General features: G+C 64.8%; 52 protein-coding genes and 1 pseudogene (1 of these 53 running past the window's edge). 30 read left to right on the top strand and 23 right to left on the bottom strand.

From position 1 onward, the window contains the following. Nucleotides 1-369 (bottom strand): annotated as a pseudogene (locus GPJ75_RS25185) (flagellar biosynthetic protein FliO); the annotation flags it as partial. Between the two features lie 199 nt (nt 370-568). Here GPJ75_RS25185 and cckA point away from each other — a divergent pair. Continuing rightward, on the top strand, nt 569-3,163 hold the full coding sequence (gene cckA, locus GPJ75_RS25190; protein WP_163272600.1) for a cell cycle histidine kinase CckA: 2,595 nt from the start codon (nt 569-571) through the stop codon (nt 3,161-3,163). Between the two features lie 54 nt (nt 3,164-3,217). Here the strand turns inward: cckA and pncB are convergent, their stop codons facing one another. Beyond that, complete coding sequence (gene pncB, locus GPJ75_RS25195) at nt 3,218-4,522, bottom strand: nicotinate phosphoribosyltransferase (RefSeq protein ID WP_163272766.1); 1,305 nt, start codon at nt 4,520-4,522, stop codon at nt 3,218-3,220. A gap of 239 nt (nt 4,523-4,761) precedes the next feature. Between pncB and GPJ75_RS25200 the strand changes: the two genes are divergently transcribed. Next, a complete protein-coding gene (locus tag GPJ75_RS25200) occupies nt 4,762-5,103 on the top strand; it encodes a hypothetical protein (protein ID WP_163272602.1) in 342 nt (113 codons plus the stop codon). Nucleotides 5,104-5,230: 127 nt separating this feature from the next. On the opposite strand, the gene GPJ75_RS25205 is transcribed toward GPJ75_RS25200, so the two are convergent. Next, nucleotides 5,231-5,467, bottom strand: coding sequence for a hypothetical protein (locus tag GPJ75_RS25205; RefSeq protein ID WP_163272604.1), 237 nt, complete (start codon nt 5,465-5,467; stop codon nt 5,231-5,233). Between the two features lie 242 nt (nt 5,468-5,709). On the opposite strand from GPJ75_RS25205, the gene GPJ75_RS25210 reads away from it, so the two are divergent. After that, a complete protein-coding gene (locus tag GPJ75_RS25210) occupies nt 5,710-6,000 on the top strand; it encodes a hypothetical protein (RefSeq protein WP_163272606.1) in 291 nt (96 codons plus the stop codon). Here GPJ75_RS25210 and GPJ75_RS25215 read toward each other — a convergent pair. Beyond that, a complete protein-coding gene (locus GPJ75_RS25215) occupies nt 5,997-7,529 on the bottom strand; it encodes an acyl-CoA carboxylase subunit beta (RefSeq protein ID WP_163272608.1) in 1,533 nt (510 codons plus the stop codon). The genes GPJ75_RS25210 and GPJ75_RS25215 overlap by 4 nt on opposite strands. A gap of 93 nt (nt 7,530-7,622) precedes the next feature. Then, nucleotides 7,623-8,063 (bottom strand): VOC family protein, encoded by a 441-nt coding sequence (locus GPJ75_RS25220; RefSeq protein ID WP_163272610.1) that lies wholly within the window; start codon nt 8,061-8,063, stop codon nt 7,623-7,625. Between the two features lie 225 nt (nt 8,064-8,288). On the opposite strand from GPJ75_RS25220, the gene GPJ75_RS25225 reads away from it, so the two are divergent. From GPJ75_RS25225 to GPJ75_RS25250, 6 genes are all read left to right on the top strand, one after another. Then, entirely contained in the window at nt 8,289-8,885 is a 597-nt protein-coding gene (locus tag GPJ75_RS25225) for a cold-shock protein (RefSeq protein WP_163272612.1), read from the top strand. Between the two features lie 145 nt (nt 8,886-9,030). Continuing rightward, a complete protein-coding gene (locus GPJ75_RS25230) occupies nt 9,031-9,504 on the top strand; it encodes a DUF192 domain-containing protein (protein WP_163272615.1) in 474 nt (157 codons plus the stop codon). A gap of 24 nt (nt 9,505-9,528) precedes the next feature. Then, nucleotides 9,529-10,284, top strand: a complete 756-nt coding sequence (locus tag GPJ75_RS25235) for an alpha/beta fold hydrolase (RefSeq protein WP_163272617.1) — start codon at nt 9,529-9,531, stop codon at nt 10,282-10,284. Further along, nucleotides 10,281-11,150 (top strand): alpha/beta fold hydrolase, encoded by an 870-nt coding sequence (locus GPJ75_RS25240; protein WP_163272619.1) that lies wholly within the window; start codon nt 10,281-10,283, stop codon nt 11,148-11,150. Before GPJ75_RS25235 ends, GPJ75_RS25240 begins: the two co-directional genes overlap by 4 nt. 111 nt (nt 11,151-11,261) lie before the next feature. After that, nucleotides 11,262-12,080 carry a serine O-acetyltransferase gene (gene cysE / locus GPJ75_RS25245; protein WP_163272621.1) on the top strand — a complete coding sequence of 273 codons (819 nt, stop codon included), beginning with the start codon at nt 11,262-11,264 and terminating at the stop codon, nt 12,078-12,080. 115 nt (nt 12,081-12,195) lie between these two features. Next, entirely contained in the window at nt 12,196-12,405 is a 210-nt protein-coding gene (locus GPJ75_RS25250; RefSeq protein WP_159591833.1) for a DUF3126 family protein, read from the top strand. 18 nt (nt 12,406-12,423) lie between these two features. On the opposite strand, the gene GPJ75_RS25255 is transcribed toward GPJ75_RS25250, so the two are convergent. Beyond that, a complete protein-coding gene (locus GPJ75_RS25255; protein WP_246249276.1) occupies nt 12,424-13,161 on the bottom strand; it encodes a hypothetical protein in 738 nt (245 codons plus the stop codon). 149 nt (nt 13,162-13,310) lie between these two features. Here GPJ75_RS25255 and GPJ75_RS25260 point away from each other — a divergent pair, with 149 nt between their 5' ends. Further along, complete coding sequence (locus tag GPJ75_RS25260) at nt 13,311-13,838, top strand: gamma carbonic anhydrase family protein (RefSeq protein ID WP_163272623.1); 528 nt, start codon at nt 13,311-13,313, stop codon at nt 13,836-13,838. Nucleotides 13,839-13,943: 105 nt separating this feature from the next. Here the strand turns inward: GPJ75_RS25260 and GPJ75_RS25265 are convergent, their stop codons facing one another. From GPJ75_RS25265 to GPJ75_RS25275, 3 genes are all read right to left on the bottom strand, one after another. Next, nucleotides 13,944-14,558, bottom strand: a complete 615-nt coding sequence (locus tag GPJ75_RS25265) for a transglutaminase-like cysteine peptidase (protein WP_163272625.1) — start codon at nt 14,556-14,558, stop codon at nt 13,944-13,946. Between the two features lie 274 nt (nt 14,559-14,832). Beyond that, nucleotides 14,833-15,438, bottom strand: coding sequence for a PilZ domain-containing protein (locus GPJ75_RS25270; RefSeq protein WP_163272770.1), 606 nt, complete (start codon nt 15,436-15,438; stop codon nt 14,833-14,835). Nucleotides 15,439-15,587: 149 nt separating this feature from the next. Next, on the bottom strand, nt 15,588-16,223 hold the full coding sequence (locus GPJ75_RS25275; protein WP_163272627.1) for a PAS domain-containing protein: 636 nt from the start codon (nt 16,221-16,223) through the stop codon (nt 15,588-15,590). A 336-nt stretch (nt 16,224-16,559) separates the two neighbouring features. Here GPJ75_RS25275 and GPJ75_RS25280 point away from each other — a divergent pair, with 336 nt between their 5' ends. Both GPJ75_RS25280 and GPJ75_RS25285 read left to right on the top strand, forming a co-directional pair. Then, complete coding sequence (locus GPJ75_RS25280) at nt 16,560-17,285, top strand: rhomboid family intramembrane serine protease (RefSeq protein ID WP_163272629.1); 726 nt, start codon at nt 16,560-16,562, stop codon at nt 17,283-17,285. Nucleotides 17,286-17,379: 94 nt separating this feature from the next. Beyond that, entirely contained in the window at nt 17,380-17,811 is a 432-nt protein-coding gene (locus GPJ75_RS25285; RefSeq protein WP_163272631.1) for a CBS domain-containing protein, read from the top strand. A 36-nt stretch (nt 17,812-17,847) separates the two neighbouring features. On the opposite strand, the gene GPJ75_RS25290 is transcribed toward GPJ75_RS25285, so the two are convergent. After that, a complete protein-coding gene (locus GPJ75_RS25290; protein WP_163272633.1) occupies nt 17,848-18,105 on the bottom strand; it encodes a YjhX family toxin in 258 nt (85 codons plus the stop codon). Nucleotides 18,106-18,414: 309 nt separating this feature from the next. Here GPJ75_RS25290 and gatB point away from each other — a divergent pair, with 309 nt between their 5' ends. From gatB to GPJ75_RS25305, 3 genes are all read left to right on the top strand, one after another. Continuing rightward, nucleotides 18,415-19,917 (top strand): Asp-tRNA(Asn)/Glu-tRNA(Gln) amidotransferase subunit GatB, encoded by a 1,503-nt coding sequence (gene gatB, locus GPJ75_RS25295; RefSeq protein WP_163272635.1) that lies wholly within the window; start codon nt 18,415-18,417, stop codon nt 19,915-19,917. A gap of 94 nt (nt 19,918-20,011) precedes the next feature. Then, a complete protein-coding gene (locus tag GPJ75_RS25300) occupies nt 20,012-20,410 on the top strand; it encodes an NADH:ubiquinone oxidoreductase subunit NDUFA12 (protein ID WP_163272638.1) in 399 nt (132 codons plus the stop codon). Between the two features lie 89 nt (nt 20,411-20,499). Continuing rightward, nucleotides 20,500-20,919: a DUF2155 domain-containing protein gene (locus tag GPJ75_RS25305; protein WP_246249277.1), complete on the top strand. Its 420-nt coding sequence runs from the start codon at nt 20,500-20,502 to the stop codon at nt 20,917-20,919. Between the two features lie 64 nt (nt 20,920-20,983). Here GPJ75_RS25305 and aat read toward each other — a convergent pair whose 3' ends face one another. The 7 genes from aat to GPJ75_RS25340 all read right to left on the bottom strand — a co-directional run bounded on the left by aat (nt 20,984) and on the right by GPJ75_RS25340 (nt 29,162). Beyond that, nucleotides 20,984-21,595, bottom strand: a complete 612-nt coding sequence (aat, locus tag GPJ75_RS25310; RefSeq protein ID WP_163272642.1) for a leucyl/phenylalanyl-tRNA--protein transferase — start codon at nt 21,593-21,595, stop codon at nt 20,984-20,986. A gap of 18 nt (nt 21,596-21,613) precedes the next feature. Next, nucleotides 21,614-22,969 (bottom strand): acetyl-CoA carboxylase biotin carboxylase subunit, encoded by a 1,356-nt coding sequence (gene accC, locus GPJ75_RS25315; protein WP_163272644.1) that lies wholly within the window; start codon nt 22,967-22,969, stop codon nt 21,614-21,616. 22 nt (nt 22,970-22,991) lie between these two features. Then, nucleotides 22,992-23,450 carry an acetyl-CoA carboxylase biotin carboxyl carrier protein gene (accB, locus tag GPJ75_RS25320; RefSeq protein ID WP_163272646.1) on the bottom strand — a complete coding sequence of 153 codons (459 nt, stop codon included), beginning with the start codon at nt 23,448-23,450 and terminating at the stop codon, nt 22,992-22,994. Nucleotides 23,451-23,487: 37 nt separating this feature from the next. Continuing rightward, nucleotides 23,488-23,928 carry a type II 3-dehydroquinate dehydratase gene (gene aroQ, locus GPJ75_RS25325; RefSeq protein ID WP_163272648.1) on the bottom strand — a complete coding sequence of 147 codons (441 nt, stop codon included), beginning with the start codon at nt 23,926-23,928 and terminating at the stop codon, nt 23,488-23,490. A gap of 121 nt (nt 23,929-24,049) precedes the next feature. Continuing rightward, nucleotides 24,050-24,802 carry a DsbA family protein gene (locus GPJ75_RS25330; RefSeq protein WP_163272650.1) on the bottom strand — a complete coding sequence of 251 codons (753 nt, stop codon included), beginning with the start codon at nt 24,800-24,802 and terminating at the stop codon, nt 24,050-24,052. A gap of 57 nt (nt 24,803-24,859) precedes the next feature. Further along, a complete protein-coding gene (locus tag GPJ75_RS25335; protein ID WP_163272652.1) occupies nt 24,860-26,245 on the bottom strand; it encodes a M48 family metalloprotease in 1,386 nt (461 codons plus the stop codon). A gap of 316 nt (nt 26,246-26,561) precedes the next feature. Continuing rightward, nucleotides 26,562-29,162 (bottom strand): Rne/Rng family ribonuclease, encoded by a 2,601-nt coding sequence (locus tag GPJ75_RS25340; RefSeq protein ID WP_163272654.1) that lies wholly within the window; start codon nt 29,160-29,162, stop codon nt 26,562-26,564. Between the two features lie 664 nt (nt 29,163-29,826). Here GPJ75_RS25340 and GPJ75_RS25345 point away from each other — a divergent pair. The 5 genes from GPJ75_RS25345 to GPJ75_RS25365 all read left to right on the top strand — a co-directional run bounded on the left by GPJ75_RS25345 (nt 29,827) and on the right by GPJ75_RS25365 (nt 37,711). Continuing rightward, a complete protein-coding gene (locus GPJ75_RS25345; protein ID WP_246249279.1) occupies nt 29,827-31,026 on the top strand; it encodes an N-acetylmuramoyl-L-alanine amidase in 1,200 nt (399 codons plus the stop codon). A gap of 208 nt (nt 31,027-31,234) precedes the next feature. Further along, entirely contained in the window at nt 31,235-33,685 is a 2,451-nt protein-coding gene (locus GPJ75_RS25350; RefSeq protein ID WP_163272657.1) for a penicillin-binding protein 1A, read from the top strand. Nucleotides 33,686-33,821: 136 nt separating this feature from the next. Beyond that, a protein-coding gene (gene prfB / locus GPJ75_RS25355; protein ID WP_163272659.1) for a peptide chain release factor 2 occupies nt 33,822-34,950 on the top strand; the annotation gives its coding sequence in 2 pieces (ribosomal slippage) (nt 33,822-33,887 and nt 33,889-34,950; 1,128 coding nt in all). A 137-nt stretch (nt 34,951-35,087) separates the two neighbouring features. After that, nucleotides 35,088-36,911 carry a glutamine--fructose-6-phosphate transaminase (isomerizing) gene (glmS, locus tag GPJ75_RS25360; protein WP_163272661.1) on the top strand — a complete coding sequence of 608 codons (1,824 nt, stop codon included), beginning with the start codon at nt 35,088-35,090 and terminating at the stop codon, nt 36,909-36,911. 101 nt (nt 36,912-37,012) lie between these two features. After that, complete coding sequence (locus tag GPJ75_RS25365) at nt 37,013-37,711, top strand: DUF502 domain-containing protein (protein ID WP_163272774.1); 699 nt, start codon at nt 37,013-37,015, stop codon at nt 37,709-37,711. Here GPJ75_RS25365 and recG read toward each other — a convergent pair. Beyond that, a complete protein-coding gene (gene recG / locus GPJ75_RS25370) occupies nt 37,663-39,771 on the bottom strand; it encodes an ATP-dependent DNA helicase RecG (RefSeq protein WP_163272663.1) in 2,109 nt (702 codons plus the stop codon). The two genes, GPJ75_RS25365 and recG, sit on opposite strands and share 49 nt — an antisense overlap. Before the next feature lie 92 nt (nt 39,772-39,863). Here recG and GPJ75_RS25375 point away from each other — a divergent pair, with 92 nt between their 5' ends. Both GPJ75_RS25375 and mfd read left to right on the top strand, forming a co-directional pair. Further along, a complete protein-coding gene (locus tag GPJ75_RS25375; protein ID WP_163272665.1) occupies nt 39,864-40,154 on the top strand; it encodes an FAD assembly factor SdhE in 291 nt (96 codons plus the stop codon). 13 nt (nt 40,155-40,167) lie between these two features. Then, nucleotides 40,168-43,674 carry a transcription-repair coupling factor gene (gene mfd / locus GPJ75_RS25380; RefSeq protein ID WP_163272667.1) on the top strand — a complete coding sequence of 1,169 codons (3,507 nt, stop codon included), beginning with the start codon at nt 40,168-40,170 and terminating at the stop codon, nt 43,672-43,674. A gap of 564 nt (nt 43,675-44,238) precedes the next feature. Here the strand turns inward: mfd and GPJ75_RS25385 are convergent. The 3 genes from GPJ75_RS25385 to GPJ75_RS25395 all read right to left on the bottom strand — a co-directional run bounded on the left by GPJ75_RS25385 (nt 44,239) and on the right by GPJ75_RS25395 (nt 47,264). Then, complete coding sequence (locus GPJ75_RS25385) at nt 44,239-44,637, bottom strand: hypothetical protein (RefSeq protein ID WP_163272669.1); 399 nt, start codon at nt 44,635-44,637, stop codon at nt 44,239-44,241. Nucleotides 44,638-44,734: 97 nt separating this feature from the next. Beyond that, the gene (locus tag GPJ75_RS25390; RefSeq protein WP_163272671.1) at nt 44,735-45,418 is read right to left on the bottom strand and encodes a DsbA family oxidoreductase; all 684 of its coding nucleotides are present in this window, start codon (nt 45,416-45,418) and stop codon (nt 44,735-44,737) included. A 10-nt stretch (nt 45,419-45,428) separates the two neighbouring features. Beyond that, nucleotides 45,429-47,264 carry an extracellular solute-binding protein gene (locus GPJ75_RS25395; protein WP_163272673.1) on the bottom strand — a complete coding sequence of 612 codons (1,836 nt, stop codon included), beginning with the start codon at nt 47,262-47,264 and terminating at the stop codon, nt 45,429-45,431. A 266-nt stretch (nt 47,265-47,530) separates the two neighbouring features. Here GPJ75_RS25395 and GPJ75_RS25400 point away from each other — a divergent pair, with 266 nt between their 5' ends. Next, nucleotides 47,531-48,160, top strand: a complete 630-nt coding sequence (locus tag GPJ75_RS25400; protein WP_163272675.1) for an invasion associated locus B family protein — start codon at nt 47,531-47,533, stop codon at nt 48,158-48,160. Nucleotides 48,161-48,241: 81 nt separating this feature from the next. Here GPJ75_RS25400 and hspQ read toward each other — a convergent pair whose 3' ends face one another. Continuing rightward, nucleotides 48,242-48,574 (bottom strand): heat shock protein HspQ, encoded by a 333-nt coding sequence (gene hspQ / locus GPJ75_RS25405; protein WP_159585794.1) that lies wholly within the window; start codon nt 48,572-48,574, stop codon nt 48,242-48,244. Between the two features lie 105 nt (nt 48,575-48,679). On the opposite strand from hspQ, the gene GPJ75_RS25410 reads away from it, so the two are divergent. Beyond that, nucleotides 48,680-49,642: an AEC family transporter gene (locus GPJ75_RS25410; protein ID WP_163272677.1), complete on the top strand. Its 963-nt coding sequence runs from the start codon at nt 48,680-48,682 to the stop codon at nt 49,640-49,642. A 15-nt stretch (nt 49,643-49,657) separates the two neighbouring features. On the opposite strand, the gene GPJ75_RS25415 is transcribed toward GPJ75_RS25410, so the two are convergent. After that, nucleotides 49,658-50,878, bottom strand: coding sequence for a UbiH/UbiF family hydroxylase (locus GPJ75_RS25415; RefSeq protein WP_425483190.1), 1,221 nt, complete (start codon nt 50,876-50,878; stop codon nt 49,658-49,660). Between the two features lie 277 nt (nt 50,879-51,155). Here GPJ75_RS25415 and pcsA point away from each other — a divergent pair, with 277 nt between their 5' ends. The 6 genes from pcsA to GPJ75_RS25445 all read left to right on the top strand — a co-directional run. Continuing rightward, nucleotides 51,156-51,890, top strand: coding sequence for a phosphatidylcholine synthase (gene pcsA / locus GPJ75_RS25420; protein WP_163272681.1), 735 nt, complete (start codon nt 51,156-51,158; stop codon nt 51,888-51,890). 2 nt (nt 51,891-51,892) lie between these two features. Next, on the top strand, nt 51,893-52,864 hold the full coding sequence (locus tag GPJ75_RS25425) for a quinone oxidoreductase family protein (RefSeq protein ID WP_163272683.1): 972 nt from the start codon (nt 51,893-51,895) through the stop codon (nt 52,862-52,864). A gap of 160 nt (nt 52,865-53,024) precedes the next feature. Continuing rightward, a complete protein-coding gene (locus tag GPJ75_RS25430; RefSeq protein ID WP_163272685.1) occupies nt 53,025-54,602 on the top strand; it encodes an ABC transporter ATP-binding protein in 1,578 nt (525 codons plus the stop codon). Beyond that, on the top strand, nt 54,599-55,705 hold the full coding sequence (locus GPJ75_RS25435) for an ABC transporter permease (RefSeq protein WP_163272687.1): 1,107 nt from the start codon (nt 54,599-54,601) through the stop codon (nt 55,703-55,705). The genes GPJ75_RS25430 and GPJ75_RS25435 overlap by 4 nt, the downstream gene beginning before the upstream one ends. Next, nucleotides 55,698-56,612 carry an ABC transporter permease gene (locus tag GPJ75_RS25440; protein WP_163272689.1) on the top strand — a complete coding sequence of 305 codons (915 nt, stop codon included), beginning with the start codon at nt 55,698-55,700 and terminating at the stop codon, nt 56,610-56,612. The genes GPJ75_RS25435 and GPJ75_RS25440 overlap by 8 nt, the downstream gene beginning before the upstream one ends. A gap of 29 nt (nt 56,613-56,641) precedes the next feature. Continuing rightward, a protein-coding gene (locus GPJ75_RS25445) for a BMP family ABC transporter substrate-binding protein (RefSeq protein WP_163272691.1) crosses the window boundary here: on the top strand, nt 56,642-56,705 show its 5' portion. Its footprint extends 1,022 nt past the window's final position; the window shows 64 of its 1,086 coding nt (coding positions 1-64); it begins with the start codon at nt 56,642-56,644; the stop codon falls past the right edge of the window.

Here is a 56,705-nt window from a genome sequence, read left to right on the forward strand (position 1 = left end):
CGCGGCCGGCTGCACGGAAGGCGCAACCGCCTCCCGGCGCGGCGGCCGCGGCAGCGCGGCGGGCTCGGCTTCGCGGGCGCCGATCCGCGGCTCGACCACAAGGTCGCTCGGGCCGCCGATCAGAATCAGGTGCTCTACGTCGTCGCGGCGCACCAGCACCAGCCGCCGCTGGCTGTCGACCGCCGTCGCATCGACCACGGCAAGGCGCGGCAGCCTGTTGCGCCCGCCGGCGACGAAGGTGCCGGAGGCGCGGCTGCGCGCCATGCGCACGACGATGAGGACGACCGCGAGCAGGATGAGTGCGGCAAGGGTCCACAATATCGCCGTGGCATAGTTTTCCCCCGCCAGACCTGCCAGCCATTCGCCCATGATCGCACTCCATGCCAAGTTTCCGTCAGGGAAGCCAAACTAGGCGTCGAGATGCAGCCCGGCAAGGTTGAATCGGCCACCCGCCGGGATCGTCGAGACCCTGCCCGTTACCGTTGCCGACCTTGCGCATGCCTCTGGCCCTGATATATGGCGGGGGACCATGGGGCCGCTTGCAGTCGGCGCGACGGGCAGGAAACGGATGGCCAAAATCAGTGGCGGCGAAATAGACACGGCACCCATCATCGACCAGGGCGCGCGCCCCGGCGTGATTACGCGGCTCATCATCTTCATCCTCGTTTTGACCGGATCGGCGCTGGTCTTCGCGCTTTTCCAGGAAAGGCTCGGCGAGGGTTTTCTCCTTGGCGTCCTCGGTGTCATGGCCATGATCGGGGTGGGCTATCTGTTCGCCAGCGCAATCGGCTTTATCCAGATAGCCCCGCGTTCCACCGGGGATGAGCTGTCCCGCTCCTTCATCGATTCCATGGCCGAGGGCCTGCTGGTCACCAACACCAGGGGCAACATCCTCTATGCCAACCGCGCCTATGCCGCGCTCACCGGCGCCACTTCGGCCACCGATGTGAAGACCGTCGAGGCGCTTTTGTCCGACAATCCGGAAGCCGCGCCCGTGATCGAGCGGCTGGCGGCAGGCTTGCGCGACGGGTTGCCGGGCGACGGCGAATTTCGTCTTTCCCGGCCGATCCGCCCCGGCGGCGAACCCGGCGCCCGCTGGTACCGCGCCTGGGCGCGCGTCTTCAAGGTGCCTGGCCACCGCAAACCGCTATCTGCCTGGCTTCTTACCGACATTTCCGACGAGCGCGCCGAGCAGGAGCGCTTCTTCCTCGACCTGCAGAAGGCGATCGACCATCTAGACCATGCGCCGGCTGGCTTCTTTGCCGCGGACGCCGACGGCCGCCTCACCTACCTCAATGCCACACTGGCCGAATGGTTGGGCATCGACCTGGCCAATTTCGTGCCCGGTGCCTTGAGCCTGCCCGACATCGTCGCCGGCGACGGCATGGCGCTCATCCAGGCCGTCAAGGCTGAGCACGGCACGACACGCAACGCCGTCATCGATCTCGATCTCGCCACCGTGCGCGGCGAGGCGCTGCCCGTGCGCTTCATGCACCGGGTGACGGCCACCCGCGAGGGGTTGCCCGGTCCCACCCGCACCATTGTGCTCAACCGCACGCTCGGCGAGGACGCCTCGGCCGATCTGCGCGCCTCCGAGGTGCGCTTCACCCGCTTCTTCAATTCCACCCCCATGGCGATCGCCAGCGTCGACCATGACGGCCGCATCCTGCGCACCAACGCGCCCTTCCTGTCGCTATTCTCCAGCGCCGTCGACCGCGACGCCGTCGACCGGCGCATCCGCCTCGATACCGTCATGCACGACCGCGACCGCGAGGCGTTCGCCATGGCGCTGGAAAAGGCCAAGCAGCGCCAGGCCGACATCGCCCCCATCGACACGGTGCTGCCCGGCGACGAGGAGCGCCACATGCGCTTCTACGTCAACGCCGTGGCCGACCCGGGCGGTGGAGAGGGGGCGGAGGAGGCGGCCATCGTCTACGCCGTGGAGACCACCGAGCAGAAGGCGCTCGAGGCGCAGATGGCGCAAAGCCAGAAGATGCAGGCCGTCGGCCAGCTCGCCGGCGGCATCGCGCACGACTTCAACAACGTGCTCACCGCCATCATCATGGCGTCCGACCTGCTTTTGACGAACCACCGCCCGTCCGACCCGTCCTTTCCGGACATCATGAACATCAAGCAGAACGCCAACCGCGCCGCCTCGCTTGTGCGCCAGTTGCTCGCGTTCTCGCGCCGCCAGACCCTGCGTCCCGAGGTCCTGAACCTCACCGACGTGCTGGCGGACCTGCGCATGCTGCTCTCACGCCTTGTCGGCAACGACATCAAGCTCGACATCGAGCACGGCCGCGACCTGTGGCCGGTGAAGGCCGATATCGGCCAGTTCGAGCAGGTGGTGGTGAACCTTGCCGTCAACGCCCGCGACGCCATGCCCGACGGCGGCACGCTCACCGTGCGCACGCGCAACGTCCCCGCCGAGGAGTGCTCCGGCTTTGCTTATCGCGCGCTGGCGCCGGCCGACTATGTGGTGGTCGAGGTGGAGGACACCGGCACCGGTATTCCGCCGGAAGCGCAGAAGAAGATATTCGAGCCTTTCTTCACCACCAAGGAGGTGGGGAAGGGCACGGGGCTGGGCCTGTCGATGGTCTACGGCATCGTCAAGCAGACGGGCGGCTTCATCTTCTGCGATTCGGAAGTCGGCAGGGGAACGACGTTCCACATCTTCCTGCCACGGCATGTACCGGGTGCAGCCGAGGTTGAGGCCGCGCGGTCTGCGTTGGCCAACGGCGTGGCCGAGGCGGCCCATAGAGCCAAGCAGGAGACCCGCGACCTTTCCGGCTCCGCGCGCGTGCTCCTGGTGGAGGACGAGGATGCCGTGCGCATGGGCAGCGTGCGCGCGCTCTCCTCACGCGGCTATGAGGTGCACGAGGCAAGCTCGGGCACGGAGGCCCTGGAGATCTTCAACGAACTCGACGGCAAGATCGATATCGTCGTCTCCGACGTCGTCATGCCGGAGATGGACGGACCGACGCTTCTGGGCGAATTGCGCAAGGTCCAGCCCGACATCAAGTTCATCTTCGTCTCCGGCTATGCCGAAGACGCCTTCGCCAAGAACCTGCCTTCCGACGCCATCTTTGGCTTCCTGCCAAAACCGTTTTCGCTCAAGCAGTTGGCGACGGTTGTGAAGGAGATGCTGGAGGGGGAGGGGTAAGACGCGCGGAACTCGCCTGGCCGCACGCCAGCTCCACGCCCCAGGCAACCCGCTTCAAACCGTCACCGGCCGCCGCACGCGTTCTTCGCTGCCGAATATCTCCAGATACCGCTTTATCGCCTGCGGATCGCCGGTCGCTTTCTCCGGATTGTCCGAAAGCTTTACGGCTGGCCTTCCGTTCGCCTCGCTCACCTTGCAAACCATGGAAATGGCCTTGAGGCTGTCGATCTCCTTCGGCGCGCAGTCCTCGAAGTCGTTGGTAAGGTTGGTGCCCCAGCCGAACGCCATGCGCACGCGGCCCTTGAAATGGCGGTGCGTCCGCTCGATGGTGTCGACGTCCAGCCCATCGGAAAAGATCAGGAGCTTCTCGCGCGGGTCCTGGCCGCGCTCCTTCCACCACGAGATGATGCGTTCGCCGCCCTCGATGGGCGGCGCGCTGTCTGGGCGAAAGCCGGTCCAGCCGGCCACCCAGTCGGGTGCCGCGCGCAGGAAGGCTTCGGTGCCAAAGGTGTCCGGCAGAACGATCAGGAGGTTGCCGCCGTAATAGCTCTGCCAGTCCTCGAGCACCCGGTAGGGCGCAGCCTTCAGGTCTTCTTCCGTATCGGTCAGCGCCGCCAGCACCATGGGCAATTCGTGCGCGTTGGTGCCCAGCGCCTCAAGGTCCGTATCCATTGCCAGAAGCACGTTGGAGGTGCCGGTAAATGCCTCGCCGATGCCCTCCTTCAACGCTTCCACGCACCAGCGCTGCCACAGGAAGGAGTGGCGCCGCCTGGTGCCGAAATCGGAGATGCGGATATCGGGATACCGCTTCAGCCGCTCCACTTTCGACCATACCTTGGCCTTGGCGCGGGCATAGAGCACGTCGAGCGCGAAGGGGCCGAGCGAGCGCATGGCGGCGCGCGAGCGCAATTCGTTGATGATGGCGAGCGCCGGGATCTCCCACATGGTGGTTTCCACCCAGCGCCCGTGGAAGTGCAGCTCGAACTGGCCGTTGTGGCGCCGAAGCTCGTATTCGGGGAGGCGGAAATCGGCGAGCCAGGCGAGGAAATCGGGCTGGAAGATCTGCTTGCGGCCATAGAAAGTGTTGCCGGCGAGCCAGATCATCTCCTTTTTCGTGAAGCGGATGGTGCGCGCATGGTCGAGCTGCTCGCGCAATTCCCCCTCGTCGATCTCGGCCGCAAGCTGCACCCGCTTGTTGCGGTTCATCAACGAGAAGGTGGCGTTCACGTCCGGGTAGAGGCCGCGGATCATCTGCAGCATCAAGAGCTTGTAGAAATCCGTGTCCAAAAGGCTGCGGCAGATCGGGTCGAGCTTCCAGGTGTGGTTGTAGACCCGGCGCGCGAGGTCGGTCTTCGTCATGCTAGCCATTATATCGCCACCGTCCGCTCCGCGTGATCTGCCCGGAACCCACACCGCCGGGGCGAAAATGTCAATGACACGCGGCGGCAGGGAATGCTTTTGTGCCGCAATGGAACGATCAAGAAGGTACAGGCGTTATGTCGCCACGAGTCCAGGAATCATGTTAGGCTTTACTAATAAAAGATTAACCATGCCGGAGGAGACTGATCCTGGGAGGAACAACCTCTTGAGGAATGGCCATGAACGGCTCACTCTCGCCCCTCCTGTCCCGCGGCTTTGCCGCAACGCTGCTGCTGCCCCTAACGCTTCCCGCCGTATCCGGTTCTAGCTTCGCGCACCAAGCCAAGTCCGGCTGGGCATATCCCTACGCCTGTTGCTCCAACCAGGACTGCCGCGAGATACCGGCCAAACTGGTGTCGGAACGGCCTGAGGGCTATGTCATCAACCCGACCGGCGAGGTGGTTGCCTATACCGACCGGCGCATAAAGCAATCGCCCGACGGGGTCTATCACTGGTGCTCCGTCGCCGGTGAGGACACCTCGCGCACCATCTGCCTTTTCGTGCCGCCGAAGCTTTTCTAGAGCAATTCCAGGAAAAGTGAGCACCGGTTTTCCGTCTGGAATTGTGTAAAATCAAAAGGTTAGTTCATTTCACCGTTTCTATAAAACGGCGAAACGATCCAGAGCGGGCGGTACGGCGCACCGCACGTCAGGCGTCATCCTGCGGCAGGCCTGCCGCGCCATTGCTTATGACGCCGAAATCCTGCGATTTCGTGCCCGCCGCCACTTTGAGGAATCCTCCCGACAGCAAGCCCCGCCGCAACAACTCCCGCACCGCCGCGGCTCTGCTTGGCATGCGCTTTTCGAATCTGAAATCTTCCAGCGCCTGTAGCTCTTCAAGGCTCAGCATGATTTGCAGGCGTTCCGGTCGCTCGAGTGCAGACAAGGCTCACCTCCATCAGAAATGGTCGTTGTCGCTGATAAGGGAGCGAAGTATGCGGGGACACCGATCAGTTAGTCAAGAACGCGTAATGAGTAATTGGCGTCGTGACAGCCTCATGCTTGATCGAAGCATTGGACTTAATCTACTAACTTATTGAAAATAAAATACAAAATAATTGCGCAAAATGCCATATAGTCCTATTCTGTCCGATGCTCATCACAGATGCGGCGGGCAGCGGGAAGATCATGGCCAGGCGGTTTTCGGACGAGCTACTGTTGGAACTTCACTCGGCGGTGAAACGTGCATTACGTCGCGAAGGCACGGTCAACGTACCGGCCGTTGCCTCGGAGATAAGGGACCGCCATGCGGTTGAGGATATCAGCCTGGCAGAAATCGAAGCGCAGGTGATGGCGACGGCGCTGGCGATGGGCGCCGCAATCTTCTTTCAAGCCCCTGTGGGCACAACAAGAAAGAGGCGTGCCAAGCCCGGGCGGGCACGACCGCTCAAATCCGCCCCCCCGAAAAACCAAGCTTAAAGCGGGATGTTGTCGTGCTTCTTCCAGGGATTGCTCAAATCCTTATCGCGCAGCATGCGTAGCGCGCGCGCCACGCGGCGGCGCGTCGAATGGGGCATGATCACCTCGTCCACATAGCCGCGCTCGGCGGCCACGAAGGGCGAGAGAAACCGGTCCTCGTACATCTTCGTATGCGCGGCGATCTTCTCGGCATCGTCGATGTCCTTGCGGAAAATGATCTCGACCGCGCCCTTGGCCCCCATCACGGCGATCTGCGCTGTCGGCCAGGCATAATTGATGTCGCCGCGCAGATGCTTCGAAGCCATCACGTCATAGGCCCCGCCGAATGCCTTGCGCGTGATCACCGTCACCTTCGGCACCGTCGCCTCGCCATAGGCGAACAGGAGCTTCGCCCCGTGCTTGATGAGCCCGCCATATTCCTGGCCGGTGCCCGGCAGGAAGCCCGGAACGTCGACGAAGGTGACCAGCGGAATGCTGAAACAATCGCAGAAGCGCACAAAGCGCGCCGCCTTGCGTGAAGCATCGGCATCGAGCACGCCTGCAAGCACCGTGGGCTGGTTGGCGACAAAGCCGACGGTACGCCCTTCCACGCGCCCGAACCCGGTGACGATGTTTTTCGCAAACCCCTCCTGGATCTCGAAAAAATCGCCTTCGTCCGCCGTCTTCAGGATCAGCTCCCGGATATCGTAGGGCTTGTTGGCATTAGCCGGCACGAGCCGGTCCAGCGAATAGTCGGGCTCCTCGACATCGTCGTGAAAGTCGATCTCGGGGATTTCGCTCGTGTTGGAGGCGGGCAGGAAATCGACCAGCCTGCGCATCTGCAAGAGCGCTTCGATGTCGTTGTCGTAGGCGCCGTCGGCGATGGAGGACTTGGTGGTGTGGATATGCGCCCCGCCTAGCTCTTCCGCCGTCACCGTTTCGTTGGTGACAGTCTTCACCACATCCGGTCCCGTCACGAACATATAGGAGGTGCCGCGCACCATGAAAATGAAGTCCGTCATGGCCGGCGAATAGACGTCGCCGCCCGCGCACGGCCCCATGATGACGGAAATTTGTGGAATGACGCCGGAGGCCAAAACATTGCGTTGGAATATCTCGGCATAACCGCCGAGAGCCGCGACGCCCTCCTGGATGCGCGCACCTCCGGCATCGTAGAAGCCGACGATCGGCGCCCGGTTCTTCAGCGCCATATCCTGGATCTTCATCACCTTTTCGGCATGCGCCTGCGACAGCGAACCGCCGAAGACGGTGAAATCCTTGGCGAAGACGAAGACGGTCCGGCCGTTCACGGTGCCCCAGCCGGTAACCACCCCGTCGCTGTAGAACTTCGTCTTCTCCATTCCGAAGTCGGTGGAGCGATGCTCGACGAACATGTCGAACTCCTCGAAGGAGTCCTCATCGAGAAAGACTTCCAGTCGCTCGCGAGCCGTCAGCTTGCCCTTCGCATGCTGGTGGTCGACACGCTTCTTGCCGCCGCCGGCGCGAGCGGCCTCGCGCCGCCGCTCAAGCTCCTTGAGAACCTCTTTCATGCTCCTCCCTCGGAGTAAGGCAGTAAGAGCTGGCGAAACTGCCACCGCCTCGTTGCCTTACTGCCTATTCCACTACTGCTTCATTTCACGCACTCACCACGCGCCGGTGTTCTCCATCGACGCCCACGGCTCGGCCTTCGCCTTCGCCTCTCCCTTCTGCAGAAGCTCGATGGAGATGCCGTCGGGCGAGCGCACGAATGCCATGCGGCCGTCGCGCGGCGGGCGGTTGATCGTCACTCCGCCGTCCATCAGGCGCTGGCAGGTGTCGTAGATATCGTCCACCTCATAGGCGAGGTGGCCGAAATTGCGTCCGCCCTGGTAATTCTCCGGATCCCAGTTGTAGGTGAGTTCCACAAGCGGCGCCTGGGTTCGCTCGGCCAGATCCATATCGTCGGGAGCGGCCAGGAAGACGAGCGTGTAGCGGCCCTTCTCGTTCTCCGAGCGCCGCTTTTCCACCAGTCCGAGCTTGTTGCAGTAGAAATCGAGGGATTCGTCGATGTCGCGGACGCGGACCATGGTGTGCAGATAGCGCATTCTTCAATTCCCTTCCTGTCTGACAGGGGCCGAACATAGGGCGCGGGCGGCGCGCCGGGCAATGGCCAAATGATGAAGCAGCCGTTTATGGCACGATCACAACGGGCCGCTCTTATACCCGGGTGCTGTTGAAAATCCCCGCGCAGGTCTTGCTAAGGCGTGAACAACCGATGCTATCCTCCTCGGACAGAATCAGTCCAGCGGACTTGAGGGAAGGCAAAGCGCATGGAGGATAATTCCTCGACGACACGAGGGCTTGCCGGTAAGGAAAGGGCCCGGGGGGCGGGCAATTCTGAAGAAACGTCGGACCTCATCGAGGTGTCCGGCGCAATCAAGTGGTTCGATGTGGCCAAGGGATTCGGCTTCATCCTGCCCGACGGCCCGAATATAGGCGACGTGCTCCTGCATGTGTCCTGCCTCAGGCGCGACGGTTTCCAGACCGCGCTCAGCGGCGCGCGGGTCGTCTGTCTGGCCCGCCAGGGGGAAAGGGGCCTCCAGGCCTTCCAGATCCTGTCCATGGACACCTCGACCGCCGTTCATCCGGCCGAGGACCAAGCCCAGCGCACCCATGTCACGGTGACACCCGAAAGCGGGCTGGAGCGGGCCCTGGTGAAGTGGTTCAACCGCACGAAAGGCTTCGGCTTCCTCACGCGCGGGGAGGGAACGGAGGACATTTTCATCCATATGGAGACCCTGCGCCGCTATGGCATCACCGAGTTGCGCCCCGGCCAGGTGGTGCTCGTGCGGTACGGGCGCGGCGAGAAAGGCCTTATGGCCGCCGAAGTTCATCCGGATATGGGCACGTTGCCGGTCGCCCACTAGTGGTCTGCCCCAAACAGATGGTACCCATCTGTCTGGAGAAGTCAGCCCACAAGCTATTAATCTGGTGGGGCGACTTGTCCTGACAGATGGTTACCATCTGTCAGGATCGCACCACTAAGCCGGCTGCCCCTGCCCGGAGGTTTCCATGCGTTACATCCTGTCGTTTCTCCTGGTGCTCGCGTTTCACCTCGGTGCCGCGCAGGCACAGGAGCCGATGCTGCTTCCCGTCCACCCGGATCCGCTGGTGGCCGAGACGGCGAACGGCGAGAAGCGTTTTGCCGTCGAAGTTGCCGACACCGACGAAAAGCGCGCCCGCGGCCTGATGTTCCGCCAGTCCATGAGCGACGACCACGGCATGCTCTTCGTCTTCGAGAGAAGCCGCCAGCTTGGCTTCTGGATGCAGAACACGCCCATGCCGCTCGACCTCCTCTTCATAGGCGAGGACGGCAAGGTGAGGGCGGTCGAAGAGGGCGTGCCGTTCTCGACCGACAGCATCGCGCCACGGGTCGCCGCGCAGTTTGTGCTTGAACTGAAAGCGGGAACCGCGCAGAAAGCCGGGATTGAGATCGGCGATCGTCTCCGCCACCCGCTCATAGACGCGGTCGCTGGCGACGGCTGAGGCGGCAAGGGCTTTGCGGGGCGCATGCAGTTCTTCTCCCACGACGGCTTCGACATCGGCTTCATCGACGAGGGGGAGGGCGATCCCGTCCTTCTCATCCACGGCTTCGCATCCACCCATTTCGTCAACTGGGTCGCGACCGGTTGGGTGAAGACCCTGCGCGAGGCCGGCTACCGCGTCGCCGCCTTCGACAACCGCGGCCACGGCCGCTCCACCAAAAGCCACGACCGGGAAGCTTACACGCCGGAAAAGATGGCATCCGACGCTGCGGCGCTGCTCGATCATCTCGGCATCGCCCGTGCCCACGTCATGGGCTATTCGATGGGCGCCCGCATCGCCGCCTTCCTGGCTCTCGCCAACCCAGAGCGCGTTGCCACCGTCGTTTTCGGGGGCCTGGGCATCGGCATGATCGAGGGCGTCGGCGAGTGGGACGTCATCGCCGAGGCGCTGCTCGCCGAAGACCCCGCCACCATCCCCCACGAGCGTGGCCGCATGTTCCGCGCCTTCGCCGACCAGACGGAGAGCGACCGTAGGGCGCTCGCCGCCTGCATATCCACCTCGCGCACGCTCCTTACCCCGGACGATGTCGCGAAGATCGCCCAGCCCGCGCTCGTCGCCGTCGGCACCAGGGACGACATCGCCGGGGCGCCCGAGCCGCTCGCCGAAATGCTCCCCCGCGGCGAGGCCTTCGCCATCGAGCGCCGCGACCATATGCTGTCGGTTGGCGATCGCACCTTCAAGGCGCGGGTTCTCGATTTCCTGAAGGAACATCCCTTGTGAGCGCTCCGCGGGAGATCGCCTTCACCGGCGCCGAGGATAACCGCCTCGCCGCCACGCTGTGGGACGGCGGCGGCCATCCGGTCATCTTCCTGCACGGCGGTGGCCAGACACGGCGAGCATGGGACGCCACTGCCCGCAGCATAGCCGAACGCGGCATGCGGGCGATCACCGTCGACCAGCGCGGCCACGGCGAAAGCGCCTGGGTGACGAGCGGCAACTACACTTTCGCCCATTTCGCTCAAGACATGGCCGCTGTTGCCCGCCAGGTGGCCGAACGTTTCCATGCGCGCCCCTCCGCCGTCGGCGCCTCGCTCGGCGGACTGGCCTCGCTCGCCGCCCAGACCGACGATGAAAACCTTCTTGAATCCCTCGTCCTGGTCGACATCACCCCGCGCATGGACCCGGAAGGCGTCGCTCGTATCCAGGGCTTCATGGGCGCCCGCATGGAGGAGGGGTTTTCGAGCCTGGAAGAAGCCGCCGACGCCATCGCCGCCTATCTGCCGCATCGCCGCCGGCCAGGTTCGCTCTCGGGCCTGCGCAAGAACCTGCGCCTCGACGCCGACGGCCGCTACCGCTGGCACTGGGATCCGGCCTTCATCAAGGGTGTGCAGAACATCAACGTCGGCTCTGCGGCACTGATGCAGGCGCTTTTCGACGCGCTGCCCCGCCTCATGCTTCCTGTCCTTCTCGTGCGCGGCGTCCAGTCGGAGCTCGTCCACGAGGCCTATGCCCGCGAATTCGTTGAGCGCACGCCTTCCGCCTCCTATGTCGATGTCGGTGGCGCCGGCCATATGGTCGCCGGCGACCGCAACGACGTCTTCTCCCGCGCCGTCCTCGACTTCCTCACCGGCGACAAGGCGGCTTGAGCCGGTGATCAATTCTCCTTGACCAATGTTCAAGCATTTTGCGGTTCAATCGGCCGCACTTGTGCCTTATGTTGGCCAGCCTGAAAGCACCCGCAGCAGGGGAGAAATCTCATGACGGTCAGAAACGCCGTACGCACCGATGCGCCACAGCACGTCGACCCCATCTGGTCCGAGGTCCGCGCCGAGGCGAAAGCCGCCGTCGACAACGATCCCCTGTTGGCCGCATTCCTCTATGCCACGGTGCTCAATCACGCCACGCTGGAGGACGCCGTCATCCACCGGGTCGCAGAGCGGCTCGACCATCCGGACCTCGGCGCCGACCTCATCCGCCAGACCTTCCAGTCCATGTGGGAGGACGAGCCGGACTGGAGCGCGGTCGTGCGCGTCGACATCCAGGCCTATTATGACCGCGACCCAGCCTGCGACCGCTTCATCATGCCAGTGCTCTATTTCAAGGGTTTCCACGCCATCCAGACGCACCGTCTCGCCCACTGGCTGTGGCGGAAGGGGCGCCGCGACTTCGCGCTCTACCTGCAAAGCCGCTCCTCCGCCGTCTTCCAGACGGACATCAACCCGGCGGCGAAGATCGGCAAGGGCATCTTCCTCGACCATGCGACGGGGCTTGTCGTCGGAGAAACCGCGGAGGTCGAGGACAACGTCTCTATCCTGCAGGGTGTGACCCTCGGCGGCACTGGCAAGGAGATGGGCGACCGCCATCCAAAGATCCGCCACGGCGTTCTGATCGGCGCCGGCGCCAAGATCCTCGGCAACATCGAGATCGGCCATTGCACGAAGGTCGCCGCCGGCTCGGTCGTGGTCAAGCCCGTGCCGCCCAACAAGACCGTCGCCGGCGTGCCCGCGCGCATCATCGGCGAAGCCGGCTGCGAAGAGCCGTCGCGCGCCATGGACCAGCTCTTGCGGCAGGAATAGGCAGCCCTTCGGGCGATCCTTTCGGCTTCCCCTTTACCGCTTTAAGGGTTTACAGTCGCGTCGCCGCCATGCCAGAAGCGCGGGCGTCCACCCGAACAGCCAGCGGAGAAGTTTGTTGAAGCCGGAAGAGATCAGAAAGCTCGACGCCTATTTCAAGCGCACCTTCAATAACCCGACCTTGAGCGTCAAGGCGCGCCCTCGCAAGGAGGATTCCTGCGAGCTTTATGTCGGCGACGAGTTTCTCGGCATCATTTTCCGGGACGAGGATGAGGGCGAGCTGTCCTACAATTTCTCGATGGCCATTCTCGACATCGACCTGGAGTAGAGGCGGCCGGCGCTGCCTTTAGTCGCCCGTCTGCAACAACGCTTCCGCCTTCGCCAGCACCGCCTTGTCCAGCCTCCGCCACTCGCCCAGCAGCACTTCGGGAAAGCGATAGACAAGGCTGAGACCGTCACCGAAATTGATGTCCCTCTCGCAAGGCGCCAGCGACTGCGTGGCCATCGCGCCGGAGAGGCACCGGGCCACGAACGGCGCCTCCGGCTCCCGCGCGCCGACAACGAGAACCTCGTCCACGAACCCTGCTTCTTCCTTGAAGCCATGGAGCTTGAGGCCGGCCGGTCCGTTCCGCGCGCCGGGCGTGAGAAGGTGGCGGTAGATCGGCTCCAGCCGCCCGCTCATGTCACGCGAGAAGGCACGCGGCTCGAACGATACGAAGACGATCGACCGCCTCTCGCTCGCATGGTTGAAATCGTCCTCGGCCGCAAGCGCATAGCCTTCCATCTCGGGCCAGCGCAGGTAAAGGTCGAGCCGGCTCTGGACACCGTCCCTGCGCATCCGTTCGAAGCGGATGGTATTCTCCGGCACGAGGAAGACATTGTTGCCGACGACGATCTCACGCTCCTGCCGGGAAACGGTATGGCCACCCGGCGCAATAGTGCGGCCCAGCCACTTTCCGCCAACCCCGATGGCCAACGAGAGGAGCGCGAGCGCCAGGAGGGCGTAAAGCAGGCGGGAGAGCGGGGCCGCGCGGCGCGGCGCAATGTCGGCGAAGCCGGGAAACGTTGATGACCGAACCTGCAAAAGGAACCTCCTGAAGAAACGTGAAAACCATTGCGGAGTTACGGTAAACGACAGGTAAAGAAGACTGCCGCTTACCTTCCCTGCGGGCTTGCAGGAAACGCTGAGCCGGCCTTATCCTCCCGCCGCCCCCCACAGGAGACCCGCGCCCCATGCCGATCTACGCGCTCGATGGAAAAAGCCCCGAATTCACGGACGAGCAAAGCGGCTGGGTGGCGCCCGATGCGAAGCTCATCGGCCAGCTTCACATCGGCCGCAATGTGGGCATCTGGTTCGGCGCCGTGCTGCGCGGCGACAACGAGCCGATCCTCATCGGCGATGACACGAACGTGCAGGAGCACACGGTCATGCACACGGATATGGGCTTTCCGCTTACCGTCGGGCGCGGCTGCACCATCGGCCACAGGGCCATCCTGCACGGCTGCACCATCGGCGACAACACGTTGATCGGCATGGGCGCCATCGTGCTCAACGGGGCGCGGATCGGCAACGACTGTCTCGTCGGCGCCGGCGCGCTGGTGACCGAAGGCAAGATCTTCCCCGATCGTTCGCTGATCGTCGGTGCGCCGGCAAGGGCCGTGCGCGAGATCGACGACGAAACGGCGGCCATGCTGCGCGCCTCCGCCGCCCACTACGTCGAAAACGCCAGGCGCTTCCGCCGCGGTCTTACTCCCGCCTGATCCGTCCACCTTATCAAAAAAGCGGAGCCGGCCCCGGGGAGGGCCGGCTCCTAACCCGGTCGTTGGGGACGGGGAGGTGGGGACTCGACCGGGTTTCCCTGATGTTCAGCGGTTGGACGAAACGCTGCCGACGGCCACGGCGCGCCCGTCATGAATGGAGATCCACTGGCCCGCATGGCGCGGCGACTGGCGCTTCAGATATTGATAGTCGGTTTCCGACCAGGCGAGGACGCGCGGCTCCAGATTGTCGAGAATGAAGTCGCCCATGTCCGTGGCGACCGTGAGAACCGCGTGGCCGTCACCGTTCGGCTGGCGCACCACCGTGATGAGCAGGTTGGCCGCCGGCACGCCCGCTTCCATGAGGAGCCGGCGCTTTTCCAGCACGTAGTCCTCGCAATCCCCATAAAGGTCGGGATAGGACCAATGCTCCTCAATGCCCCACAGTTCCATGTCGGTACGCGGGACGACTGAGCCGTTGACCGCATTGTTGACCTCGATCAGCGTTGCCCACAGCGCACGCGTCAGTTCCACCGGTGCGGCATTGAACGCCGTACGGCTGCACTCCGCCGGCTGCCGCTGACAGAATTCATAATGGCCGACCGGCTGCGTAGCCCGCCCACCGATGGGCATGACGTCGGAAGCTGCCTCGGCGCCGCCCGTCAGAGAAGCAAGCAACACCGCCGCGACCGCCAGAAGCGGAACCCGTTTTGTCGTTACCATTGTTCGTCTCCCCGTTCGGAGAGACAATGGCAGGTTCCGATTTATTCCGCGCAAAGACTGGAAGTATAAATAAGTTCAAATTTTCATTTTTGCGGTAACGTTCAAAGTATAAAATCAAAGCAATTATTTATACCGGACGTTAAGCATGAACGTCCGTCTGCCCTCCGTGATTGGGAGAAGGAAGGAGAGGGTTTTTCGAGAGACCGCGACGGTGCGACCGCGCGGAACGGGTATGAACTGAGCTTGCTCTGCTGACCGAAACCGGCGGAAATCCTCAGTTCGAGAATTTGGCCTTGAGCGCGTTCTGCTCCTGGACGACGGCGAACTCGATAGCGATGCCGTCGTCGAAGTGGCGCACTACCCGGCTGCGCATGGCGGCGAGGAAGACCTCCGCGCCGATCTCCGGCTTGACCTCGATCTCGAGCGCCGCACCCGATAAAGAAAGATCGACGATGCGGCACGAATGCTCGCTCCCGTCGGGGAGGCGCAAGGCGTTGATCGGATTGCGCGGTGTGATGCGCTCGTGCCGGCGGTCTTCCGGCAAATCCAGCTCGTGCCTGTTGGCAAGCCAGGTAAGCTGCGCGGCGAGCTTGTCGCGCTTCCTCTCCGAGGCCGTGATGGTCATCGCGAAGCCGTCGTCCAGAAGGCGCGTGATGCGGCCTTCAATGCGGCCGATATGGTCGAGATAGGCGACCACCCGCTCACCCGGGCGGCCGGACCGCTCGGCGATCAGTGCCGCATTGCCCGGCGACATCTCTGTGACCCGGCAGGGATACTCGGAGCGGTCCTGCAGCATATAGCGGCCGTAAACCGTCACTTTCACGCGCTGAAAGTCTCTTCTTTCGGCACCTGGGGAGATCGGGTTTGTCGCCGCGGGCATCGTCATCGCTTTCGCCTTTCCGGCCGCCCGAGAGGCAAGTCGGCCGATAACGCCAAAGACGCTATGCCTTAAGTGTTAATAACGGGTAAGGCGGGCGGGCAGCGCCGTACGTGGTTTAGAGCACACGAAGGACGCAAGAGGATTTAAGTCTACACATCGTGCTTTCCGCCCTGAAAGACCACGAGGTGGCGGATGCGCCGCCCACCGTCGTCCAACCGTGACGACAACGCGTCGCCTTCGGGCGATAGCGGGGGAACCGGCACCGAGGGCCTGTTCTTCAATAGCCGCGGCTCATGGTCGGGGTCGGTCAGGCGAAAGCTTTCGACGCGGTTTTCGATGATCGGGTCGGCGCCCAGCCAGAACGGGCTCATCAGCGGCTGCACTGCGCCCAGCGCGCGCACGCTCTGGCGGCCGCCCTCGAGCGGCAGGACGATGAGCTCGAAACTGTTGATACGGCCATCACGGCTCAAGCCCTCGAAGGCGATCAGGGCCACCGCCTTTTCATCCAGCGCATGGCGCACGAGGCGGTCGACCGCCGGCTGGTCCCTTTCGCTCCATAGCGAGACGAAGGAATATCCCTTGAGCTCCTTGCCGTAGGTCGCGCACAGCCGCGTACCGGCGAGGCGGAAGACCGGTGTGGCGCGCGCGTCGCGTTCCAGAATGAATGTATCGGGCAGGAGCGCCTTGATGTCGGCCGGCTCTATTTCGCTGCGCCGTGGGGCGGGGCGGTTGCCGCGCAGCCTGTTCCAATATTGGAACAGCGCCATCGATCCGTCCTGGTTCATGCCTACCGGTCCATCTTGAAGTTTCGTTCCTGTCCCAAAGGAGGACAGGAGCAGCGCTCCGATCCCCTACATGGCTCAAGATGCAGGTGCCATGCCAGCCTTGAGACGGGTTGTGCACGGGAAGGATTTATTAGGGTTAACAAATAGTTGACGCCGCGGAAGCCGGGAGGAAGGACGCCGGGAAAGCCGAAAAGAGGAATAAGTGGCACGCCGCTTGCAACGCATATCGCGGGTGGGGACTCGGCCGGGAGCCGTCCAGCGGAAACGTTGGGCGGCTTCTGTTTTCCGCTCATCTCTGTTACCGCACATTCGAACCCATTTACCGAAGCGGGACGCATGGACGACGGCACCAAGCCCATCGACGCCGAAACGGAGGACCGGCAAGAGCCGCGCCGCCGCGAGCCGATCTTCAACCTGGCCGCGGTCGTAACCGCGCTCATCGGTATCTGCATCGCCATCCATCTCGTTCGGGCCTTCGTGCTTACCCAGCAGGAGGACCTGCTCGTAGTCGTGCGTTTCGCCTTCCTGCCGCTGCGCTACACGGGCGGCTATCCGCTCGATGTCTATGCGCTCGTCAGCCCGTTCACCTACGCCTTCCTGCACGGCGGCGTAGCGCATCTGGCGGTCAACATGATCTGGCTCGCCGCCTTCGGCTCACCGCTGGCCAACCGCATCGGCACGGTGCGCTTCCTGCTCTTGTGGGGTGCGACGGCGCTTGCCGCCGTCTTCCTGCATTTCCTCCTCCACCCTTACGACGCGGCCCCTCTGGTCGGCGCGTCGGGGGCGGTGTCGGGCATGATGGGGGCCGCGGCGCGATTCGCCTTTCGCATCGACCGCAGTGCCGGAAGGCCTGGCTTCCTTGGACCCGTCCTGCCGCTCTCGCTGGTGTTACGCTCGCGCATGACGGTGGTCTTCCTGGCGGTCTGGTTCGCGGTCAACCTGATCGTCGGTCTCGGCTCGGGCACCGGCGGCGCGCCGCGAATCGCCTGGGAGGCGCATATCGGCGGCTTTCTTGTCGGATTCTTCGCCATCGGCCTTTTCGACCGTCGTGCGGTGGGATGATCCTGGCTCTTGCAAACTGCGTCAGGTCGTCGCAACATCCTTTCCCGCAGGAGTCTTTTGGGGCGTGGGCTGCTGCTGCAAGAGGAGGATGCCCATGACGGTGAAAGCCATTTTGGACAGTAAGGGCCGCGATGTTGTGACCATCGCCGCCGATAAGACGCTGGGCGAGGCCGCTGCCTTGCTTGCCGATCGCGGCATCGGCGCGATCGTGGTCAAGTCCGGCGACGACCGCATCAGCGGCATTCTTTCCGAACGCGACATCGTGCGCGTCATCGCCGGTGAGGGCCCGGGCGCTCTGAAAAAGCCCGTATCGGCGGTGATGACGGCGCGCGTCAAGGTCTGCCGCGAGGATCACACGGTTACCGAAGTGATGCAGATCATGACCGAGGGGCGCTTCCGCCATCTGCCGGTGGAAAAGGACGGCCGGCTTGCCGGCATTGTCTCCATCGGCGACGTGGTGAAGCGCCGCATCCAGGAGGTCGAGCGCGAGGCGGAGGAGATCCGCACCTACATCGCCACAGCCTGAAGGTTGGAGACCGCCATTGCGGCGGTCTCCCTGCGTTCAACGATTGTTCAACTCGGCACGCACGAGCTCCAGCCCACGCCGCGTGATGCGGTAGGGGCCGCCATTCGCGGAGGCGATGGCGCGCTTGCGCTTGATCTTGCGGAAAAGCACGAGATCGAGACCGGGGAAACACCACCCGTCGCGGGTGATACAGTCGAGCGTGACGATGCGGCCTTTCTCGTTCTTTTCGATGTCGATACGGCCACCCTGCGCCAATATGTGAAGGATGCGCTGTTCCGCGCGGGAGATGTCCATTTTTCAGAGATCCTGGGAAAACCTGCAGGCGCCAACGCGCCAGCAACAATCGCCGCGCCGCGAACGGCACGGGGTTCAAGGTTTTCGCGCCCTGGCCCGTTCAGGCACAGGGCGTCAGCAGGTCTCCAGATTGGTAGACATCAAAACTCCGTATGCGGGGAGGTCCCATAGCGCAGGAGACGGCTGAAATAAAGCCTCCGCTTGCCTCGCACATGGTATTGGTCTAGCGAAGGCCGTGTATCTTCAAAAGCATCATTGGTGCCTATAAAGATACATCCTTCACCCCTTCGCAAACTGACTTCACGGCCCATGACCATCATCGACACGCGCACGCCTGACCCCAAGCGCTTCATTCCCGGAGCAACCGGCGATTGGGAAATCATCGTTGGCATGGAGATCCACGCCCAGGTGACCTCGCGCGCCAAGCTCTTCTCCGGCGCATCGACGGCTTTCGGCGCGGAGCCCAATTCCAACGTCAGCCTCGTCGATGCGGCTATGCCCGGCATGCTGCCCGTCATCAACGAGGAGTGCGTGAAGCAGGCGATCCGCACCGGCCTGGGCTTGAAGGCGCAGATCAAGCACCGCTCGGTCTTCGACCGCAAGAACTACTTTTATCCGGACCTGCCGCAGGGCTACCAGATCTCCCAGTACAAGCAGCCCATCGTCGGCGAGGGGATCGTCATCGTCTCCGTCGGCCCGGCCAAGGACGGCAGCTTCGAGGAGATCGAGGTGGGCATCGAGCGCCTGCACCTGGAGCAGGATGCGGGAAAGTCCCTGCACGACCAGCACCCGACCATGTCGTATGTCGATTTGAACCGCTCCGGCGTGGCGCTGATGGAGATCGTCTCGAAACCGGACATCCGCTCCGCCGACGAGGCCAAGGCCTTCCTCACCAAGCTCAGAACCATCCTGCGCTACCTCGGCACCTGCGACGGCAACATGGACGAGGGCTCCATGCGCGCCGACGTCAACGTCTCCGTGCGCCGCCCGGGCGAGCCCTTCGGCACGCGCTGCGAGATCAAGAACGTCAACTCCATCCGCTTCGTCGGCCAGGCCATCGAATCGGAGGCCCGGCGCCAGATCGCCATTCTCGAGGACGGCGGCAGCATCGACCAGGAAACCCGGCTCTTCGATCCCGGAAAGGGCGAGACCCGCTCCATGCGCTCCAAGGAAGAGGCGCACGACTACCGCTATTTCCCCGACCCGGACCTTGTGCCACTTGAGTTCGACCAGGCCTACGTGGACGCGCTCGTCGCCGGGCTGCCGGAGCTGCCGGACGAGAAGAAGGCGCGCTTCATCGAAAGCTTCGGCCTGTCCGAATACGATGCATCCGTCCTCGTCTCGGAAAAGGCCGTCGCCGACTATTTCGAGAAGGTGGCCGCGGGGCGCGACGGCAAGGCCGCGGCGAACTGGGTTATCAACGACCTCTTGGGCGCCTTGAACAAGGCCGGCAAAGGCATTGAAGAGACACCGGTTTCGCCGGATCAGCTCGGCGCCGTCATCGACTTGATCAAGGACGGCACCATCTCAGGCAAGATCGCCAAGGATCTGTTCGAGATCGTCTGGAACGAGGGCGGCGACCCGAATGCCATCGTCGAAGAGCGCGGCATGAAACAGGTCACCGACACCGGCGCCATCGAAAAGGCCGTCGACGAGGTGATCGCTGCCAACCCCGACAAGGTGGAGCAGGCCAAGGCCAAGCCGTCGCTGGCCGGCTGGTTCGTCGGCCAGGTGATGAAGGCCACCGGCGGCAAGGCCAACCCGCAGGCCGTGAATGCGCTGGTGAAGGCGAAGCTAGGCATCGAAGAGTAGGGCGGCGAAACCGCGCGAGGGCCTTGCCTTCGTCCCGCTTCGCCGCCATAAGGCGGACATCCGGCCATCACCCGCGCTGCCCACGAGGAGAGCGATGAAAAAATTTCTGCTTCAGTTCTTCACCTGGTGGAACGGTGCGACGCTGAACACGCGCTTCCACACCTGGCGCAAGGGCAGCCGCGTGGGCGAGGACGAGTTCGGAAACGTCTACTACGAGGGCGGTACCGATTCGGAAGGCCGCACACGCCGCTGGGTGATCTACAACGGCTATTCGGAAGCCTCCATCGTGCCGCCCGGCTGGCACGGCTGGCTGCACCACAAGGTGGACACGGCGCCGGTAGCCGAGAACTACGCCCCGCGCGAATGGCAGAAGCCGCATCTGCCGAACCTGACCGGCACGCCGGCCGCCTACCGGCCGCGCGGCTCGGTGCTGACCAAGGAGGAGCGGCCGCGCGTCACCGGCGACTACGACGCCTGGACGCCGGGCGGCTGAACCTGTTTTCTCGCCACATTTGCGCAATAGGCCCAATGGCGATTTTACGAAAGCCGAAGCGGAACCGCTTGAGGGTGGGGTCGAGAAGAATGATGCGAGCGCGTTGGTTGTCGCCTACTGGACTTGCAGTTGCCGTCTGCGCCCTTGCCGGGCTTGCCGGCGAGGCGCAGGCGGAGCGGATCAAGAATCCCGTCGCCGAGTTCTCCGGCATAGACAAGATCACCGGCCGCATCATCAGCTTCGACGTCTATATGGACGAAACGGTGCAGTTCGGCGCCCTGCAGGTCACGCCGCGCGTGTGCTACAGTTCGCCGGAGACGGAGGAGCCGAAGACGGATGCCTTCGTCGAGGTGGACGAGATCACCCTCGACCGCCAAATCCAGCGCATCTTCAGCGGCTGGATGTTCGCCGAGAGCCCGGGGCTGAATGCGGTGGAGCATGCCGTCTACGACGTCTGGCTGAAGGCCTGCAAGCGGGAATCAGACGTGCCGCCGCCCGAGACGAATTGAGGACTGTCGAGGCTCGTGGCGAGGCGGCCGATCATGCGTGCTTCCGCAGCCAGTCCGTCCCGTATCAAAACGCCACATCCCCCTCCAGCGCCTCCGCCAGGAGGCGTTCGTAGTGTCGGCGGGGTAGGTCGACGGCGCCGAAGCGTTTCAGGTGCGGCGTGGTGAACTGGGTGTCGAGGAGCACGAAGCCGCGCGCGTTCAGCCGGTCCACGAGGTGTACGAGGCAGACCTTGGAGGCGTTGGCCTCCCGCGAGAACATGCTCTCACCGAAGAAGGCGCGCCCCAGGGTCACGCCGTAGAGACCGCCGGAAAGCCGCCCCTCGCGCCAGGCCTCGACCGTGTGGCAATGCCCGCGCTCGAAGAGCGCGGTGTAGGCCTCGCGGATAGGTGCGTTGATCCAGGTATCCTGCCGGTCCGCGCTGGGCTCCGCGCAAGCCGCGATGACGCCCGAAAAGTCAAAATCGTACCGGATTTCATAAGGTTCCTGGCGCATGACCTTCTTCAGGCTGCGCGGTACATGGAACTTGTCGAGCGGGATCACCCCGCGCGTTTCCGGCCGAACCCAGAAGACCTCCGGATCGTCGGCATGCTCGGCCATGGGGAAGACGCCCGTCGCGTAGGCGCGCAGGAGCAAATCCGGAGGGATGCGATAGCCGGGCGCGAAGGGGCGCGTCATCGCGCCACCACCCGTTCGCTACTTGTGGTCGGCCGCGTGGTCGGCCAGGTAGTTCTCCAGCCAGTGAATATCATAGTCGCCATTCGCCACATCGACGTTGCCAACGAGCTCCTGGAAGAGGGGCAACGTCGAATTGATGCCGTCAACGACGAATTCGTCAAGCGCGCGGCGCAGCCGCATCATGCATTCGACGCGATTGCGCCCGTGCACGATCAATTTGCCGATGAGGCTGTCGTAGTAGGGCGGGATGCGATAGCCGGAATAGACGCCTGAATCGACGCGCACGCCGAGCCCGCCGGGCGTGTGGAAATGGGAGATTGTGCCGGGTGAGGGGACGAAGGTCCTCGGGTCCTCGGCATTGATGCGGCATTCGATCGCGTGGCCGAAGAAGCGCACCTCGTCCTGCGTGGCCGACAGGCCGCCGCCGGAAGCGACGCGGATCTGCTCGTGCACCAGATCGATGCCCGTGATGGCTTCCGTCACCGGATGCTCCACCTGCAGGCGGGTGTTCATCTCGATGAAGTAGAATTCGCCGTTTTCGTAGAGAAACTCCACCGTCCCGGCGCCCGAATAGCCGAGATCGGCGATCGCCTTCGACACGATAGAGCCGATGCGCGTGCGCTCTTCGGCATTGAGCGCCGGCGAGTGCGCTTCCTCCCACACCTTCTGGTGGCGGCGCTGCAGCGAGCAGTCGCGCTCGCCCAGATGGATGGCCTTGCCGGCGCCGTCGCCCATCACCTGCACCTCGATATGGCGCGGCTTCTCCAGATATTTCTCTATGTAGACCGCGTCGTCGCCGAAGGCGGCACCCGCCTCCGAGCGCGCCGTTGACAGGGCCTCGGAAAGGTCCGCCTCCGAGCGGGCGACCTTCATGCCGCGCCCGCCGCCGCCGGCCGACGCCTTGATGAGGACGGGATAGCCGATCTCGGCGGCGATCTTCTTGGCCGCGCGGTCCTCGCGCACCGCACCTTCCGAGCCCGGAACGACGGGAATACCCAGCCGTTTGGCTGTCCGCTTGGCCTCGATCTTGTCGCCCATCAGGCGGATATGCTCGGCCGACGGGCCGATGAACGTGATGTTGTGGGCGGCCAGGATCTCGGCGAACTTGGCGTTTTCCGAAAGGAAGCCGTAGCCGGGGTGAATAGCGTCGGCGCCCGTGACCTCACAGGCCGCCACGATCTGATGGATGTTCAGATAGCTGTCGCGTGAAGCGGGTGGGCCGATGCACACGCTTTCGTCGGCCAGCCGCACATGCATGGCCTCGGCGTCGGCGGTGGAATGGACGGCGACCGTCTGGATGCCGAGTTCCTTGGCCGCCCGCAGGACCCGAAGCGCGATTTCGCCACGGTTGGCGATGAGTATCTTCTGGAACATTGCGCGGGGCGCCCCTGAACGATTATTCGACGACAACCAGAGGCTCCCCGTATTCCACCGGCTGGGCGTCCTCGAAAAGGATCGCCGTCACCGTGCCGGCACGGGGCGAGGGGATCTGGTTCATCGTCTTCATGGCCTCGATGATGAGCAGAGTCTGGCCCTTCTCGACCTGCTGGCCAACCTCCACGAAGGGATTGGCGCCGGGAGCCGAGGAGCGGTAGGCAGTGCCGACCATGGGCGAGGGGACGGCGTTCTTGGAGATGTCGGGAGCCTGAGAGGAGGGCACCTCCTCTTTGACGGCGGGTGCCTGTGCGGCGGCGGGCGGAAGGGCCACTGTGGCCGGTGCCGCGGGGGATTGGCGTGACACGCGGATGCGCAGATCGCCTTCCTCCACCTCGATCTCGGTCAGACGGGTCTCGTCAAGGATGCTCGCCAGGTCGCGGATAAGCTGCTGGTCGACTCCGGGTTTCTTCATTGACATATCTCTTTTCGTCCTGCCTTGCCGCACCTTCGGAGACCTATAAGCGCGCCGCCAGCGCCTCAAGCGCCAGCGTGTAGCCCATGGGGCCGAGGCCGCATATCATGCCGACTGCTACCGGCGCTATCATTGATTGGTGTCGAAAGGGTTCACGAGCGTGAATGTTCGACAGGTGAACCTCGATAACGGGAAGGGGATCGACAGCACGGATCGCGTCGTGAAGGGCAATTGAGGTGTGGCCATAGGCGCCCGGATTGATGACGATGCCGGCGGCCTCCTTTTCACCTGCCTCCTGTATCCAGTCGACGAGGGCACCCTCGTGGTTCGACTGGCGGAACTCAATCAGAAGGTCCAGCACAGCGGCCCGCTTTCGGCAATCGGCCTCGATATCGGACAGCGTCTTGCCGCCATAAATGCCCGGCTCCCGTTTGCCGAGCATGTTCAGGTTCGGCCCGTTGAGAATATAGATCGTCTTTGCCATCACGTTTCCCCCGGCATGTGTATGCCGCCGCCCTCTATAGTCGGCTTAAGCCACGCCGGAAAGACCGCAAGCCGCTTCTGCGGCTGTCCACAAAGGGAAGGCGGTCGTTGCGGTACCGGGGTTATTGCCGCGCGGTTTCGATCTTCTCGCTCAGCACCTCCCCGCCAAGCGCGCCGAACACGACCTCCTGGCCGACGACATAGGAAGGCGTGCCGGTGATCTGAAGCTTGTTGGCGAGTTCGTAGGTGGTGTTGAAGGCCTCGACGATCTCGGGGTTTTTCATCTCCTCGCGCAGCGCCGCCTCGTCCGCGCCGAGTTCGAGCGCGATCTTCATCGCGCTTTCTTCCGTCGCGCGGCCGCTGCTGCCCAGCAGCCGGGTATGGAACTCTCCATATTTCTCCGGCATCAGCGCCCGGAAGGCCATGGAGACCACGTGCGCCTTTTGCGAGTCCGGCCCCAGAATGGGGAATTCCTTGAGCACGAAGCGCAGGTTGCCGTCCTTCTCCACGAGCGTCTCCATGTCGCTCAGCGCCCGCTTGCAGAAGCCGCAGTTGTAATCGAAGAATTCGACGACCGTGACATCGCCCTCGGGGTTGCCGACAACGCCGTCATGGGGGCTGTTGAAGATCTGGTCCGAGGCTTCGGCGAGTACCTTCTGGCTGTTCGCCGCCTGCTCCCGGCGCTGCTTCTCCTCCAGCGCCGCCTGTACTTCGTACATGATCTCCGGGTTGGAGAGCAGGTATTCGCGCACGATGCCCTCGATCTCGGACCGGGAAAAGCCAGCCTGGGGATTCTCCTCTGCCCGCGCCGCGTCCAGCGCCAACCCGGAAGCCGCAAGGGCCGACAGTGCGGCGGCGAAAACAGTCTTTCTCATGGAACGTTCCTTCGCGGGCTGTTCGAGGGGGCGGTGCGGGCGGAGAAGGTCAAACGCTCACCTTTCGCCGGTTGCACGGTAATCGATGATATCCTGGGCGCGCAGCCAGTCCGGCGAGCCGCGTTGCAGCTTCATCTGCGCGCGCGCGGCAAAGATCTTGGCCTCGCGGTAATTGCCGGCATGGAAGTTCCCTTCGGCCGAGGCAAGCTCCGCCGCGCCGATATCGCCCGTCTGGCCGTAGGCCTGGGCGAGGAAGCGGTAGCCGTTGACGTATTCGGGTTCGCGCGACAGCCCTGCCTTCAGCTGGGTGGCGGCCTGGCGCATCAAGTCGGGCTCGCCCGTGGCCAACAGCGCCTGGCCGTAGCCCACCTGCAGAAGACCGGACGGCGAGGGAGACAGGTTGATGGCCCTGGCATACGCGTTGGCCGCCTCGCGCGGCTGGTTCGCCTTGATGAGGATTTCGCCGCGCAGCTCATGGAAATAGGAATTGCCGGGCTGGGCGGCGATCAGGCGGTCGATCTTGGTAAGGGCATCGCGCGGGTTGCCGTTTAGGAAGCTCGATGTGGCCTCCGCATAAAGCATCGGCAGGCCGCGCGGGTCGTTGCGGAAAAGCCGCGGCGCCGCATTCGGGCCGGCGGTGTAGGCGGCGATCTTCGCCCGCATCAGGTTGTGGCGCAGGGTGACGGCAGGGGGATCCGCACGGTCGCGGTAGCGGCTTTGCTCGACCAGTGTCTGCAGGTTCGCGATGCGGTCGCGCGGCATGGGGTGGCTGATCTGGTAAGGATCGACGTTGACGCCCGAAAGCGCCAGGTTACCGGCCATCCGTTCGAAGGTCTTCAGCATGCCGCGGCCCGACTGTCCCGTCGCCTCCAGGTAGTCGAGAGCGGAGCGGTCGGCGGTGGCCTCCTCGGTGCGCTGGTAGCCCATGAGGCTGCGGCGGGCCGCTTCCGCGCCGCCGAGTGCAAGCCCGGTGCCGGCCTGCGCCAGGCCGCCGGCGTCGCTCGCCGCTCCGGCCACCCCGGCGCCGACGCCCAGGAGAGCGGCGACCACGGCCATCGTCTGGGCGCGGGCGATCTGCTCGCGCAGCCGATGCTGGTGTCCGCCGGCTATGTGGCCGGCCTCGTGGGCGATCACGCCGATGATCTCGTTGGGCGTCTCCGCCGCCAGCAGCGCACCCGTGTGAATGAAGATGCGCCGCCCGGCGACGAAGGCGTTGAAGTTGTGGTCGTTGACCAGGACGATCTCGATGCCCGAACCGCTGAGCCCCGCCGCCTGAAGGATCGGTGCGGCATATTCGGCCACCAGCGCCTCGATCTCCGCGTCGCGCACGATAGGCACATTGCGCTGCGCATAGGCTGCCGACGTTGCCGCCAGAAAGCCGGCAATGGCAAGCGAGGCGGTAACGACCCGGAAGAAACGAACGAGGCTGGACGTGGTCGACATGGCGGGGACTGGTAATCGAGCTTCGTGGCAAGGAAAAGGCGCAAAAAGCGCAATCAAGCGCTTGTGATTCCGTGATACGACGGCATCCGCTCATCCACCCGGCGGCCGATGAGGCGAACCGTCACCGGAAGACACCATACGCGATCGGCGGAAACAAAACAGCCAGGGTTTTATCCCTGGCTGCCTCATCTGCAGGCGCCTGTCGGTCTGCCCCAAACGGATGGTGCCCATCTGTTTGGGAAAGTCAGCCCACAAGCTATTGATCCGGTGGGGCGATTTTCCCTGACGGATGGTACCATCCGTCAGGATCGCACCACTAGAAGAAGCTCCTGCGCTGCCACCACCCCGTCTTGCGGGGCGCGTCCTTACCCGTCTCTTCCGTCGAGGATACCACCGGCTCCTGGCTCTCCTCGGATGGCTCGGCGGCCTTGCGGCGGGAACGGCGGGGTTTCTTGGCCGGTTCCTCGGCATCGACCTGGCCGTTGGCCTCGGGAGCCGCTGCGGCGGTATCCGCCTGCGGGGTAGGTTCGGCAGCCGGTACCGTCTCCGCTTCGTCCTCCACCTTCTGCTTGGTGCGACGCTGGCGCGGCTTCTTGGCAGGCTTCTCCTCGGCCACCGCCTCGCTTACCTCGGCTTGTGGGGAAGCCGCGGCGGCGACGGCGCTGGGCTCAACTTCCACGGGTTCGGCAGCGGTTTCGGCCGGTGCTGTGTCGGCTTCCTCGGCCGCCGCTTCACCGGGTTCCTGCGCTTCGCGGCGGCGGCGTCCGCCTCGTTTGCCGCGGTGCCGCTTCTTGCGCTCCCCTTCGCCGTCCTCGTCCGTCGGCTCTTGCACCGCGCCATCCGGAGTTTCCTCCGGCTCCGCGCTTGTGCTCGCCTCCGCAGCTGTCTCGGCAGCCGGCTGTTCACCGCCGCGGTCGCGGCCGCCACGCCGCCGGCGCCTGCGTTTGCGCTTGCGCGCCGGCGCATCGCCTTCCTCGCTGGCGGCGGAGGGCTGTTCTTCGGCCTCTTCGGGCTCCTCGCTCTCCTCCTCCAAGTCCACGTCCTCAGGCTCCAGAACTGGAGGCTGCACAACGTTCAGGTCCGGCAGGATCGGGCGCGTGGCGGTCTGTCCCTTGACGATCGCGTAGTGCTGGCCGCCCAGTTCCTCATCGGTCTCGACGGTGATCGTTACGCCGAAGCGGTTTTCCAGCTCGATCAGGTTGGAACGCTTGTGGTTGAGAAGGTAGAGCGCCGTGGAAGAGGGCGTGCGCACGGTGATGTCGTTGCGCGCGTCCTTCAGGAGATACTCCTCGATGGAGCGCACCACCAGAAGCGCGACCGAGGATTCGGATCGCACATGGCCGGTGCCGCCGCAGTGCGGGCAGGGCTGCATGGTGCTTTCCAGCACGCTGGCCCGGATGCGCTGGCGCGACATTTCCAGGAGGCCGAAATGGGAGATTCGGCCCACCTGAATGCGGGCGCGGTCGTTCTTCAGGCACTCCTTGAGGCGTTTTTCCACCGCGCGGTTGTTGCGGTTCTCCTCCATGTCGATGAAGTCGATGACGATGAGGCCCGCAAGGTCGCGCAGGCGCAGCTGGCGCGCCACCTCTTCGGCGGCTTCCAGATTCGTCTGCAGCGCGGTGTCTTCGATGGAGTGCTCCTTGGTGGAGCGGCCCGAGTTGACGTCGATGGCGACCAGCGCTTCGGTCTGGTTGATGATGACGTAGCCACCGGATTTCAGCGTCACCTGGGGCTGCAGCATCTTGTCGAGCTGCCCCTCGATGCCGTTGCGGGCGAAGATGGGGATTGTGTCGCGATAGGGCTGCACCACCTTGGCGTGGCTCGGCATCAGCATGCGCATGAAGTCCTTGGCCTCGCGATAGCCCTCCTCGCCGGAAACCAGGATCTCGTCGATGTCCTTGTTATAAAGGTCGCGCACGGAGCGCTTGATGAGGCTTCCCTCCTCGTAGACGAGGGCAGGGGCGATGGACTCCAGCGTCAGGCTGCGCACCTTTTCCCAAAGGCGCATGAGATAGTCGTAATCGCGCTTGACCTCCGCCTTGGTGCGGTTGGCGCCGGCGGTGCGCAGGATGACGCCCATGCCCTCCGGCACCTCGAGGTTCTTCACCACGTCCTTCAGCCGCTTGCGGTCCTGCGCATTAGTGATCTTGCGCGAGATACCGCCGCCGCGTGCCGTATTGGGCATCAGCACCGAATAGCGGCCGGCCAGCGACAGATAGGTGGTGAGTGCCGCTCCCTTGTTGCCGCGCTCTTCCTTGACCACCTGCACCAGCAATATCTGCCGCCGCTTGATGACTTCCTGGATCTTGTAATTCCGGCGCACCGGGCGCCGGCGGTTCTGCGCCTCGTCGATCGCGTCCTCGGCGCCGACCGTGTCGACCTCCTCGTCTTCGTTCGCTTCGTCGTGGCCGTTGGTGGACGGCGGCACCTCTTCCGAGATCGCTTCGCCCTGCACGGCTTCGGCCTGGGCCGGAACGTCGGCGGCAGCTTCCACTTCTTCCGCTGAGGCAGGCCCATTGTCCTGCGCCTCCGCCTTGGTGCCGCGACGGCCACTGCGGCGGCGTTTCTTGCCGCGACCGCTGGAAGCCTGCGCTTCCTTTTCCTCGGCTTCGTCGTCGGCCTTGGCCTCGTCGGCCTCCGCCTTCAGCAGCGCCTGCCGGTCAGCAACCGGAATCTGGTAGTAGTCGGGATGTATCTCGCTGAAAGCGAGGAAGCCGTGGCGGTTTCCGCCATATTCAACGAACGCGGCCTGAAGTGAGGGTTCGACGCGGGTCACCCGCGCCAGATAGATATTTCCTCGAAGCTGCTTCTTGTCCTGTGATTCGAAATCGAACTCTTCGATACGGCTACCGCGTACGACGACGACGCGCGTTTCCTCCTGATGGGAGGCGTCGATCAGCATCTTGTTGTTGGGCATAAAGTCTTGTCTCCCCGGCACGATCCGGTTGCCGGGCGGGAGGGTAATGCCTTGGTGCCGCGCCGCATCGGATTGTCATGCCGGATAATTTGAGGGCTGCCGGCCCTGGCCTCGAAGCGACAGGAAGCCCGGCCGCCGCATCCTCGCTGCGGGAGATTCGGGGACAATTCCTGAGTGCGCTTAAAGCCATCGCTTTGCCTGGCAGCACCGTTTCAACCAGGGTCCGACTATCGGACCCGCTACTTTGCTCTGTTTCAAGAGCCGGCGCAGGATCTCGTCCCGGCCGTTTTCCTCACGTTAAGGGTTTCGGCATCGCCGCAAACACCTTGAAGAAATCCTTTTGAACCATCGCCTTCGCCCGCGTCGCGTCGGCTTCCGAAGCATTTGCCGGGAGCCCGCGCCTCCAGTGCCAGACGGCATCCGGAGACAAGCACTGTGACGGTTCAATGCCGCTTTTATGATTTGACACGAACCATGGCAACCCTGATTCCTTCGTCGGAAGATCATGCCGACGTTGCCTTGAAGCGGTCGAAAGGTTGGGGTAACCGCGCCCTGGCAACCGCGATCAAGGGCAGGAGTGCGCGTGTCGAACCGGCAGAACGCAGGGCGGATCGGATGGCTCCGCTTCCCGTCATATAAGGGCGGCGGGGCCAAGTTGCCACCTATGTGGCTGCTGATGCGCCTCGCGCTGGCGCTTTTCGCCGCCTTTGCGCTGGCCGATTCGGCGGCGGCAGAGGAAGATCAGCAGCCCTTCAGCGCCTACGACTACAAGATGGCGGGCGACCAGCAGCGCACGCGCGTCGTGATGCACTTCGACCGCAAGCCGGACGTCAACTGGTTCCTCCTGCGCGCCCCGCACCGGCTTGTTGTCGACCTGCCGGAGACGAAATTCGCCATCGACGAGGCCGAGCTTGCCCCGCGCGGCCTCGTGGCCAAAGTGCGCTACGGCAAGATGGCCGACGGTCACTCGCGCATGATCTTCACTCTGGAAGGCCCGTTCCTGCTCGACAATCTCGCCGTGCTCGAGAACGAAACCTCGCATGGCTACCGGCTTATCGTCGACCTTGTCTCGGCGTCGGAGAAAGCCTTCGAGACGGCGATGCGCGAGCGAATCACCGCCGCACCCGATGCCGGTACGGCCGCCGGCACACCCAGACCGCGAGGTGACGACGACCGCTTCACCGTTGCTATCGACCCGGGGCACGGCGGCATCGACGCCGGCGCCAACGGCGCCAACGGCACCCTGGAGAAAACGATCACGCTGGCCTTCGGCCTGGAGCTCAAGAACAAGCTGGAGGAGACGGGGGAGTACAACGTCGTTTTAACGCGCGACACGGACATCTTCCTGCGCCTCGACGAGCGGGTGCGCATTGCCCGCGAGAACGATGCCGATCTCCTGATTTCCATCCACGCCGATTCGATCCGGCTGCGCGGCTTCGGCGGCGCCACCGTCTACACCCTGTCGGACAAGGCCTCGGATGCGGAAGCGGCGGCAACGGCGGCGCGCGAGAATTTTTCGGACGCGCTCGCCGGCATCGTCGTGAAGGAGGAAAAGGACGACGTTACCGACATCCTCGCCGACCTCATTCGGCGCGAGACGCATGCTTTCTCCATACACTTCGCCCGCTCGCTGATCGGAGAGCTGACGGACACGGTCAACCTGGTCAACAATCCGTTGCGTTCGGCCGGGTTCCGCGTCCTGCGCGCACCGGACGTGCCTTCGGTGCTCCTGGAGCTCGGTTATCTGACCAATCCGAAGGAAGAAGAGCAGATGCGCGACGCGGACTGGCGCGCCAGGGCTGCGGCCAACATCGTCGACGCGGTCGCCGTCTTTGCCGCGGTCAAAGCCAATGCGGGAGGGTAGCGGACGCGGCGCAAGCGTGGCAAAGACACCACGCCGGCTGCTTTTTTGCCGAGAACCGGCGTTTTGATTTTGCAGTCGCCTAATTTTACCCACAAGAGGTGGGCAGAAACGAGAAAATGGTGATATTTTTCCTCTCCGAAACAGTGGCGCTGTCATTGCAGGGGTGGAGGTGTTTGGGTCGGACCAATTCGGCCACACTGGAGCGGGCATGGTACGTCTTCTAGGATATTTCTTCGGCATCGGCGTGGTTCTGGCGCTGCTGGCGGCGGCCGGCGTCGCCATCTACGTGGGCGACATCACCAAGGACCTTCCCGACTACGAGGTGCTGGCGCGTTACGAGCCGCCGGTCACGACGCGGATCCATTCGTCCGACGGCGCGCTGATGGCGGAGTTTGCCCGTGAGCGGCGCCTTTATCTGCCCATCCAGGCCGTTCCCGACCGGGTGAAGGCGGCCTTCCTTTCGGCCGAGGACAAGAATTTCTACACGCATCCCGGCATCGACCCGATCGGCCTTACGCGCGCCATCGCCACCAATATCCAGAATATCGGCTCGGGGCGGCGCCCCGTCGGCGCCTCGACCATCACCCAGCAGGTGGCCAAGAATTTCCTTCTGACGTCGGACCAGACCGTCGAGCGCAAGATCCGCGAGATGATTCTCGCTTTCCGCATCGAGCAAGCGTACTCCAAGGACCGTATTTTCGAGCTTTATCTGAACGAGATATTCCTCGGCCTCGGCTCCTATGGCATCGCCGGCGCCGCGCTCACCTACTACGACAAGTCGGTCAGCGAGCTGACCATTGCCGAGGCGGCCTATCTCGCCGCGCTGCCCAAGGGACCATCCAACTATCACCCCTTCCGCCACACGGAGCGCGCCATCGAGCGCCGGAACTGGGTGATCGACCAGATGCGGGAGAACGGCTACATCACCGCCGAGGAGGCGGAGAAAGCCAAGGCAACGGACCTTGACGTCAAGCCGCGCCAGCGCGGCAGCTATCTCTTCGCCGCTGACTACTTCACCGAAGAAGTGCGGCGCGAGATCATCGCTCGATACGGCGAGGACGCGCTCTACGAGGGAGGCCTTTCCGTACGCACGACGCTCGACCCCGAGCTCCAGCTTTATGCGCGCAAGGCGCTGCAGAACGGCCTTATGCGTTACGACACGCTGCGCGGCTTCCGCGGCCCGGTCGACCATATCGACATCTCCGGCGACTGGGGCGCGCCCCTGGGCGAGATGAAATCGCTGAGCGACGTCCCCGAATGGCGCCTGGCCGTGGTGCTCGAGGCTTCCGACAGCGCGGTAACGGTTGGCCTGAAGCCGGGCCGCGAGGTTTCCGGCGCACTCTCCAAGGAGCGCGAGACCGCCATGATCGCGCTCGAGGACATGACGTGGGCGCTGCGCCACGTGGTGGACGGCACGCGGGTCAAGGCGAATTCGCCGGCCGAAGTGTTGCAACCCGGCGATGTCGTCTATGTCGAGCCGAAGGGCGGGGACGAGCCGGGCTGGAACCTGCGGCAGGTCCCGGAGATCGGCGGCGCGGTTGTTGCAATGGATCCGCATACCGGCCGCGTGCTGGCCTTGGCCGGCGGCTTCTCCTTCGCGGCATCGGAGTTCAATCGCGCCACCCAGGCGCAGCGCCAGCCGGGCTCCGCCTTCAAGCCGATCATCTATGCCGCCGCGCTCGACAATGGCTATACGCCGGCCTCGGTGGTGCTCGACGCGCCGATCACCATCCAGATCGGCAACGAGGTCTGGGAACCGAAGAACTACGGCGGCAAGTTCGCCGGGCCGTCGACCCTGCGCGCTGGCATCGAGCGCTCGCGCAACCTGATGACGGTGCGGCTGGCCAATGACATGGGCATGGGCCTGGTGGCCGAATATGCCGAGCGCTTCGGCCTCTACGATAAGATGCCGCAGCATCTGGCCATGTCGCTCGGCTCCGGCGAGACCACGGTGATGCGTATGGTCTCGGCCTATGCGGTGATGGCCAACGGCGGCAAATATATCGAGCCGTCGCTGATCGACCGCATTCAGGACCGTTACGGCAAGACCGTCTACCAGCATGACCGCCGCGAGTGCGACGGCTGCGATGCCGAGACGTGGGACGGGCAGGCCGAGCCGGAACTTGCCGACAACCGCGAGCAGGTGCTCGATCCCATGACGGCCTACCAGATCACCTCCATGATGGAAGGCGTGGTCACGCGCGGCACGGCGACGACCGTCTCCGAGCTCGGCTACCCCATGGCCGGCAAGACCGGCACCACCAATGACGAGAAGGACGCCTGGTTCATCGGCTTCACTCCCGATCTCGTGGTCGGCGTCTTCATGGGCTACGACAACCCCACCCCGATGGGCAAGGGCTCGACCGGCGGCGGCTTGGCCGCGCCGATCTTCAAGGAGTTCATGGCCTCCGCGCTCAAGGATGCCCGCAAGGTGGAATTCCGCGTTCCCGAAGGCATGAAGCTCATTCCCATCGACCGCAAGACCGGCATGCGCGCCCAGGCCGGCCAACCGGGCGTCATCATGGAAGCCTTCAAGCCGGGCACCGGTCCCGCCGATACCTACTGGGTGATCGACATGGAAGGCATGGGCGGCCCCGCCAGAACCACGTCTCCCCAGGCCAACCGCGCCATCAACACAGGGGCGGGCGGGCTCTTCTGACAGAAAGACCGTGAGATTGCACGGCGGCGCCAGGCGGCGGTACGTTCGAAGCGTGCTGCCGGCGGCGCTTTACAGGCCGCGTCCGCGCCCATAAGTTCCGCCGCGATTCAAAGATCACTTCCAGGAAAGAAGAAACATGCGTACCGAAACGGCAAATCTGGTCGACGAAATCAGGCAGGCCATAAGCCTGCTGAGGAGGTATCTTTGACTGGGACGAGGCGGTAAAGAGGCTCGACTATCTCAACACGCGCGCCGAGGAAGCCGACCTGTGGAACGATCCGCAGGAAGCCCAGAAGCTGATGCGCGAACGCCAGTCCCTAGAAGAAAACATCAACGCTATCAATGGGTTGTCGCAATCGCTTGACGACAATATCGAGCTGATTGAGCTCGGCGAGGAAGAGGGCGACCAGGCGATCGTTGAAGAAGCGGAAACGGCCATCCGCTCGCTGCGCGGGGAAATCTCGGCGCGGCAGATGGAGACGCTTCTTTCCGGCGAGGCGGACGGCAACGACACCTATCTGGAAGTGCATGCCGGCGCCGGCGGCACGGAAAGCCAGGACTGGGCGTCGATGCTTCTGCGCATGTACACGCGCTGGGCTGAGCGCCGGAAAATGAAGGTCGAGGTCCTGGAGGTCCACGGGGGCGAGGAAGCGGGTATCAAGTCCGCCACCATCCTGGTGAAGGGCCGCAATGCCTATGGCTGGCTGAAGACGGAATCGGGTGTGCACCGCCTGGTGCGCATCTCGCCCTTCGACAGCAACGCCCGCCGCCACACCTCCTTCGCCAGCGTGTGGGTCTATCCGATGATCGACGAATCGATCGAGATCGACGTTTCCGAATCCGACGTACGCATCGACACCTACCGCGCCTCGGGCGCCGGCGGGCAGCATGTCAACACCACCGATTCGGCCGTCCGCATCACACACCTGCCTACCGGCATCGTGGTGCAGTGCCAGAAGGAGCGCTCGCAGCACAAGAACCGGGCCACCGCCTGGGATATGCTGCGCGCGCGCCTTTACGAGGAGGAGTTGAAAAGGCGCGAGGAGGCAGCGAGCGCCACCGAGGCTTCCAAGAGCGAGATCGGCTGGGGCCACCAGATCCGCTCTTATGTGCTGCAGCCCTACCAACTCGTGAAGGACCTGCGCACCGGCACGGAAAGCACCAATCCGCAGGAGGTGCTCGATGGCGACCTCGACGGGTTCATGAAAGCTTCGCTGTCCCAGCGCGTCAGCGGCGAAGCCGGGGAGATCGCCGACCTTGAATAGCTCTAGCGATGAAGGCATGAAACCATAATTGCTTTTGGATGATGCGGGCAACGCGGTAGCGCTGTATAGAGCCGGATAACGGCCGATGGCGGGGCATCAAGGACACAAACGCGTCCGCAAGAGGAGGCGGGGAAGAAATGTGTGGAATCGTTGGCATCGTGGGGCACACGCCGGTCGCGCCCCTGATCGTTGATGCGCTGAAGCGGCTGGAATATCGCGGCTACGATTCGGCGGGCGTAGCGACCATAGAGGACGGCCGGCTCGACCGCAGGCGGGCGGAAGGCAAGCTGGTCAACCTGGAGAAGCTGCTTCACGGGGAGCCGCTCGGCGGCCTGATCGGCATCGGCCACACGCGCTGGGCCACCCATGGCGTTCCCAACGAGACCAACGCCCACCCGCATTTCTCCGAGGACGTCGCGATCGTCCACAACGGCATCATCGAGAATTTCGCCGAATTGCGCGCTGAGCTCGAGGCCGAAGGCTTTCACTTCACCTCCCAGACCGACACGGAGGTAGTCGCACACCTGGTAGCGCGCGAGATGCGGCGGGGAGGCAGCCCGCAAGAGGCCGCCTTTGCCGCCTTGAAGCGTCTTAATGGCGCCTTTGCTCTCGCCATCATGTTCCGCGGCGATGAGGATCTGATTGTCGGCGCGCGCAACGGCCCGCCGCTGGCCGTCGGTCATGGCGAGGGCGAGATGTATCTCGGCTCCGATGCCATAGCACTCGCGCCTTTCACCGATTCCATCACCTATCTGGAAGACGGCGACTGGGTGGTGGTGCGGCGCTCCGGCATGGAAATCTTCGACATGTCCGGCAGCAAGGTCGAACGCCTGCGCCAGCAGTCGATCGGCACAAACCTTCTGGTCGACAAGGGCAACCACCGCCACTTCATGGAGAAGGAAATCCATGAGCAGCCGGAGGTGATCGCGCACACGCTGGCGCATTACCTGGATTTCGCCGGTGGCGGGGTAAAGGCCTTCGACACGCCCATCGACTTCGCCAGGATCGACCGTCTGGCCATCTCGGCCTGCGGCACGGCTTATCTCGCCGGTCTCGTCGGCAAATACTGGTTCGAGCGCTACGCGCGCCTGCCGGTGGACATCGACATCGCCTCCGAGTTCCGCTACCGCGAAATGCCGCTGTCGAAAGCGAGTGCGGCGCTTTTTGTCTCTCAGTCGGGCGAAACCGCCGACACGCTGGCCTCGCTGCGCTATTGCCGGAAGGAGGGCGTGCCGATCGCGACGATCGTCAATGTGCGCGATTCCACCATGGCGCGCGAGAGCGACGGTATTTTCCCGACCCTTGCCGGGCCGGAGATCGGCGTCGCCTCGACCAAGGCCTTCACCTGCCAGCTTTCCATCTTCGCCGCCCTTGCCGTGCGTGCGGGGCTGGAGCGGGGAACGCTTTCGCCGGAGGGGGCCGGGAGCCTCATACGTGCGCTGTCGGAAACGCCGCGCTACGCCGCGCAGGCGCTCAAGCTCGAAGACCGTGTCGAGAAGGTGGCGCGCGAGCTCTCGCAGGTGCGCCATGTGCTTTATCTCGGCCGCGATACCAACTACCCGTTGGCCATGGAGGGGGCACTGAAGCTCAAGGAGCTCTCCTACATCCACGCCGAAGGCTATGCGGCGGGCGAACTGAAGCACGGGCCGATCGCCCTTATCGACAAGCAGATGCCGGTGATCGTCGTCGCTCCGTGCGACCGCATCTTCGAGAAGACGGTTTCCAATATGCAGGAGGTGGCCGCGCGTGGCGGGCGCATCGTCCTGATCACGGACGAGGAGGGGGCGGCCCGCGCCTCCCTCGACAGTTTTGAGACCATCATCATGCCGACGGTGCCGGAGCTTATCGCGCCGATCGTCTATGCGCTGCCCGTGCAGATGCTGGCCTACCACACTGCCGTCGCCATGGGCACGGATGTCGACCAGCCGCGCAACCTTGCCAAGTCGGTGACCGTGGAGTAGGTAGCGCAATCCGTCTGGACGAACGTAGTCTTCCTCGGCTAGTCTTCGCCAGTGCCGCGCCTTCCTTTCCAATCACTCGTCGTTCGAGGTCCTGCCCGGTGATTACCCGCGTGCGCAACTATTTTTTGACGGGCTTCGTCGTCACCGCGCCGCTGGCGATCACGGCGTATCTCGCCTGGTCCTTCGTCGGCTGGGTGGATTCCTGGGTGAAGCCTCTTATCCCCGCCCGCTACAATCCCGACAACTATCTGCCCTTTGCCGTGCCGGGCTTCGGGCTGGTTGTCGCCTTGGCGCTCATCACGCTGGTCGGTTTCCTGACCGCCAACATCATCGGCCGCACCATCGTCTCCTACGGAGAATATTTCCTCGGCCGAATGCCGCTCGTGCGCAACATCTACCGGGCGTTGAAGCAGATCCTGGAAACGGTGTTTTCCGAGCGCGCCCAGACCTTCAAGAAGGTCGGCCTCGTCGAATATCCGCGCAAGGGTCTATGGGCGCTGGTGTTCGTCGCAACGGAGGCGCGCGGCGAGGTGCGGCACCTCACCAATGGCGACGACAGCCCGACCATCGCCGTTTTCCTGCCGACGACGCCCAATCCCACCTCCGGCTATCTTCTCTACGTGCCGAAGGACGACATCATCGAATTGGAGATGTCGGTTGAGGACGGCGCGAAGCTGGTGATCTCGGCCGGTCTCGTCGCCCCCGAATACCAGGCGCAGACCAAGGCGCTGGCCGAGGAGGCGCTGGCCGCTCAGCCGGCACGCAAGAGGCGCACCGCCTCGTCCTTGCCGAAAAGATAGAGCAGCACCCGCAGCGCCTTGCCGCGCTCTGAATCCAGCTCCGGATCGCGCGAAAGCACCAGCCGCGCATCGTCGCGCGCTGTCGCCAGAAGCTCGGCATGAAACTCCAGCCGCGCCACCTGGAAACCTGGGGAGCCAGACTGCCGGGTGCCCAGAAGGTCGCCTTCGCCGCGCAACCGCAGATCTTCCTCGGCAATGAGAAAGCCGTCCTCCGTCTCCCGCAGGATGGCGAGCCGGCGCTTTGCGGTTTCGCTGAGCGGCGGCTTGTAGAGGAGCACGCAGGAGGACGGCTTTTCACCGCGCCCGACGCGGCCGCGCAGCTGATGAAGCTGTGCGAGGCCAAAGCGTTCGGCGTGCTCGATGACGATGATGGTGGCGTCGGGCACGTCGACACCCACCTCGACCACCGTGGTGCCGACGAGAATGCGCGTGTCGCCTTCCTTGAAGGCGCGCATGGCCTCGTCCTTCTCACGCGCTCCCAAGCGGCCGTGGACGAGGCCGATCGCCTCGCCAAAGGCGCGCTTCAGGGCCGTGAAGCGGTCCTCGGCGGAAGTGAGCTCCACAGCCTCGGACTCTTCCACCAACGGGCATATCCAATAGACCTTCTGACCCTCCGCGATGGCGCTCCGCAATCGCTCGATGAGTTCGTCCAGCCGGTCCGTCGGCATGGTAACCGTGCGGATGGGTTTGCGGCCGGCGGGTTTTTCCGTGAGGCGGGAGACGTCCATGTCGCCGAAGGCCGAAAGAACCAGCGTGCGCGGGATGGGGGTCGCCGTCATCACCAGCATGTCCGGCGCGTCTCCCTTGGCGCTGATGGCGAGCCGCTGGTGGACGCCGAAGCGGTGCTGCTCGTCGATCACCACCAATACGAGGTCGCGGAAGTGCACCGTTTCCTGGAACAGCGCATGCGTGCCGACGACGAAGGCGATCTCGCCCGAGGCAAGGCCGTCGAGCACGGCCTGCCTCTCGCGGCCCTTCTCGCGGCCGGTCAGGAGCGCGGCCTTCAGCCCCGCCGCCTCGGCCAGCGGCGTGATGGTCGCAAAATGCTGGCGGGCGAGCAGCTCCGTCGGCGCCATCAGCGCCGACTGGCCGCCGGCCTCGGCCGCCCGCGCCATGGCGATGAGGGCGACCACGGTCTTGCCGGCGCCGACGTCGCCCTGAAGCAGACGCAGCATGCGCTGCTCGCGCGCCAGATCGGCATGGATGTCGGCGACGGCCTGTTCCTGGGACGGGGTGAGCGTATAGGGCAGGGCAGCCTTGATGCGCGCGGTGATCGCCCCGTCGCCGGTGAGCGGCCTGCCGGCGAGCTTGTGCGTGCGCGCACGCACAAGCGCCAGCGAGAGCTGGCTGGCCAGGAACTCGTCGTAGGCGATGCGGCGCCAGGGCGCGCCCTCGGGCGAGATGTCGTCGATGCGTTGCGGGTTGTGCAGGGTCTCCAGCGCCGCACCGAGCGAGGGCAGGCCGAGGCGCTCCCGCAGCGACGGGTCCTGCCATTCCGGTAGGTCCGGCAGGCGGGCAAGCGCTCTGCCAATGGCGCGGCGCAAGACCTTGGCCGACAGTCCCGCCGTGAGCGGGTAGACCGGCTCCAGCGGCGGCAGGGCCTCGGCCTCCGCCACCGGCACGATATAATCCGGGTGGACCATGGAAGGCCGGCCGTTGAACCATTCCATGCGGCCGGAGACCAACACCTCCGCCCCTACAGGAAGCTGCCGCTCCAGATAGGCCTGGTGAGCGTGGAAGAAGGTGAGGGCGATCTCTCCCGTGTCGTCGAAGGCGAAGACGCGGTAGGGCACGTTCTTCTTGCCGCGCGGGGCGGGCTGATGGCGATCGACCGTGAGCGCCAGCGTGACAACCGCCCCCTGCGGCGCAAGAGCAACGCCCGGCCTGTTCGTGCGGTCGATGAGCGAATGCGGCAATACGAACAACAGGTCGCCGACGCGCAACGGGCGCGAGGTAAGATCGGCCGGCACGACATTGGCGATGAGGCCGGCGACCTTGTCGCCGACCCCTTCAAGGCTCGTTGCCGGCGCAAACAGCGGATCGAGAAGCGAGGGGCGCATGAATGTCAGCTTATGGAACAAAAGGAGCCGCGCAAGGCTGACAGCGCCGTTGTCACACGCTATATGCGCCTCGCAGACCGAAAGGCACGACGATGACCGGAACCACCCGCTCCAGCGCCGACCTCGAGCCACGCAGGCGCCGCGCGCTCGTTCGCGCATGGCGGCGCGGCATGCGCGAGATGGACCTGGTGCTGGGCGGCTTCGCCGACCGGCACATCGGCGCGCTGTCGGACGCCGAGCTTGAGGCGTTCGAGGCGCTTCTGGAGGTTCCGGACAATACGCTTCTCACCTGGGTGACGGGGGAGAAGACCGTGCCCACGCCTTACGACACCGACCTTTTCGCGCGGCTGCGTGCCTCCTGCGCGGTCCCGCCCACCACCTGATACGGCGCGAACAATGACAGACCTGATCGATCCCATCGGCGTTGCCCGCGGCCGAAACGGTCCCGTGACCGTCGACGGCGTTGCCGATGGCTTTGAAGCTTTCGCGCTGGCGCGGATTTCGGCCGAGATCGCGCCTGAAGGGCCGCTCGTCTTCGTGCTGCGCGACGGGCAGCGCTTGCCGGCGGTCGCCGAGGCGCTGCGCTTTGCCGCCCCCGGCCTGCCGCTTCTCGAGCTGCCGGCCTGGGACTGCCTGCCCTATGACCGCGTCTCGCCAGGCACGGACACCGCCGCGCGCCGGCTCGATGCGCTGGCGGCCATGGCCGCGCTCAGGCAAAAGCCGCACCGCGCCGTGGTGCTGGTCAGCGCCAACGCGCTTCTGCAGCGCATGCCGCCGGCCGAGCACATTAAGGCGCAGGGGCTTCGCGCCAGGCCCGGCAACCAGGTGGACATGGAAGTGCTGATCGGGCAGCTCGAAAAGGGCGGCTTCGAGCGTGTGCCGACGGTACGCGATGTCGGCCAGTTTGCCGTGCGCGGCGGCATCCTCGATCTCTTCGCGCCGGGCTGGGAGGAGGCGCTCAGGCTCGATTTCTTCGGCGATACGCTGGAATCGGTACGCGCCTTCGACGTGGCGAGCCAGCGCACCACGGGGCAGCGGGGCGGCATGTCGCTGCAGGCGATGAGCGAGGTGACGCTGACGCCGGAGACCATCAGCCGCTTCCGCCGCAACTATATCGAGGCCTTCGGCGCGCCCTCGCGCGACGACGCGCTTTATGCCGCCGTTTCGGAAGGCCGGCGCTTTGCCGGGATGGAGCACTGGCTGCCGCTCTTCCACGACCGGCTGGAGACCCTGTTCGACTATCTGCCGGAGGCGCCGGTCGTCTTCGACCATCTGGCGAAGGAGGCGCTCGGCGAGCGCCATGCGCTGATCCTCGACCACTACGAGGCGCGCCTGCGGCAGGCCTCGGGGGAGCGACTTGGCGAGGCGGTGCCCTATAAGCCGGTGGAGCCGCAACGGCTCTACCTCGACACGGAGGAGGTGGCGCAGGCGGCAGAAGCGCGCGGCCTTATCCGCCTCACCCCGTTTGCCAGCCCGGATGAGGGAAGCGGGATCGTCAAGCATGCGGGCTCGCATGCCGGACACAACTTCGCCGAGGAGCGCGCCGACCCCAACGCCAATGTGTTCGACCATGTGGTCAAGCACATCGGCGGCCTGAGGGCAGGGGGCAGGCATGTGCTGATCGCCGGCTGGAGCGAGGGCTCGGCGGAGCGGCTCGGCCAGATCCTCGCCGAGCACGGGCTGGGCAATGTGGTCCGCGTCGACAACCTGAACGGGCTCGCCGGGCTGCGCGAGGGGCAGGCGGGGCTTGGCGTCCTGCCGTTGGAGACGGGCTTCGAGACGCAGCGCTTCGCCGTCGTCGCCGAGCAAGACATTCTGGGTGACCGCCTCGTGCGGCGCTCCACCCGCCGCAAGAAGGCGGCCGACTTCATCTCCGAGGTCAACGCGCTTTCGGCGGGCGACATCGTCGTCCACGCCGACCACGGCATCGGCCGCTTCATCGGCCTCAGAACCATAGAGGCGGCAGGCGCCCCGCACGAGTGCCTGGAACTGCGCTATGCGGGCGAGGACCGGCTGTTCCTGCCGGTGGAGAACATCGAGCTTCTGTCGCGCTATGGCTCCGACGCGGCCGAAACGGTGCTCGACAAGCTGGGCGGTGTCGCCTGGCAGTCGCGCAAGGCGAAGCTCAAGAAGCGCCTGCTGGAGATGGCGGGCCAGCTCATCCAGCTTGCCGCCGAGCGGCAGATGCGGCCGGGCGCCAAACTCCTGCCGCCCGACGGGCTTTACGGCGAGTTCGCCGCCCGTTTCCCCTATGACGAGACCGACGATCAGCAGGGCGCCATCGATGCCATCCTGGAGGACCTGAGCGCCGGACGGCCGATGGACCGGCTGGTGTGCGGCGATGTCGGCTTCGGCAAGACCGAGGTGGCGCTGCGGGCGGCGTTCATCGCCGCGATGGAGGGGTTCCAGGTGGCCGTGGTGGTGCCGACGACGCTTTTGGCGCGCCAGCACCACAAGACCTTCCGCGAACGCTTCGCCGGGCTGCCGGTGCGCGTGCGGCAGGCCTCGCGGCTGGTCGGCTCGAAGGAGCTGGCGGAGACCAAGAAGGGCATTGCCGACGGCACGGTGGACATCGTCGTGGGCACGCACGCGCTGCTCGGCGCCTCGGTCGGCTTCAAGAACCTCGGCCTTCTCATCATCGACGAGGAGCAGCATTTCGGCGTCAAGCACAAGGAGCGGCTGAAGGAGCTGAAGTCGGACGTGCATGTGCTGACGCTGTCGGCAACGCCCATCCCGCGCACCCTGCAGCTCGCGTTGACGGGGGTGCGCGAACTCTCGCTGATCGCCACACCGCCGGTCGACCGCATGGCCGTGCGCACCTTCATCTCGCCCTTCGACCCGCTGGTCATCCGCGAGACGCTTTTGCGCGAACGCTATCGCGGCGGGCAGAGCTTCTACGTGGTGCCGCGCATTTCCGACCTTGCGGAGGTGCGCGAGTTCCTGGCCGCCGAGGTGCCGGAACTGAAGGTGGCGACCGCCCATGGCCAGCTTGCGCCGGGCGAGCTCGACGACATCATGAACGCCTTCTACGACGGGCAGTACGACGTGCTGCTGTCGACCACCATCGTCGAATCCGGGCTCGACATCCCGACCGCCAACACGCTGATCGTTCACCGTTCCGACATGTTCGGCCTGGCGCAGCTCTATCAGCTTCGCGGCCGCGTCGGCCGCTCCAAGGTGCGCGCCTATGCGCTGTTCACGCTGCCGGCCAACAAGACCCTGACGCCGACGGCCGAACGGCGGCTGAAGGTGCTTCAGTCGCTCGACACGCTGGGCGCCGGTTTCCAGCTTGCCAGCCACGACCTCGACATCCGCGGCGCCGGCAACCTTCTGGGCGAGGAGCAGTCGGGGCACATCAAGGAGGTGGGCTACGAGCTCTACCAGCAGATGCTGGAGGAAGCGGTGGCCGAACTACGCGGCACGGGCGAGGCGGCCGACACCGGCTGGTCGCCGCAGATCACCGTTGGGACAGCGGTCATGATCCCCGAACACTACGTGCCCGACCTGCAGCTTCGCCTCGGGCTCTACCGGCGGCTCGGCGAACTGGAGACGCCGGAGGAGATCGACGGTTTTGGCGCCGAGCTGATCGACCGCTTCGGTCCGCTGCCCGAAGAGGTGCAGCACCTCCTGAAGATCGTCTTCATCAAGGCGCTGTGCCGGCGCGCCAATGTGGAGAAGCTCGATGCCGGGCCGAAGGGCGTGGTCATCGCCTTCCGCAACCAGAATTTCGCCGAGCCGACCGAACTGGTGCGCTTCATCGGCGAGCAGGGGCAGCTAGCCAAGATCCGGCCGGACCAGAGCGTGCTCTTCGTGCGCGACTGGCCGACGGCAGCAAAGCGGCTCGCCGGGGCGGCGACGATCATGACGCAGCTCGTGCGACTGGCGGAGAAGAAGGCGGCTTGAGCATCCCTTTCCCTCCCTCTTGCTGGGAGGGGAGGCGCGAGCGTTACGCCTTTCCTGACGAAGGACGTGCTTATCCGTTGCCGCGCGGGGTTTGCCCGCCGGGCTATGTCAAAGAACGTGGGAAGCGGGGCGCGTTGTCCGAGCCACTCAATTTTTTTTTAAGGCGCGTCCAACGCGCCCCGCCGGAGGCTGTCCCGACGGTCGGCCGGTCACTTGGGCTCCCGTTCTTCCCGGCTGCACCCAATTACGGGGTGGTCTTAGCCGGGCCGAACAAAAGCCCTAGCGGCTTCTCCGCAATGCCGGCAACGCAGGCTCTCGCCCAACGCTCCCGGCACCGCCGGCCTTTCGCGGGCCCTCTGGCCTGCGGGCACCGGTGCACCGCAGGGCGAGGTCTCCGCCGCCCTCCCGAACACCCGGTGCGCATCCGGTTCCCGCAAGAGCGATGGGGAGGATTGTAAGGGCAGGCTGGGGAGGGGGGCGTATTTTTCCGCGAAAAAAGTTTGCAGGTTGTTTGGAATCAATGGGTTGTCGGGAAAAATGGTCGAAATTTATCCCCGCCATGCCTCAATCCAGAAGGACGAGCACAAGGCTCACGAGGCCGAAAACCGCTCCCATGGCGCCCAGGATGACGGACCAGAGTGCCAGCCATGCGGGAATCCAGACGGCCGGGCTATTCGAATCGAGATACCACCGAAACTGTCCCAGCTTTCCGGCCCTTGCCAGCGAGAATTCATAGGTTTGATCGAACATGACGCCGAGGTCGAGGCGTGTGTCGAGATCCATCTCGATGACGTTCTCGTCCTCCGCGCCCAGGACCGACACGTAGCAGGAATAGCCGTTCGCCGACAGTTTGGCGACGTCGTGGCGGCCTATGCCATTGCGGTGTTTCCTGTGAACGCGAACGACATCTCGCGCCGTATCGGGCAGACGCGCCTTGGCGACCCGCAGTTCGACCGTGCCCATCTATCCCTGCTTCCCGCTCAGCTTCATGGACCGTAGGTAGCTGGCATGCCGAAACAATGCAACCCTGCGTAGCTGGCGATGCTGGCGGACGCTCGCCTTAGCTTTCCCCCGCATCCAGCTCACCGCGCGCCTTGGCTTCGGAAACCTTGCCGATCGCGTCGGCCAGCGTATCCGGCGGCTGTGCGCCCATGAGGGCGTAGCGGCCTTCGAGGAGGAAGCAGGGGACGCCGGTTACGCCCATGCGGGAGGCGGTAGCGATCTCGGATTCGACTTCCGCGCGGTCGGCGGGGGTGGGGAGCAGTGTTTCCACCAGCGCGGCGTCCATGCCCGCCTGGCGCGCGGCCTCCAAAAGCACCGCGTGATCGCCGACATTGGCTCCTTCCTCGAAATAGAGCCGGAAGAGCTGGCGCACGAGGCGGTTCTGCACATCCTCGCCGGCGGTCGCCGCCCAGCGGATGAGGCGGTGGGCGTCGAGCGTGTTGGGCGAGACCTTTATCGCCTCGAAGTCAAAGGCGATGCCGGCCGCCGCGCCGATTTCCCTCAGGCGGTCGTGCATGGCCTCGATGCGGGCCGGATCGCCGAATTTGTTGATGAGGTAATCCTGGCGGTCGCGGCCTTCGGGCGGGATGGTCGGGTCGAGCTGATAGGGGCGCCAGCGGATCGATACGCTGATGCCTTCCAGCCGATCGAGCGCGGCTTGCAGATTGCGCTGGCCGACATAACACCACGGGCAGACGACGTCGGAGACGACGTCGACGGCGATAGCACTCGTCTCACTCATATTCCTCGGCCTATTCCGGTTTGCGCCACCAGGCGAAGAGGTCGTAGCCATTGTTTGGCGCCGTTTCGGGATGTTCCAGATAGTTCCAGTAGGCGATCCACTTGTCGGTGTAGTGCTGCATGGGCACCATATAGGCGCCGGAAATGAGCAGGCGATCAAGGGCGCGTACGGCGGCGATATAGGTTTCCTCGTCGCCCGCGTTCAGCATGGCCTTGATCATCGCATCCACCGCCGGATCGGCGACGCCGGCCAGATTGAACGAACCTTCGGCATCGGCAGAGGACGAGCCCCAGCGGCCGATCTGCTCGATACCCGGCGACAGCGAGCCGGAAAAGCCGACGGGGGCGATGATCATGTCGAAATCGAAGGTCTGCTTGCGCTGCTGGATCTGCGAATCATCGAGCATGCGCAGCGATACGCCGATGCCCAGCCGGCCGAGCGTGCGCTGGAACACGGCGGCGAAGCGCTCCTGCTCGGCGGAGACGATGAGGATTTCAAAGGAAAGCGGCGCGCCGTCCGCATTCCTCAGGACGCCGCCTTCCAGCCTGTGGCCGGCTTCCTGCAGCATGGCGAGCGCTTGGCGCATCGTATCGCGGTCGATCCCGGCGGCATCGTCCGCGCCCTTGCCGTAGGTGCCGTCCATCACCGCCGGCAAGACCTTGTCGGCATAGGGTTCGAGCAGGTCCTTCTCGAGGCCGTTCGCCGGATTGCCCAGGGCCGAAAGCTGCGAGCCCTGCCAGAAGCTCAGCGTGCGCCGATACTCGCCGTCGAACATGTTGGTGTTGACCCAGCCGAAATCGTAGAGCATCGACAGCGCCCGCCGGACGGTGGGGTCGGCGAATTTCTCGCGCCGCGTGTTGAAGACGAAGCCGGTGACGACCGGCGGGATCCTCGTTTCGAAGGACTTGACGACGACATCGCCCTCGGCGGCGGCGGGAAAGTCGAAATCGCGGTCGATCCGGCTTGGTTCGAGGCCGGTATACTGGGCACCGGCATAGGCCGAGCACAGCCCTTTCTTGAAGGCCTCGAACTGGGCGTTGCCGTTGAGGAAATAATCGATGTTGATGCGGTCGTAATTGGCGAAGCCGCGCATGGACGGCACGTCCTCGCCCCAATAGTCGGGGTTGCGCTGAAAGACGATGCGCTCGCCGGGCTTTACCGTTTCGATGGTGTAGGGGCCGCTGCCGATCACCGGCTCGAGGGTCGCCTGGTCGAAGGTCTCGCGGTCGAAGGCATGCGCCGGGACGACCGGCGTCAGGGCGACGATGAGCGGAAACTCGCGGTCGGCTTCTTCGTTGAAGGTGAAGCGCACGCTGCGCTCGCCCGTCTTCTCGATCTTCTCGATGCGGTCCATGCGGTCGCTGTAGGGCGGGCGGCCCTTTTCGGCGAAGGTCTCGTAGGTGAAGATCACGTCCTCCGGCCTCACCGGCTGGCCGTCGGACCATTTGGCATCGGGGTCGAGATGAAATTCCGCATAGGTGCGCTCGTCGTCCATCTCGACGGACTCGGCCAGGAGCCCGTAGAGCGAGAAGGGTTCGGCGTCGCTGCGGCGCATCAGCGGCTCGAAGACGAGATTGCCGAAGATGGAATCGATGACGCCGCGCGCCGTGGTGCGCATGCTCTTCAAGATGAAGGGGTTGAGATTGTCGAAGGAGCCGACCACGCAATAGGTGATCGCGCCGCCCCTCGGCGCTTGCGGATTGGCATAGGGAAAATGCGTGAAATCGGCCGGAAGCGCCGGCTCGCCGTTCATGGCGATGCCGTGGGCGGGGGCCTCCTCGGCATGCGCGGCACCGCTGAGCGCCAGGACGGTGACGAGCGCCGGGATCAGATTTGCGCGAAACATCGTCAAAACCTCGTTCTGGGAATATGGATCGACTCGATTGCCGGAGCCGGCGCATCCTCGCGCCGAGGATGCCGTTTGTCCACGCCGGTAAGCGGATTTCGCCGATGATATCGCCAATGATATCGATTGCAGCGAAGCCGTAGCACTGGATTCGCCGTCACAGGCGTTGTAACAGGCGGGCAGGCCTTGCTGTCGCCGCATTCGGCCAACAGTTACGGTAACCAGCGCAGCCCGACGGCTGTAAATTCGAAAGGAACGGGAAAACGATGATGAGCCTGAAAGCGAGAGCGAGCTGCTTGGCGGCCGCTTTTTCCGGTACGCTCGGTCTGGCCGCCGTCGGCTACGGCAGTGCCGCATTCGCCCAGCAGGAGCCGCCCCAGGGCTGGTTCAAGGCCTGCACCAAGCAGGAGGAAGTGGATGTCTGCAACGTGCAGTTCATGCTGCGGGCGAATTCCGGCCAGCTTCTGACGAGCGTGAACCTGATCGAGGTCACGGGAAAGGTGAACCGGCGCGTGCTGCAGATCGCCGTGCCGACGGGCCGTCTCGTCCCGCCCGGCGTCGGCCTTCAGATCGACAACGGCAACACACAGAAGGTCGACTACGCCATTTGCGTGCCGGACCGCTGCGTGGCCGAGGCCCAGCTGACCGACGAAATGGTCAATTCCTTCAAGCGCGGTTCCGAATTGACCCTGACCTCCGTCAACTTCCAGAACCAACCGAACCCGGTCAAGGTGACCCTGCAGGGCTTCACCGGAGCCTATGACGGCGAACCGCTGGAGCAGAGCGACCTCGACGAGCGGCAAAAGAAGCTCGAAGAGTTCGTCAGCAAGAACAACGAGGAGTTCGCCGAGAGGCTCAAGCAAGCCCAGGAGAACGCCAAGCAGCAGTCGCAGTAGGCTGCGGCTTTGCCGAACGGAAAACAGGGCCCTTGCGGCCCTGTTTTTGTTTGTTTTCTGGGTGCTGGCGCCGACGCGAGCCTAATGATGCTGCCGGGTGCGTGGCTCGTAGCGGCCGTCGGCGGTCTCGACGAAGAGCTCGGCAAGCTGGGGATGGCGGACCGGCTCGCCCGACTCGTCTTCGAGGAGATTCTGCTCGGAGACGTAGGCGACGTATTCCGTCTCCTCGTTCTCGGCGAGGAGATGGTAGAAGGGCTGGTTCCTGGCCGGCCGCACCTCGGCGGGAATGGCTTCGTACCACTCCTCGGTGTTGGCGAATTCCGGGTCGACGTCGAAGATGACGCCGCGAAAGGGAAATAGCCGGTGGCGGACCACCTGGCCTATTGAAAACTTCGCTGTCTTTATGTTCTGCATTTCATTCAGCCTTTGCCCCTATGTGGCGCAGCTTCAGGCACAATTCAATCCCGTACCCGTTTCCGGGGCCGCACCGCACCGATAGGCGGAAAAAAAGGGGCTTCCATGGCGCATGTTGCTGGTCTCGTCCTGCCGTTTTTCGGCCTGATCTTCATCGGCTATGTTGCCGCCAGGCTCATCCGCCAGCCGATCGAGGCGCTGGGATGGATGAATATCTTCGTCGTCTACGTGGCCTTGCCGGCGCTTTTCTTCCAGCTGATCGCCGAGACGCCGGTCGAGCGCCTCACCGAGTGGCGGTACGTTGCCGGCGTGGTGCTGGCCACCTATGCGGTTTTTTCCATCATGTTCCTCGTATCGGTTGCCGTGAGCCGCGGGGCGATCGCGGAGGGCACGATCAAGGGGCTTGCGGCCTCCTACGGCAATATCGGCTATATGGGGCCGGGCCTGGTGCTGCTGGCCTTCGGGCCGGAGGCGGCCGTGCCGGTGGCGCTCATCTTTTCCTTCGAGAATATCGTTCACTTCACCGTCGCGCCGATGATGATGGCGATCGCCGGCGGCCGGAAGGAGAGTATGCGCAAGCTCGTCCTCGGCGTGATCAGGAGCATCGTGCTGCATCCCTTCATTCTCGCCACCGCGGCAGGTGTCGCGGCGGCGTTCTTCGATTTTCAAGCGCCGCTGCCGCTCGATCGCCTGCTTGGGTATCTGGCGGGCGCGGCGGCACCTTGCGCATTGTTTGCGATGGGCGTGACGCTGGCCCTGAGGCCGATCCGCCGCGTGCCGCGCGAGCTCGGCGCCATCAGCCTTCTGAAGCTCGTCGTTCATCCGCTGCTTTGCTATGTCCTGCTCAGTCTCATCGGCGATTTCCCGGAGACCTGGCTCTACACCGCCGTCCTCATGGCCGCGCTGCCGACGGCGACCAATGTCTACGTCATCGCCCAGCATTACGGCGTGTGGGTGGAGCGCGCCTCGGCGAGCGTGCTCATAACGACTGCGCTTTCGGTGCTCACCGTTACCGGCCTGCTTTACGCGATCACCAACGGCTATATTCCGCCCGACCTTTTTCCGTAGCCTCGTGGTGCGATCCTAGGCGCGGCGCCCCGCCGACAGAAGCGCGGAAAAGCCGCTGCCGGGGCGCATGCCCTCGCGCATGAAGAAGCCGCGCAGGAAGGGCGCGCTGCCGAGGAGGCCGAGGCCGGCGCTTCTGGCAAGCTGCGCGGGAATGAGGGAGGAGAGCAGCGAGGCGTTGAAGAGGTTGACGGCGCTCGAGCGCGCCAGGATATCGGGGCGGCGGCGCATGTCGTAGAGGGCGAGGGCCGCCGTCGCGCCGGGATCGTCCGGATGCGTCTTCACCACCGCGGCAAGGTCCATGACGTCGCGGATGCCGAGATTGAGGCCTTGCGCGGTGATCGGCGGGAAGACGTGGGCGGCCTCGCCGACAAGGGCGATGCGCCTTGCGGCAAAGCGCGCCGGCAGGGCGGAGGAGAGGGGATAGACCTGGCGGCCGGGCTCCACCGTCACCTTGCCGAGGAAGGACTGCAGGCGCGCCTCCAGGCGCACGGACAGCGCCGCCTCGTCGAGGGCCGCCAGTTCCTCGGCCTCTTCGGGCCGCGTCACCCAGACGAGGCTCGAGCGGAAGCCGCCGGGGAGCGGCACCTGCGTGCACGGGCCGTGCTCGGTGTGGAGCTCGGTCGAGGTGAATTCGTGGTGCCGCGCGTGGCCGAAATTGAGCACAAGCGCGCTCTGCGGCAGACGCCGCGTGTGGGCGGAGATGCCGGCGGCCGCGCGGGCGGGGGAGTTGCGCCCATCGGCGGCGACGGCAAGCGCGGCATCGACCCTCGTTCCGTCGGCGAGCCGCGCGGAGACGAATTGCGGACCGGGCCGCCATTCCTCCACCAGGCTCTCGTGCCAGGAGATGCGGGCATCGCCGCGCGCCGCATCGGCCAGCGCCGCGTTGAGACGGGCGTTGGGGATGTTGAGGCCGAACGCCTCCTCGCCGATCTCGGCGGCGCGGAAGGTGACGGTCGGGCTGCGGATCAGCCTTTGCGTGGCGTCGACCACGCGCATGGTGGAAAGGGGGGCGGCCTCTTCGCGCAGCATATCGCCGAGGCCGAGCCCCTCAAGGAACTCCACCGCCGGACGCATCAGCGCCGTCGTGCGCTGGTCGGTCAGAACGGGCGGCGGGCCCGCCAGCACCACGCGCCGGTCGAGCGCGGCAAGCGCCAGGGCCGCGGCAAGGCCCGCCGGCCCGGTGCCCGCCACAAGTATCGTCCCGTCCCGATTGTCGTTCGCATCCTTGCTCAACAGGGGCTTTCCTCTCGATGATCCGTCCGCACATATAGGACAGGCGCGGGAAGACGATCAACGTGCGAAGGCGCCGCAGCCATTGCGACCGTGACACTTGGTTTTCCACACGGTTTGCCGGCATGATACTGCATATGGCGGGGCGAGCCGTGTTAATGCGTTTGCCAGACGGCGAAACTTGCGCCGGAAAGGGGCAGAGGATGACCGGGCAAGGTTTTGCCATTCAGGGACGGTCGGCGAGGGCGACGCGCACATGCGCTCGCCCGGATGGGCGCCGGCCATGAAGAAGCCCGCCATAAGGAAGAAGGTAACGGCGCCGCAGGCGAAGGCTTTTTCCGTCCATCTTCTGACCGCCTCCGGCTCGTTCCTCGCCTTCCTGTCGCTGGTGGCGGCGAGCGAGGAGCGCTGGACGGCGATGTTCTGGTGGCTGGGGCTGGCGCTTCTGATCGACGGCATCGACGGGCCGATCGCCCGCAAGCTCGAGGTCAAGGACGTGCTGCCGACCTGGTCCGGCGACATGCTGGACAACATCATCGACTACGTGACCTACGTCCTCATCCCGGCCTTCGCGCTCTACCAGAGCGGCTTCATGGGCGAGGGGCTTTCCTTCCTGTCGGCGGCCATCATCGTCGTGTCGAGCGCCATCTACTATGCCGACACGGGCATCAAGACGACGGAGAACTTCTTCAAGGGCTTTCCCGTCGTCTGGAACATGATCGTCTTCACCCTGTTCGTCATCGGAACCGGCGAATATCTTTCCTTTGCGGTGGTGGTGGTGTCGGCGGTGCTGACCTTCGTGCCGATCCACTTCCTGCATCCGGTGCGGGTGCGGCGGCTCAGAACGCTGAACCTCGGCATCTTCCTGGGCTGGTGCGCCTTCGGCGCCGCCGCCCTGTTGCAGGACATGCAGGCCACCCTCATCGTGAAGGTCGGGATCGGACTGACGGGCATCTATCTCTACATTATCGGCGCGGTGATGCAGGCAATGCCGCAGCTTGGAAAAAAGGAGGCTTGACGATGGCCAAGGCAATCCGTGTGCATGAGACGGGCGGGCCGCAGGTTCTGCGCTTCGAGGACTATGATCCGGGAAAACCGGGCGCCGGCGAGGTGCTGATCGAGCACGAGGCGATCGGCCTCAACTTCATCGACATCTATTTCCGCACCGGGCTCTACAAGGCGGAAACGCCCTTCGTTCCGGGCGGTGAAGGGGCGGGCGTGGTGATCGAGACGGGCGAGGGCGTCGACGATCTGAAGCCGGGAGACCGCGTCGCCTACTTAACGAGGGGCGGCGCGTATGCGCAGTGGCGGCTGATGCCGGCCGACCGGCTGGTGCGCGTGCCCGACGGCATCTCCGACGAGCAGGCGGCGGCAATGATGCTGAAGGGCATGACGGCCTGGTATCTCCTGCGCCGCACCTACAAGGTTGAGGCCGGCGACACGATCCTCTACCACGCGGCGGCCGGCGGCGTCGGGCTCCTCCTTGGCCAGTGGGCCAAGCATCTGGGCGCAAGGGTCATCGGCACGGCGAGCTCGGATGAAAAAGCGGAGCTTGCGCGCGCCCACGGCTTCGACCATGTGATCGATTATACGAAAGAGGATTTCGTGGCGGCCGTGCGGGAGATCACCGATGGGCGCATGTGCGACGTCGTCTACGATTCGGTCGGCAAGGACACGTTTCCGGCCTCCCTCGACTGCCTGAGGCCGCTCGGCATGTTCGTCAGCTTCGGCCAGTCCTCCGGCCCCATTCCCCCTTTCGACATCGCTCTTTTAGGCCAGAAAGGCTCGCTCTTCGCCACGCGGCCAAGCATCTTCAACTACGTCGCGGCAAGGAAGGATCTTGAGGATGCGGCCAGCGAGCTGTTCTCGGTCGTCGGCTCGGGCGCGGTGAAGGTGACGATCAACCAGCACTACAAGCTGTCGGAGGCGGCGCGGGCGCATGAAGACCTGGAGGGGCGGCGCACGACGGGCGCGAGCGTGCTTGTACCTTAGGGGAGGGAGGGCGCTTGGCGCCAGCAGCGTTGCGGCCGCAAGCGACGCTGTAAGGTGTGGAAAAACTTGAAGCTGTTTCAATCGGGGCACGCCTATTGCAACGCAATCTTGCGCGCCTACGATGGCTGTGGGAACTAAGAACAAAATAATGAACGGCTGAATGGGAGGTGTTGTGTCGGCAACACGCGAGAACCGGGCCGGCAACCTGCTCGACGTCCGGGGTCTGACGAAGCTCTTCGGCTCGCTGAAGGCGTGCGACGGTATCGATCTGACGATCGACCGCGGCGAGATTCACGCGCTTCTGGGCGAGAACGGGGCCGGCAAGTCCACCTTCGTGAAAATGCTGTTCGGCGCGCTGGAACCTGCCGCGGGCACCATCCGGTGGAAGGGCGAAGAGGTGAGGATCGCCAGCCCGGGCGACGCGCGCAAGCTCGGCATCGGCATGGTATTCCAGCACTTTTCGCTGTTCGACGCCCTGACGGCGGCGGAGAACATCATGCTGTCGCTGGACGATCCGGCGCCCGCGGGCGCCGTGGCGGCCCGTGCGCGCGCGCTTTCGGAGGCCTATGGCCTGCCGCTCGATCCGAACGCGCATGTCGGCGATCTTTCCGTCGGCGAGCGGCAGCGCATCGAGATCATCCGCTGCCTCCTGCAGAACCCGGAGCTCATCATCCTCGACGAGCCGACGTCGGTGCTGACGCCGCAGGAGGCGGACAGGCTGTTCGACACGCTTGCGAGGCTGAAGGCCGAGGGGCGCTCCATCCTCTACATCTCGCACCGGCTCGAGGAGGTGAAGCGCATCTGCGACCGGGCGACGGTGCTGCGCCAGGGCCGGGTGATCGCCCACTGCGACCCGCGCGGCGAGACCGCCTCCTCGCTGGCGCGCATGATGGTGGGCGACGAGGTGCAGGCTGTCGTGCGCGAGAAGCCTTCGGCTGCGCGCGAGGCGCTCCTGGAAGTGCGGGCACTGAGCCGCAAGGCCGGCCATCCCTTTGCCGTCTCGCTTTCCGATATCGATCTTGCCGTGCATGCGGGAGAGGTGCTCGGGATCGCCGGCGTGGCCGGCAATGGGCAGGGCGAGTTCTTCGAGGCCGTTTCCGGCGAGGTGCTGCAGGAAAAGGCCGACGCCGTGCGCATCCGCGGCAAGGATGCCGGAAGGCAGGATATTTCCGGCCGCCGGCTGATGGGAGCGGCCTTCGTGCCGGAGGAGCGCCTCGGCCATGCCGCCGCCCCGCTGATGACGCTTTCCCAGAACCTCCTGCTCTCGCGCTGCCGCACGGACGCCCGCGCCTTCCTGTCGCGCCTGGGCGTCATTCGACAAGGCGCGGTGGCCAAGGCCGCCAAGCGCATCGCCGATGCGATGGATGTGCGCAAGGCCGGCGAGGACCCGGAGGCGGCAGCGCTTTCGGGCGGCAACCTGCAGAAATTCGTCATCGGGCGCGAGCTCGACCGCGCGCCCATGGTCATGGTCGTCAACCAGCCGACATGGGGGGTGGACGCAGGTGCGGCGGCGCGCATCCGCCAGGCGCTCATCGACTTGGCGAAGGGCGGCTCGGCGGTGCTCGTCATCAGCCAGGACCTCGATGAACTGTTCGAGATCTGCGATGCCATCGCCGTCATGCATCACGGGCGGCTTTCGGCGCCCATCCCGATAAGCGAGGCGACCTACGAAAAGGTGGGGCTGCTGATGGGCGGCGCAAGGCCCGAAGCCGCCGAGCCGGTGCTGGAGGCGGTGTGATGCGCGTCGAGCTCGTCAAGCGGCCGCAGCGGTCGGCGCTCTTCAGCGCGCTTTCGCCCTTCATCGCGCTGCTTCTCACGCTTTTGGCCGGCGCCGTCATGTTCCTGTTCCTCGGCAAGAATCCGGCCGATGCGCTGTACTATTTCTTCATCGAGCCGCTTCTGGAGACGTGGTCGCTGCACGAGCTGGCGGTCAAGGCGGCGCCGCTGATCCTGATCGGGGTGGGGCTTTCCATCTGCTACCTCTCCAACAACTGGAACATCGGCGCGGAGGGCCAGTTCATCATCGGCGCCATCGCCGGCTCCATCCTGCCGGTCGCATTTCCCGGCTTCCAATCGCCGATCGTGCTGCCGTTGATGCTCGTGATGGGGATCGTCGGCGGTGCCGCCTATGCCGGCATACCGGCATGGCTCAAGGCACGCTTCGGCACCAACGAGATCCTCACCAGCCTGATGCTGGTCTATGTGGCGCAGCTTTTCCTCGACTGGCTGGTGCGCGGGCCCTGGCGCAACCCGGAAGGCTTCAACTTTCCCGAGACGCGCAATTTCCACGCTTACGCCATCCTGCCGGAGATCTGGCCGGCCTCGGGCCGGGCCCACTGGGGCTTCGTCTTCGCGATCCTCGCGGCGCTCGTGCTGTGGTTCGTCCTGTCGCGCACGCTGAAGGGGTTCGAGGTGAAGCTGATCGGCCAGAGCCCGCGGGCAGGGCGGTTTGCCGGCTTCTCGCGGTCGCGCATGATCATCTTCGCCTTCCTGGTCTCCGGCGCGCTCGCCGGGCTTGCCGGCATCAGCGAGGTTTCCGGCGCCATCGGCCAGCTGCGGCCGGCGATCTCGCCGGGCTACGGCTTCACGGCGATCATCGTCGCCTTCCTGGGGCGGCTGAACCCGCTCGGCATCATCGCGGCCGGCCTTGTGCTGGCGCTGTCCTATCTGGGCGGCGAGGCGGCGCAGATCTCCATCGGCGTGTCCGACAAGGTGGCGCGCGCCTTCCAGGGTATGCTTTTATTCTTCGTGCTCGCCTGCGACACGCTCATCCACTATCGCATCCGCGTTTCCCGCCGCCTGGTGGCGAAGCCGATAGAGGCGCCGGCCGGCCATGCTTGAATCGATCCTGATCACCATCGCGACAGCCGCCACACCGCTTCTCATCGCCGCCATGGGCGAACTGGTCGTGGAACGCTCCGGCGTGCTCAATCTCGGTGTCGAGGGCATGATGATCATGGGCGCGATCACCGGTTTTGCGGTGGCGCTCACCACCGGCTCGGTCTGGCTCGGCGTGTTCGCGGCCATCCTGGTGGGGGCGGCCTTCGCGCTCATCTTCGGCTTCCTCACGCTTTCGCTCGTCACCAACCAGGTGGCGACAGGCCTGGCGCTGACGCTGTTCGGCCTCGGATTGTCGGGCATGCTGGGGGAGGGTTTCGTCGGCCGGCCGGGCTTGCGGCTCGGCCGCATCGACATCCCCTTCCTTTCCGATCTGCCGTTCGTCGGGCGGCTCCTTTTCGGCCAGGACCCGCTTTTTTATGTCTCCCTTCTCCTGACGGCGGCGGTCGCCTATTTCCTCTTCGCAACGCGCGCCGGGCTGATGCTGCGGGCGGTCGGCGACAACCATACGTCGGCCCATGCGCAGGGCATCAACGTCGTCGCCGTGCGCTATCTGGCGGTGATGTTCGGCGGGGCGTGCGCGGGGCTTGCCGGCGCCTACCTATCGCTCGTCTATACGCCGCAGTGGGTGGAGAACATGACCGCGGGGCGCGGCTGGATCGCGCTGGCGCTGGTGGTTTTCGCCTCGTGGCGGCCGTGGCGGGTGGTGGCGGGCGCCTATCTTTTCGGCGGCGTGACCATCGGCCAGCTGCATGCCCAGGCGCTGGGCGTGGCCATCCCATCGCAGCTATTATCTTCGCTTCCCTATCTGGCGACGATTGCCGTTCTTGTCATAATCTCACGCAACCGGAGACTGACCATGATGAACACGCCGGCATCGCTGGGGCGCCCATTCGTGCCGGAACGCTAGAAACAGGCAACAGGAAGAGGACAAACGGAATGAGAACGAAAACGACATTTCTGGCACTGACGGCCGCCGCCGCGCTTGGGCTTGCGGCCGCCG

Origin of the sequence: Chelativorans alearensis (assembly GCF_010993735.1) — a bacterium.
Lineage (GTDB): Bacteria > Pseudomonadota > Alphaproteobacteria > Rhizobiales > Rhizobiaceae > Chelativorans > Chelativorans alearense.

Coding starts and splice junctions, on each gene's coding strand:
- GPJ75_RS25395 (WP_163272673.1), bottom strand. CDS start 47,264: ATGTTTCGCGCAAATCTGATCCCGGCGCTCGTCACCGTCCTGGCGCTC.
- GPJ75_RS25225 (WP_163272612.1), top strand. CDS start 8,289: ATGGAGGATAATTCCTCGACGACACGAGGGCTTGCCGGTAAGGAAAGG.
- GPJ75_RS25375 (WP_163272665.1), top strand. CDS start 39,864: ATGACCGGAACCACCCGCTCCAGCGCCGACCTCGAGCCACGCAGGCGC.
- GPJ75_RS25285 (WP_163272631.1), top strand. CDS start 17,380: ATGACGGTGAAAGCCATTTTGGACAGTAAGGGCCGCGATGTTGTGACC.
- cckA (WP_163272600.1), top strand. CDS start 569: ATGGCCAAAATCAGTGGCGGCGAAATAGACACGGCACCCATCATCGAC.
- GPJ75_RS25265 (WP_163272625.1), bottom strand. CDS start 14,558: ATGGTAACGACAAAACGGGTTCCGCTTCTGGCGGTCGCGGCGGTGTTG.
- GPJ75_RS25410 (WP_163272677.1), top strand. CDS start 48,680: ATGGCGCATGTTGCTGGTCTCGTCCTGCCGTTTTTCGGCCTGATCTTC.
- GPJ75_RS25430 (WP_163272685.1), top strand. CDS start 53,025: ATGGGAGGTGTTGTGTCGGCAACACGCGAGAACCGGGCCGGCAACCTG.
- GPJ75_RS25350 (WP_163272657.1), top strand. CDS start 31,235: ATGGTACGTCTTCTAGGATATTTCTTCGGCATCGGCGTGGTTCTGGCG.
- cysE (WP_163272621.1), top strand. CDS start 11,262: ATGACGGTCAGAAACGCCGTACGCACCGATGCGCCACAGCACGTCGAC.
- GPJ75_RS25260 (WP_163272623.1), top strand. CDS start 13,311: ATGCCGATCTACGCGCTCGATGGAAAAAGCCCCGAATTCACGGACGAG.
- GPJ75_RS25230 (WP_163272615.1), top strand. CDS start 9,031: ATGCGTTACATCCTGTCGTTTCTCCTGGTGCTCGCGTTTCACCTCGGT.
- GPJ75_RS25305 (WP_246249277.1), top strand. CDS start 20,500: ATGATGCGAGCGCGTTGGTTGTCGCCTACTGGACTTGCAGTTGCCGTC.
- GPJ75_RS25220 (WP_163272610.1), bottom strand. CDS start 8,063: ATGCGCTATCTGCACACCATGGTCCGCGTCCGCGACATCGACGAATCC.
- GPJ75_RS25390 (WP_163272671.1), bottom strand. CDS start 45,418: ATGAGTGAGACGAGTGCTATCGCCGTCGACGTCGTCTCCGACGTCGTC.
- glmS (WP_163272661.1), top strand. CDS start 35,088: ATGTGTGGAATCGTTGGCATCGTGGGGCACACGCCGGTCGCGCCCCTG.
- GPJ75_RS25210 (WP_163272606.1), top strand. CDS start 5,710: ATGGCCAGGCGGTTTTCGGACGAGCTACTGTTGGAACTTCACTCGGCG.
- GPJ75_RS25425 (WP_163272683.1), top strand. CDS start 51,893: ATGGCCAAGGCAATCCGTGTGCATGAGACGGGCGGGCCGCAGGTTCTG.
- mfd (WP_163272667.1), top strand. CDS start 40,168: ATGACAGACCTGATCGATCCCATCGGCGTTGCCCGCGGCCGAAACGGT.
- aroQ (WP_163272648.1), bottom strand. CDS start 23,928: ATGGCAAAGACGATCTATATTCTCAACGGGCCGAACCTGAACATGCTC.
- pcsA (WP_163272681.1), top strand. CDS start 51,156: ATGAAGAAGCCCGCCATAAGGAAGAAGGTAACGGCGCCGCAGGCGAAG.
- GPJ75_RS25290 (WP_163272633.1), bottom strand. CDS start 18,105: ATGGACATCTCCCGCGCGGAACAGCGCATCCTTCACATATTGGCGCAG.
- GPJ75_RS25335 (WP_163272652.1), bottom strand. CDS start 26,245: ATGTCGACCACGTCCAGCCTCGTTCGTTTCTTCCGGGTCGTTACCGCC.
- GPJ75_RS25345 (WP_246249279.1), top strand. CDS start 29,827: ATGTGGCTGCTGATGCGCCTCGCGCTGGCGCTTTTCGCCGCCTTTGCG.
- GPJ75_RS25275 (WP_163272627.1), bottom strand. CDS start 16,223: ATGAACCAGGACGGATCGATGGCGCTGTTCCAATATTGGAACAGGCTG.
- GPJ75_RS25330 (WP_163272650.1), bottom strand. CDS start 24,802: ATGAGAAAGACTGTTTTCGCCGCCGCACTGTCGGCCCTTGCGGCTTCC.
- GPJ75_RS25215 (WP_163272608.1), bottom strand. CDS start 7,529: ATGAAAGAGGTTCTCAAGGAGCTTGAGCGGCGGCGCGAGGCCGCTCGC.
- GPJ75_RS25440 (WP_163272689.1), top strand. CDS start 55,698: ATGCTTGAATCGATCCTGATCACCATCGCGACAGCCGCCACACCGCTT.
- GPJ75_RS25270 (WP_163272770.1), bottom strand. CDS start 15,438: ATGCCCGCGGCGACAAACCCGATCTCCCCAGGTGCCGAAAGAAGAGAC.
- GPJ75_RS25340 (WP_163272654.1), bottom strand. CDS start 29,162: ATGCCCAACAACAAGATGCTGATCGACGCCTCCCATCAGGAGGAAACG.
- accC (WP_163272644.1), bottom strand. CDS start 22,969: ATGTTCCAGAAGATACTCATCGCCAACCGTGGCGAAATCGCGCTTCGG.
- GPJ75_RS25235 (WP_163272617.1), top strand. CDS start 9,529: ATGCAGTTCTTCTCCCACGACGGCTTCGACATCGGCTTCATCGACGAG.
- accB (WP_163272646.1), bottom strand. CDS start 23,450: ATGTCAATGAAGAAACCCGGAGTCGACCAGCAGCTTATCCGCGACCTG.
- GPJ75_RS25400 (WP_163272675.1), top strand. CDS start 47,531: ATGATGAGCCTGAAAGCGAGAGCGAGCTGCTTGGCGGCCGCTTTTTCC.
- gatB (WP_163272635.1), top strand. CDS start 18,415: ATGACCATCATCGACACGCGCACGCCTGACCCCAAGCGCTTCATTCCC.
- GPJ75_RS25385 (WP_163272669.1), bottom strand. CDS start 44,637: ATGGGCACGGTCGAACTGCGGGTCGCCAAGGCGCGTCTGCCCGATACG.
- aat (WP_163272642.1), bottom strand. CDS start 21,595: ATGACGCGCCCCTTCGCGCCCGGCTATCGCATCCCTCCGGATTTGCTC.
- GPJ75_RS25200 (WP_163272602.1), top strand. CDS start 4,762: ATGAACGGCTCACTCTCGCCCCTCCTGTCCCGCGGCTTTGCCGCAACG.
- pncB (WP_163272766.1), bottom strand. CDS start 4,522: ATGACGAAGACCGACCTCGCGCGCCGGGTCTACAACCACACCTGGAAG.
- GPJ75_RS25280 (WP_163272629.1), top strand. CDS start 16,560: ATGGACGACGGCACCAAGCCCATCGACGCCGAAACGGAGGACCGGCAA.
- GPJ75_RS25300 (WP_163272638.1), top strand. CDS start 20,012: ATGAAAAAATTTCTGCTTCAGTTCTTCACCTGGTGGAACGGTGCGACG.
- recG (WP_163272663.1), bottom strand. CDS start 39,771: ATGCGCCCCTCGCTTCTCGATCCGCTGTTTGCGCCGGCAACGAGCCTT.
- hspQ (WP_159585794.1), bottom strand. CDS start 48,574: ATGCAGAACATAAAGACAGCGAAGTTTTCAATAGGCCAGGTGGTCCGC.